At 54.3% G+C, this 57,024-nt stretch carries 51 protein-coding genes (2 of these 51 only partly in view); 32 read left to right on the top strand and 19 right to left on the bottom strand.

The window, feature by feature from the left end:
* Positions 1-77, top strand: partial view of a Fe2+-dependent dioxygenase gene (locus IEW12_RS07455; protein ID WP_188565287.1) — the 3' end only. It extends 604 nt beyond the left edge of the window; the window shows 77 of its 681 coding nt (coding positions 605-681); its start codon lies beyond the left edge, outside the window; it ends in the stop codon at positions 75-77.
* Between the two features lie 36 nt (positions 78-113).
* On the opposite strand, the gene cynS is transcribed toward IEW12_RS07455, so the two are convergent.
* Complete coding sequence (gene cynS, locus IEW12_RS07450) at positions 114-557, bottom strand: cyanase (protein ID WP_188565286.1); 444 nt, start codon at positions 555-557, stop codon at positions 114-116.
* 252 nt (positions 558-809) lie between these two features.
* Here cynS and IEW12_RS07445 point away from each other — a divergent pair, with 252 nt between their 5' ends.
* From IEW12_RS07445 to IEW12_RS07435, 3 genes are all read left to right on the top strand, one after another.
* Positions 810-2,423, top strand: coding sequence for a diguanylate cyclase (locus IEW12_RS07445; RefSeq protein ID WP_188565285.1), 1,614 nt, complete (start codon positions 810-812; stop codon positions 2,421-2,423).
* A 72-nt stretch (positions 2,424-2,495) separates the two neighbouring features.
* On the top strand, positions 2,496-4,211 hold the full coding sequence (locus IEW12_RS07440; protein ID WP_188565707.1) for a methyl-accepting chemotaxis protein: 1,716 nt from the start codon (positions 2,496-2,498) through the stop codon (positions 4,209-4,211).
* A gap of 498 nt (positions 4,212-4,709) precedes the next feature.
* A complete protein-coding gene (locus tag IEW12_RS07435) occupies positions 4,710-5,615 on the top strand; it encodes a DMT family transporter (RefSeq protein ID WP_188565284.1) in 906 nt (301 codons plus the stop codon).
* A 36-nt stretch (positions 5,616-5,651) separates the two neighbouring features.
* On the opposite strand, the gene IEW12_RS07430 is transcribed toward IEW12_RS07435, so the two are convergent.
* The gene (locus IEW12_RS07430; protein WP_229750974.1) at positions 5,652-6,779 is read right to left on the bottom strand and encodes a DegT/DnrJ/EryC1/StrS family aminotransferase; all 1,128 of its coding nucleotides are present in this window, start codon (positions 6,777-6,779) and stop codon (positions 5,652-5,654) included.
* A 335-nt stretch (positions 6,780-7,114) separates the two neighbouring features.
* On the opposite strand from IEW12_RS07430, the gene IEW12_RS07425 reads away from it, so the two are divergent.
* A complete protein-coding gene (locus IEW12_RS07425; RefSeq protein WP_229750973.1) occupies positions 7,115-7,513 on the top strand; it encodes a cupin domain-containing protein in 399 nt (132 codons plus the stop codon).
* A gap of 286 nt (positions 7,514-7,799) precedes the next feature.
* On the opposite strand, the gene IEW12_RS07420 is transcribed toward IEW12_RS07425, so the two are convergent.
* The gene (locus tag IEW12_RS07420) at positions 7,800-8,441 is read right to left on the bottom strand and encodes a TetR family transcriptional regulator (RefSeq protein ID WP_188565283.1); all 642 of its coding nucleotides are present in this window, start codon (positions 8,439-8,441) and stop codon (positions 7,800-7,802) included.
* A gap of 160 nt (positions 8,442-8,601) precedes the next feature.
* On the opposite strand from IEW12_RS07420, the gene IEW12_RS07415 reads away from it, so the two are divergent.
* From IEW12_RS07415 to IEW12_RS07405, 3 genes are read left to right on the top strand one after another with little or no spacing between them, the layout of a single operon-like run.
* Positions 8,602-9,978 carry an efflux RND transporter periplasmic adaptor subunit gene (locus IEW12_RS07415; protein WP_188565282.1) on the top strand — a complete coding sequence of 459 codons (1,377 nt, stop codon included), beginning with the start codon at positions 8,602-8,604 and terminating at the stop codon, positions 9,976-9,978.
* A gap of 22 nt (positions 9,979-10,000) precedes the next feature.
* Entirely contained in the window at positions 10,001-13,156 is a 3,156-nt protein-coding gene (locus IEW12_RS07410; protein ID WP_188565281.1) for an efflux RND transporter permease subunit, read from the top strand.
* Between the two features lie 4 nt (positions 13,157-13,160).
* Positions 13,161-14,615, top strand: coding sequence for an efflux transporter outer membrane subunit (locus IEW12_RS07405; protein WP_188565280.1), 1,455 nt, complete (start codon positions 13,161-13,163; stop codon positions 14,613-14,615).
* 93 nt (positions 14,616-14,708) lie between these two features.
* On the opposite strand, the gene IEW12_RS07400 is transcribed toward IEW12_RS07405, so the two are convergent.
* Entirely contained in the window at positions 14,709-15,278 is a 570-nt protein-coding gene (locus tag IEW12_RS07400; protein WP_188565279.1) for a surface-adhesin E family protein, read from the bottom strand.
* Positions 15,279-15,386: 108 nt separating this feature from the next.
* Entirely contained in the window at positions 15,387-16,460 is a 1,074-nt protein-coding gene (locus IEW12_RS07395; protein WP_188565278.1) for an AI-2E family transporter, read from the bottom strand.
* A gap of 247 nt (positions 16,461-16,707) precedes the next feature.
* Here IEW12_RS07395 and IEW12_RS07390 point away from each other — a divergent pair, with 247 nt between their 5' ends.
* Entirely contained in the window at positions 16,708-17,100 is a 393-nt protein-coding gene (locus IEW12_RS07390; protein WP_188565277.1) for a hypothetical protein, read from the top strand.
* An 18-nt stretch (positions 17,101-17,118) separates the two neighbouring features.
* Positions 17,119-17,553: a DUF2846 domain-containing protein gene (locus IEW12_RS07385; RefSeq protein ID WP_229750972.1), complete on the top strand. Its 435-nt coding sequence runs from the start codon at positions 17,119-17,121 to the stop codon at positions 17,551-17,553.
* 102 nt (positions 17,554-17,655) lie between these two features.
* On the opposite strand, the gene IEW12_RS07380 is transcribed toward IEW12_RS07385, so the two are convergent.
* The gene (locus IEW12_RS07380; protein ID WP_188565275.1) at positions 17,656-18,597 is read right to left on the bottom strand and encodes a LysR family transcriptional regulator; all 942 of its coding nucleotides are present in this window, start codon (positions 18,595-18,597) and stop codon (positions 17,656-17,658) included.
* A gap of 132 nt (positions 18,598-18,729) precedes the next feature.
* Here IEW12_RS07380 and IEW12_RS07375 point away from each other — a divergent pair, with 132 nt between their 5' ends.
* From IEW12_RS07375 to IEW12_RS07345, 7 genes are all read left to right on the top strand, one after another.
* Positions 18,730-20,028, top strand: a complete 1,299-nt coding sequence (locus IEW12_RS07375; RefSeq protein WP_188565274.1) for a CitMHS family transporter — start codon at positions 18,730-18,732, stop codon at positions 20,026-20,028.
* Between the two features lie 44 nt (positions 20,029-20,072).
* Positions 20,073-21,428, top strand: a complete 1,356-nt coding sequence (locus tag IEW12_RS07370; RefSeq protein WP_188565273.1) for an acyclic terpene utilization AtuA family protein — start codon at positions 20,073-20,075, stop codon at positions 21,426-21,428.
* A gap of 1 nt (position 21,429) precedes the next feature.
* Positions 21,430-21,750 (top strand): AtuA-related protein, encoded by a 321-nt coding sequence (locus tag IEW12_RS07365; RefSeq protein WP_188565272.1) that lies wholly within the window; start codon positions 21,430-21,432, stop codon positions 21,748-21,750.
* Positions 21,751-21,844: 94 nt separating this feature from the next.
* Complete coding sequence (locus IEW12_RS07360; protein ID WP_188565271.1) at positions 21,845-23,395, top strand: acyl-CoA synthetase; 1,551 nt, start codon at positions 21,845-21,847, stop codon at positions 23,393-23,395.
* On the top strand, positions 23,376-23,648 hold the full coding sequence (locus tag IEW12_RS07355) for a hypothetical protein (RefSeq protein ID WP_188565739.1): 273 nt from the start codon (positions 23,376-23,378) through the stop codon (positions 23,646-23,648). Before IEW12_RS07360 ends, IEW12_RS07355 begins: the two co-directional genes overlap by 20 nt.
* 57 nt (positions 23,649-23,705) lie before the next feature.
* Positions 23,706-24,119: a ribbon-helix-helix domain-containing protein gene (locus tag IEW12_RS07350; protein WP_188565270.1), complete on the top strand. Its 414-nt coding sequence runs from the start codon at positions 23,706-23,708 to the stop codon at positions 24,117-24,119.
* An 18-nt stretch (positions 24,120-24,137) separates the two neighbouring features.
* Positions 24,138-25,460 carry an extracellular catalytic domain type 1 short-chain-length polyhydroxyalkanoate depolymerase gene (locus IEW12_RS07345; RefSeq protein ID WP_188565269.1) on the top strand — a complete coding sequence of 441 codons (1,323 nt, stop codon included), beginning with the start codon at positions 24,138-24,140 and terminating at the stop codon, positions 25,458-25,460.
* 66 nt (positions 25,461-25,526) lie between these two features.
* Here IEW12_RS07345 and IEW12_RS07340 read toward each other — a convergent pair whose 3' ends face one another.
* Together IEW12_RS07340 and IEW12_RS07335 are read right to left on the bottom strand one after the other, a co-directional pair.
* Positions 25,527-25,862 (bottom strand): putative quinol monooxygenase, encoded by a 336-nt coding sequence (locus tag IEW12_RS07340; RefSeq protein WP_188565268.1) that lies wholly within the window; start codon positions 25,860-25,862, stop codon positions 25,527-25,529.
* 108 nt (positions 25,863-25,970) lie between these two features.
* On the bottom strand, positions 25,971-26,129 hold the full coding sequence (locus tag IEW12_RS07335; RefSeq protein WP_188565267.1) for a hypothetical protein: 159 nt from the start codon (positions 26,127-26,129) through the stop codon (positions 25,971-25,973).
* 367 nt (positions 26,130-26,496) lie between these two features.
* Between IEW12_RS07335 and IEW12_RS07330 the strand changes: the two genes are divergently transcribed.
* Positions 26,497-27,078, top strand: a complete 582-nt coding sequence (locus IEW12_RS07330; protein WP_188565266.1) for a cysteine dioxygenase family protein — start codon at positions 26,497-26,499, stop codon at positions 27,076-27,078.
* Positions 27,079-27,102: 24 nt separating this feature from the next.
* Positions 27,103-28,764: a rhodanese-like domain-containing protein gene (locus IEW12_RS07325; protein WP_188565265.1), complete on the top strand. Its 1,662-nt coding sequence runs from the start codon at positions 27,103-27,105 to the stop codon at positions 28,762-28,764.
* Positions 28,765-28,937: 173 nt separating this feature from the next.
* On the opposite strand, the gene IEW12_RS07320 is transcribed toward IEW12_RS07325, so the two are convergent.
* Together IEW12_RS07320 and IEW12_RS07315 are read right to left on the bottom strand one after the other, a co-directional pair.
* The gene (locus IEW12_RS07320; protein WP_188565264.1) at positions 28,938-29,267 is read right to left on the bottom strand and encodes a DHCW motif cupin fold protein; all 330 of its coding nucleotides are present in this window, start codon (positions 29,265-29,267) and stop codon (positions 28,938-28,940) included.
* Positions 29,264-29,740, bottom strand: coding sequence for a YbaK/prolyl-tRNA synthetase associated domain-containing protein (locus IEW12_RS07315; protein ID WP_188565263.1), 477 nt, complete (start codon positions 29,738-29,740; stop codon positions 29,264-29,266). Before IEW12_RS07315 ends, IEW12_RS07320 begins: the two co-directional genes overlap by 4 nt.
* 283 nt (positions 29,741-30,023) lie before the next feature.
* On the opposite strand from IEW12_RS07315, the gene IEW12_RS07310 reads away from it, so the two are divergent.
* Entirely contained in the window at positions 30,024-32,708 is a 2,685-nt protein-coding gene (locus IEW12_RS07310; RefSeq protein ID WP_188565262.1) for a sensor histidine kinase, read from the top strand.
* 52 nt (positions 32,709-32,760) lie between these two features.
* Here the strand turns inward: IEW12_RS07310 and IEW12_RS07305 are convergent, their stop codons facing one another.
* Positions 32,761-33,030 (bottom strand): hypothetical protein, encoded by a 270-nt coding sequence (locus IEW12_RS07305; RefSeq protein WP_188565261.1) that lies wholly within the window; start codon positions 33,028-33,030, stop codon positions 32,761-32,763.
* 189 nt (positions 33,031-33,219) lie between these two features.
* A complete protein-coding gene (locus IEW12_RS07300) occupies positions 33,220-34,848 on the bottom strand; it encodes a methyl-accepting chemotaxis protein (RefSeq protein WP_188565260.1) in 1,629 nt (542 codons plus the stop codon).
* 736 nt (positions 34,849-35,584) lie between these two features.
* Between IEW12_RS07300 and IEW12_RS07295 the strand changes: the two genes are divergently transcribed.
* Positions 35,585-37,519, top strand: coding sequence for a DUF3857 domain-containing transglutaminase family protein (locus tag IEW12_RS07295; RefSeq protein WP_188565259.1), 1,935 nt, complete (start codon positions 35,585-35,587; stop codon positions 37,517-37,519).
* Positions 37,520-37,604: 85 nt separating this feature from the next.
* The gene (locus IEW12_RS07290) at positions 37,605-38,027 is read left to right on the top strand and encodes a YfeK family protein (protein ID WP_229750971.1); all 423 of its coding nucleotides are present in this window, start codon (positions 37,605-37,607) and stop codon (positions 38,025-38,027) included.
* Between the two features lie 91 nt (positions 38,028-38,118).
* Here the strand turns inward: IEW12_RS07290 and IEW12_RS07285 are convergent, their stop codons facing one another.
* Positions 38,119-38,889 (bottom strand): helix-turn-helix transcriptional regulator, encoded by a 771-nt coding sequence (locus tag IEW12_RS07285; RefSeq protein WP_188565258.1) that lies wholly within the window; start codon positions 38,887-38,889, stop codon positions 38,119-38,121.
* 133 nt (positions 38,890-39,022) lie between these two features.
* On the opposite strand from IEW12_RS07285, the gene IEW12_RS07280 reads away from it, so the two are divergent.
* Together IEW12_RS07280 and IEW12_RS07275 are read left to right on the top strand one after the other, a co-directional pair.
* Positions 39,023-39,856 (top strand): class I SAM-dependent methyltransferase, encoded by an 834-nt coding sequence (locus IEW12_RS07280; RefSeq protein ID WP_188565257.1) that lies wholly within the window; start codon positions 39,023-39,025, stop codon positions 39,854-39,856.
* 136 nt (positions 39,857-39,992) lie between these two features.
* Positions 39,993-42,005, top strand: a complete 2,013-nt coding sequence (locus tag IEW12_RS07275) for an alpha/beta hydrolase family protein (RefSeq protein WP_229750970.1) — start codon at positions 39,993-39,995, stop codon at positions 42,003-42,005.
* Between the two features lie 64 nt (positions 42,006-42,069).
* Here the strand turns inward: IEW12_RS07275 and IEW12_RS07270 are convergent, their stop codons facing one another.
* Both IEW12_RS07270 and IEW12_RS07265 read right to left on the bottom strand, forming a co-directional pair.
* A complete protein-coding gene (locus IEW12_RS07270; protein ID WP_188565256.1) occupies positions 42,070-43,182 on the bottom strand; it encodes an NADH:flavin oxidoreductase/NADH oxidase in 1,113 nt (370 codons plus the stop codon).
* A gap of 117 nt (positions 43,183-43,299) precedes the next feature.
* Positions 43,300-44,289 (bottom strand): MBL fold metallo-hydrolase, encoded by a 990-nt coding sequence (locus IEW12_RS07265; protein ID WP_188565255.1) that lies wholly within the window; start codon positions 44,287-44,289, stop codon positions 43,300-43,302.
* A gap of 199 nt (positions 44,290-44,488) precedes the next feature.
* On the opposite strand from IEW12_RS07265, the gene IEW12_RS07260 reads away from it, so the two are divergent.
* Positions 44,489-45,148: a ribonuclease HI family protein gene (locus IEW12_RS07260; protein WP_188565254.1), complete on the top strand. Its 660-nt coding sequence runs from the start codon at positions 44,489-44,491 to the stop codon at positions 45,146-45,148.
* 129 nt (positions 45,149-45,277) lie between these two features.
* Here the strand turns inward: IEW12_RS07260 and IEW12_RS07255 are convergent, their stop codons facing one another.
* Entirely contained in the window at positions 45,278-46,771 is a 1,494-nt protein-coding gene (locus tag IEW12_RS07255; RefSeq protein WP_188565253.1) for a peptide MFS transporter, read from the bottom strand.
* Between the two features lie 449 nt (positions 46,772-47,220).
* Between IEW12_RS07255 and IEW12_RS07250 the strand changes: the two genes are divergently transcribed.
* Together IEW12_RS07250 and IEW12_RS07245 are read left to right on the top strand one after the other, a co-directional pair.
* A complete protein-coding gene (locus IEW12_RS07250) occupies positions 47,221-48,012 on the top strand; it encodes a hypothetical protein (protein WP_188565252.1) in 792 nt (263 codons plus the stop codon).
* 68 nt (positions 48,013-48,080) lie between these two features.
* Positions 48,081-48,863, top strand: coding sequence for a hypothetical protein (locus IEW12_RS07245; RefSeq protein WP_188565251.1), 783 nt, complete (start codon positions 48,081-48,083; stop codon positions 48,861-48,863).
* Positions 48,864-48,940: 77 nt separating this feature from the next.
* Here the strand turns inward: IEW12_RS07245 and ppk2 are convergent, their stop codons facing one another.
* Positions 48,941-49,849: a polyphosphate kinase 2 gene (gene ppk2, locus IEW12_RS07240; protein WP_188565250.1), complete on the bottom strand. Its 909-nt coding sequence runs from the start codon at positions 49,847-49,849 to the stop codon at positions 48,941-48,943.
* A gap of 615 nt (positions 49,850-50,464) precedes the next feature.
* Between ppk2 and IEW12_RS07235 the strand changes: the two genes are divergently transcribed.
* The 3 genes from IEW12_RS07235 to IEW12_RS07225 all read left to right on the top strand — a co-directional run bounded on the left by IEW12_RS07235 (position 50,465) and on the right by IEW12_RS07225 (position 53,198).
* A complete protein-coding gene (locus IEW12_RS07235; protein ID WP_188565249.1) occupies positions 50,465-51,139 on the top strand; it encodes a choice-of-anchor J family PEP-CTERM protein in 675 nt (224 codons plus the stop codon).
* A 261-nt stretch (positions 51,140-51,400) separates the two neighbouring features.
* Positions 51,401-51,763 (top strand): post-PEP-CTERM-1 domain-containing protein, encoded by a 363-nt coding sequence (locus IEW12_RS07230; protein ID WP_188565248.1) that lies wholly within the window; start codon positions 51,401-51,403, stop codon positions 51,761-51,763.
* Entirely contained in the window at positions 51,750-53,198 is a 1,449-nt protein-coding gene (locus tag IEW12_RS07225; protein ID WP_188565247.1) for a PA domain-containing protein, read from the top strand. The genes IEW12_RS07230 and IEW12_RS07225 overlap by 14 nt, the downstream gene beginning before the upstream one ends.
* 305 nt (positions 53,199-53,503) lie before the next feature.
* On the opposite strand, the gene IEW12_RS07220 is transcribed toward IEW12_RS07225, so the two are convergent.
* Together IEW12_RS07220 and IEW12_RS07215 are read right to left on the bottom strand one after the other, a co-directional pair.
* Positions 53,504-54,619 carry an ABC transporter substrate-binding protein gene (locus tag IEW12_RS07220; protein WP_308789117.1) on the bottom strand — a complete coding sequence of 372 codons (1,116 nt, stop codon included), beginning with the start codon at positions 54,617-54,619 and terminating at the stop codon, positions 53,504-53,506.
* Between the two features lie 283 nt (positions 54,620-54,902).
* Positions 54,903-55,319, bottom strand: a complete 417-nt coding sequence (locus tag IEW12_RS07215) for a winged helix-turn-helix transcriptional regulator (RefSeq protein WP_229750969.1) — start codon at positions 55,317-55,319, stop codon at positions 54,903-54,905.
* A gap of 132 nt (positions 55,320-55,451) precedes the next feature.
* On the opposite strand from IEW12_RS07215, the gene IEW12_RS07210 reads away from it, so the two are divergent.
* Together IEW12_RS07210 and IEW12_RS07205 are read left to right on the top strand one after the other, a co-directional pair.
* Entirely contained in the window at positions 55,452-56,069 is a 618-nt protein-coding gene (locus tag IEW12_RS07210) for an FMN-dependent NADH-azoreductase (RefSeq protein ID WP_188565244.1), read from the top strand.
* A gap of 192 nt (positions 56,070-56,261) precedes the next feature.
* Positions 56,262-57,024, top strand: the 5' portion of a protein-coding gene (locus IEW12_RS07205; protein ID WP_188565243.1) for a flavin-containing monooxygenase. 719 nt of this gene lie beyond the right edge of the window; the window shows 763 of its 1,482 coding nt (coding positions 1-763); it begins with the start codon at positions 56,262-56,264; its stop codon lies beyond the right edge, outside the window.

Raw genomic sequence — 57,024 nt, 5'->3', positions numbered from 1 at the left:
GGGTAGGGGATTGCGAAGAAGTGGTCGGCCTCACCGGCCACTACCATAACCTGCTGCGGCAGTGGGCCGACGTTTAATCCAGGCCTATTCAGTCCGATACAGCCTGATACAGCTCAGTACTGTTTGTAAGGCAGGAACTTGCCGCTCAATACTACGTTGACGCGGTCTCCCTTGGGATCGGCCTGGCGCTGGATGTCCATGGAAAAATCAATCGCGCTCATGATGCCGTCGCCGAATTCTTCATGGATCAGCTCCTTGATGGTGGTGCCATACACGCTGACGATTTCATACCAGCGGTAAATCAGCGGATCCGTCGGAACTGCCGTTGGTAGCGAACCCTTGTACGGGACGATCTGCAGCCAGGCGGTTTCTTCATCCGTCAGGCTGAACAGGGATTTGGCGACTGTTGCCTGTTCCAGATTCAAGGTCATCTGGCCCAGCATGGCCGCCGTTGTCCACTCCTTGCTCTGACCTATTTTCTTGGCGATGTCTGACCACGTCAATTTATTCCTGACCTTGGCTGAGATAATTTTTTGGGTAACTTCATTGCGATCCATGTGGGGCTCCTTGTGATTGAAATATCTCCAAAAGCGATATTTTCAGACGCAAGAGCTGTGCCAGCACAGCCAATCACCGAGCTGTCAATTGCCAAATGAGTAATTTTGCTTGCTTATGTCGATGGTCTTCATGCGACACAGCGAAGATATAGGTGAAAAAATGTTAATTAAGCCCAATTTTGCGCATATATTTATGAGGCGTAACTTTTTCAAACTATACTCAGGGTAGGTCAAGAACACTTTCAAATAACTATGACTAGACGAGAAAACAGCTCGCCCGGGACAGACACTATCAAACGGCGTAGCTCGGTCCTTAGCCTTGCAGTCGGCTTTGTAGTGTTGGTGTGCGTTTCCCTTATCGTTTTGGAAGTCTGGTCGTCCTGGCAGGGATACCGGACCACGCTGAGAGAAGCAGAGCTCGACGTGCAAAATCTGACACGCTCGGTTGCCCAGCATGCGGAAGATACGCTAAAGAAGGCCGATACGATCTTGTTCGGCCTGGTGGGCGAAGTCGAACAAATCAATGTGCACCCGGAGCTTGTGCTCAAGCTCTATCCTTCGCTGGCGGCGAGGGTTGCCGAGCTGCCCGAGCTACAGGGTATTTTCATTTATGATGAGAACGGCAAGTGGCTGGTCAATTCACTGGAAGATGTTCCTAGCGGACTGAATAACTCAGACCGCGAATACTTTCTCTATCACTCCAAGCACCCTGAGCGTGCCCCATACATCAGCCGTCCCATCATGAGCCGTTCCACGGGCGACTGGATTATTCCTATATCGCGCCGGGTGAATAAGGTGGATGGCTCTTTTGGTGGTGTCGTTCTGGCAACCGTCAGGGTTGCCTATTTTGACCAGTATTACGCCAATTTTTCTATAGGTGAAAAGGGCGCGATTCTGCTGGTGCTGGAAAATGCAACAGTGCTGATGCGGCGTCCGTTCAAGGAAGAATTCATAGGCCAGAATATTTCCGGTTCACCTTTCTTTCGCCAGTACCTGAAGCTGCAAAAGGATGGTACCGGCACCAACATATCCCGCTTCGATGGGGTGCAAAGAATAGTCGGCTTCCATCATCTGGATCATTTTCCCTTGATTGCAGTGTCCTCGCTGGCGACCAGTGAAGTGCTGTCCAGCTGGCGCGGGCAGACTATGCGCTATTCCCTGGGCACCTTGCTGCTGGTGCTGATTATTGCCTCTTTGGGCCGCTATCTGATCAAGCAGATCAAGATACGCTCCATCATTCGGGATGAATTGCTGGCTACGCAAGAAAAATTGCTGGCCTTGAATCACGAGCTGGAAAATATCGCCTTGCACGATGCGCTGACAGGTTTGGCGAACCGGCGCCAGTTCGATATCGCACTGAGCACGGAATTCAAGCGTGCGATGCGCAACGGTCAGTCACTGGCCTTGTTGATGATGGACGTAGACCACTTCAAGCGTTTTAACGATCTTTACGGACATCCGGCCGGCGACCAGTGTTTGCGGCAAATCAGCGAAGTCATCCATATGCACAGGCCGGGTGACCTTAGCGCGCGCTACGGCGGCGAGGAATTTGCGATCTTGCTGCCCAACACGGATCTGAGCGGGGCGATTACCGTTGCTGAAAAACTGCGCCTGGGTGTTAAGGATTTAAAAATTGAGCATAGCGGCAATCCGCCCGGAATAGTCACCATCAGCCTGGGCGTAGAAGCCTGGTTCCCCCAACCGCATGGCGCCGATGCAGCCGCCTTCTTGCAGGCCGCAGACAAAGCCTTGTACGCTGCCAAAACAACAGGACGGGACAAGGTGGGTACGGCGCAAACCAAACAGACCGCGGAAATCACAGAAATCAAAGAAACAGCAGGCAGCGCGCAGCAGGATTCAGTGTAAGCTGAACGGCTCGCATACCGGTGGCTGCAGAGAAAAATAGTGGCGGATACGAAATATTAATCAGGAGACATGATGAAAAATTGGAAGATAGGTACTCGCCTCGGCTTTGGCTTTGCGATCGTCCTGCTACTCACGGCAGTGATCAGCGGCATAGGGATCTGGCGCCTGCAAACTGTCGCAGAATCGACGCGGGCGATGATGGAAGAGCCGCTCGCCAAAGAACGCATCATCGATGACTGGTATCGCCTGGTATTTGCCGGCATTCGCAGGACTACTGCGATCGTCAAGAGCAGTGATCCGCAACTGGGTTCCTTTTTCGCGGAAGAGGCGGCCGAAGCTGTCAAGACGGCCGCCGCGCTGAAGCTGAAAATGGAGCCGCTGCTGATCTCTGAAGATGAACTGGCGCATTATAAAAAAACCAATGAAGCAGGAGTCGCCTACCTGGATGCCAGGGCGGCTGTGACCAAGGCCAAGCTGGCCGGAGATAACGAACAGGCAGAGAAATTATTCAATAGCGCGTTCTTGCCGAATTCCAAAAAATATGAAGCCTTGCTGCAGCAATTCCTGGAGCTGCAACGCAAATCCATTGATGAGACGGCCAAAAGAATAGAAGCCACTGCGGCTGCCAGCCGCGTCCTGCTGATAACGCTGACCGTTGCCGCCCTGGCGCTGGCCGTGTTTTGTGCGTGGTGGCTGACCATGGGCATTATCGGTCCGCTCAGGAAGGCTGTGGATTCGGCACAGCGCGTGGCGGACGGAGATCTGACCGGCGACATCCAGGTGATGTCCAGCGACGAAACCGGGCAACTGACACAGGCGCTGAAAGACATGAATAGCAGCCTGGTGCGGATAGTCGGTCAGGTGCGCAGCGGCACGGATACGATAGCTACGGCCTCCGGCGAAATCGCTTCCGGTAATCTGGATCTGTCGTCGCGTACAGAATCACAGGCCAGCTCGCTGGAAGAGACGGCTTCGTCGATGGAGGAACTGACTTCTACTGTAAAAAATAATGCGGATAATGCCCGCCAGGCCAACAAGCTGGCTGAGTCGGCATCCGAAGTGGCTAGCAAAGGCGGCGCCGTGGTTTCTCAGGTGGTGGATACCATGGGCGAAATCAATGAATCGGCCAAGAAAATTGTCGACATCATCAGCGTCATTGACGGCATTGCCTTCCAGACCAATATCCTGGCGCTGAATGCTGCTGTCGAGGCAGCGCGCGCGGGCGAGCAGGGGCGTGGTTTTGCGGTAGTTGCCAGCGAGGTGCGCAACCTGGCGCAACGCTCAGCTGCTGCGGCCAAGGAAATCAAAACCCTGATAGGCAACTCGGTAGAAAAAGTGGAAACAGGTAGCAGGCTGGTAGAGCAAGCCGGTGCGACGATGGATGAAGTGGTGGCCAGCGTCCGGCGTGTAACTGACATCATCAGCGAGATCACTTCGGCCAGCCAGGAGCAAAGTTCAGGCATAGAGCAGGTCAACCAGGCCATCACGCAGATGGATGAAGTGACACAGCAAAATGCCGCGCTGGTTGAACAGGCCGCTGCTGCCGCAGGCAGCTTGCAGGAACAGGCGGCCGAGCTTGCCAATGTGGTCAGTATTTTCAAGCTGGGCAAGAATGAGCAGCTCGCGCTGGCGGGCAACGCGGCAAAAGTGCAGGCTCCTGCCCGCCGTGCCGACGTCAAGGTATTACCCATCAAGGCGCGTGCCGCAACGGCTAAGCTAAAGCAGGCAACAGCGCCAAAGCAGCTTGTCACGGCAGGAAAAGACAAGGATGACTGGGAAGAGTTTTAATGCCTGGAAAAAAACGAGGATCTTCCCCGGCATGAAAAAATAAGACACTGACAAATTCCAGCTCCAAGCTTAGGGCCTGTTAACAATTAAATTAGGAGTGCGAATGGGTCTAAACAGGTGCAGGGCTAGGGTGAAACAGGGGTTTCAGGCGACAAGTCGCCTGCCTGCGTAACGGCACTGGCTTGCAAGCCAGTGTGCGCCCTGCAAGGGTAGTCCGCGCCGCAGTATGAATACTGCCAGCGGGCTGCAACAACGCCCTGCGCCTGTTTAGACCCATTCCCTCCGGGTTCCAAGCAAAACGCGGGCTGGACTGCGTTGCACTCCTTGTTAAGGCACCAGCCTTAACGGCGTTGCGCGCCTTGCCAGCCCGCGTTTTGCTTGGAACGCATCTCCTAATTGAATTGTTAACAGGCCCTAGGCGGTCAACGAAGTATTTTCCGTTGACCGCCTTTGTCCTGTCTGCCACCATCGAGGTCTTGATGATAAAAAGGCCGCCCGATGTCCCGCCGTCCGCCTCTAAGCGATTACCTGCTGTTGCTCCTGCTCGCCACATTGTGGGGTGCGTCTTACACCTTTATCAAACTGGGCCTGGCAACGATTCCGCCGGTAACGCTGATCGCTGCGAGGACGCTGATTGCAGGCAGCCTGCTGCTGGCTTGGATGCGTATCATGGGCGTGCGTATGCCTACCGATAGCCGAGTGCTGAAGCTGTTCGCTTTTCAGGCGCTCATGAACAGCGTCATTCCCTTCACGCTGATCGCATGGGCGGAGCTGCATGTAGATGCGGCACTGGCGACGATCCTGAACTCCACCTCACCGATATTTACCTTCCTGATTACGCTCTGCATCACTCGGCATGAGGCGGTCACGCGACGCAAGCTGATTGGCGTGCTGTCGGGGATCGCCGGCATCGTGCTGGTGATAGGCGTGGAAGCAATGAACAAGCTGGGGCAGAATTTGCTGCCGCAACTGGCTATTGTGCTGGCGACTGTCTGCTATGCGGTTGCGGCGATCTTTGGCAAGAATTTCCAGGGCCTGCATCCGGCTGTGCCCGCTGCCGGCTCCCTGTTGTCCGGCGGGGTTATCCTGCTGCCGCTTAGCCTGCTGGTAGACCACCCCTGGAGCCTGTCGCCATCGCTGTCTTCGGTGGCTGCCTTGCTGGGCCTGTCTGTCGTATCGACCGCGTTTGCCTTTGTATTGTACTTCCGGCTGCTGGCCTCGCTGGGGTCGGTCGGCACGACCAGCCAGGCTTATCTGCGGGTGCCTGTCGGCGTGCTGCTGGGTACGCTGTTTCTTGGCGAGCGCCTGGCGCCGATAGCCTATCTTGGTCTGGTTTTTGTGGTTATTGGAGTCGCTGCAATGGTGATGCCGGCGAAGCCGCGTACCAATGAAGCCTCTGCCTGATTTTCTACGGTTTATTCGGCGGACTGTTATAGGGGCTTACAGGCCCAGCACGGTTTTCACTGTCTCGCAAACACGGTCCACATCTTCCAGTGTCATGTTCACATGCAGGGGCAGCGTCAGTGTTTCATTGGCGATGCGTTCCGCATTCGGGAACTGGCCTTCGCTATACCCCAGGCTGCGGCCCAGTGTTGTCGTATGCAAGGCCTCATAGGAAACGCCGGTGGCGATGCCATGCTGGCGCAGCGCATCGCGCAATTCCTTGCGGCTTGTTTTCAGGTCGGCAAAAGGGAATAGCACGCAGAACATATTCCAGCTTTGACGCGGCATGTCATTCGGCGGCAATACCGCGCCCGGTATTTTGGGAAAATTCTGGAAGTAGCGCTGCACCAGCGATTGGCGTTTTTGCAGGAAACTATCCAGTTGCGGCAATTGGCGCAGGCCTATTGCGGCAGATACATCGGATAGATTGAACTTGCCGCCCGCCGTGACCACGTCGCGGGTATCGTCCGCTAGCCGCGTAATGCCGTGGAAACGCAGGATATCCACTTGCTTCGCTTCCTGCTCGGTATTGACGACGATGGCACCGCCTTCTATCGTCGTCATATTCTTGTTGGGATGGAAGCTGAAGGTGGCGATGTCGCCGAAGCTGCCAATAGCCTGGTCTTTCCAGTATGAGCCTTGCACCAGCGCCGCATCTTCAATCACGCGCAAGCCGTGTTTTTTTGCCAGTGCCAGCAAGGCGTCCATGTCCACCAATGCGCCTGGGAAGTGGGTGGGCATGATGGCCTTGGTTTGCGGCGTTATGGCGGTCTCTACCTGTTGCAGCAAGATATTGCGCGAAGCCAGCTCGCAATCGACAAACACAGGACGTGCGCCGACCTTGACGATCATGTTCATCGTTGAGAAAAAGCTTTGTGCGGAGGTAATGACTTCATCTCCCGGTCCTATGCCGCACACATCCAGCGCCACTTCCATCGCTGCTGTCGCTGAGGTCAGCATCCGTGTCGGGCGCCCGCCAAAACTGGTAGACAGTGCCTGCTCCAGCGCGACGGTCCTGGGGCCGCTGGTGATCCAGTTGGAGCGCAGCACGTCGGCGACGTCTTGTATCGTTGCGTCGTCCAGACAGGGTTGGGCGAAATTGATCATGGGAGGAGTGGTGTTCATGGAAGCTGTCGGTGAAAGATGATTGAGAGATTTTGAGTGGTATCCAGCCGCAGATTTTATCATTCCAGGCTAAAAGTTTTGCCGTCAGCGAAGTTGCCCCACAGGTGCTAATATCATTGCCGCACCCAATCTAGGACCTGTTAACAATTAAATTGGGTGAACCCGGAGGGAATGGCTCTAAACGGGCACATGGCGTTGTTACGCCTCGCTAGCAGTGCTCGCACTGCGTCGCGCGTCGCGCCTAGCCCTGTACCCGTTTAGACTCATTCGCACTCCCAATTTGATTGTTAACAGGCCCTAGGTCGTGCATCATAAAATTTACAGGAGACAGGGAAATGAATTTTAAAGGGACTTCTGCTGTGGTCGCTGCGGCTCTGGTGATGTTCGCCAATCCGCTGTGGGCTCAGGATAACAGCAATGTACGTACAGAATTAAAACGTACCGACCTCACTGGATCGCCGGGCATGGAAGTCATCAGTTCCATCGTCGAATACAAACCTGGCGATGTATCTCCGCGGCATCTGCATCATGGCGTGGAATCCGGTTATGTGCTGCAGGGAGCGATGATACAGATGCCCGGCAAGGACCCGGTCATGATGGCAACGGGAACGCCGATTTTCAACTTGCGCGATGTTGCGCACGGCGGTTACAAGGTGGTGGGCGATACGCCGCTGAGATTGTATACGGTGCATATCGTTGACAAGGGCAAGCCCTTGTATGACGATGCCAAGTAATATTTCTTAGTTTGGCGTTGGCCGGTTCTGTCATTGCCTTGTCATGCAGACCGGCCATAGTGCTTGAAATTTTTTTTTGCTAAAGAAGCGAATTTGCGGAACAAATCACGGCACCCGCAGTCTTACGGGTCTTGAATACGGCAGTGCTGGGATGAAAGATTTCTGTAGGGTTAGGGCCGGGCACAAGTAAAACAGCGCATGTCAATATATTTGACCGGGCTTTGTATAGAAAGCATGTGACGAACCGGTGTGCCGCATGTTATATATGCGCAGAACGTAAAACGATTTAATTTTCCGTGCTTCTCTTTAAAGGAGGTTTGGCTTTCAGGCCGGCAAGGAAAATGTCCACCATCGTTTCCGCATGCAATGCCAGATCATAGTCTTCGGGACTTTCCAGCCATTGGGAGATCAGCCCCATCAGATAGGCGTGATGCGCATGCATCGCCAGCCATATATCGGTATCGGGCGGTAATTGTCCCTGATTGACGGCTGCCTGGAAAATTAGAGTGACTCGATCCAGGCACTCGGCCCGTTTTTCCTGATCCTGGACAAAAAATTCGAGAGCGCTGTTTTTTTCGCAGTGATGGAATAAGATATCAAATACGGCGCGCTGCCGCGTATCGGTGGCGACCAGGTTCAACATGTGTAGTGCCATTTGCCGCAGGGATTGAAGAGGGTCGTTTCCAGGCCCCGCTGCAACTTCGTTCAGCAAAGCTTCCATCGGCATGAAGGCGCGATCGCACATGGCCTTAAACAAATCAATCTTATCCTTGAAGTGCCAGTAGATAGCCCCCCGCGTCATGCCTGCAGCAACGGCGACGTCGGTCAGAGTTGTATTGGTAACACCCTTTTCACGAAACACATTTTCAGCGGCATCCAGCAGGGCAGTGTATGTCTCTTGTGCTTCTTCTTTTGTTTTTCTGGCCAATTTATGTCTCCTCCCGTTTTCCTGGCAACCCGGCATCATTCCCAGATTTTTGGGAAAATTGTTCTTTTTTTAAGTGCAACAAGAAATAGTTCACCGCTTTGATTTACAAACATTCATGAATGTATATAATAGCATACCCTCCGTTTATAGAGAAGAATCCATGCGCGCCTATCAATATCCCTTTTCTGCATCTGCATCCCCTTTAATTACATCCGGCAACACCAAGTCCGGCCTGGCATTGCGTGCATTGGCAGTCAGTGTACCCTTGCTGTTGCTGGCCGCATGCGGCAAACATGATGGCGGCGGCGCTCCGGGTGGCCCTGGCGGCATGCCTCCACCTGAAGTCAGCGTAGTGACGGTACAGCCGCGCAACCTCGCGCTGGGCTTTGAATACGTTGGCCAGACGGCCGGTTTCAAGGAGACCGAAGTGCGTGCGCGCGTTTCCGGCATCCTGGAAAATCGGCTCTATGAAGAAGGCGCCAAGGTTAAAGCTGGTACCGTACTGTTCCAGATCGATCCGGGCACTTACCAGACTCAGCTTGCATCGGCCGAAGCCAATGCAGGTGTAAATGAAGCCAAGCTGAACCAGGCCAAGCGTGAACTGGCCCGTCTGACACCATTGGCAGCCGACAAGGCGATCAGCCAGAAAGAGTTCGACGATGCCAAATCGCTGGCGGAATCCGCCGAAGCTGCCTATAAGCAGTCGCGTGCACAGGTCAATGAAGCCAAGCTGAACCTGGGCTACACCAAGGTGATTGCACCGATAGACGGTATTACCAGCATCGCCAGCAAATCCAACGGCAGCTTGGTTACCGCAAGCGACAGCTTGCTGACCACCATCGTCCAGACAGATCCTATGTATGTCAACTTCAGCGTGACTGAAGCCGACTACCTGAAACTGATCAAGGAAGTGAATGCCGGCAAGGTATCCGTACCGGGCAAGCGTTCGACCAATGGCAGCCTGAACTTTGAAGTCAAGATCAAACTGGCAGATGGCAGCATCTATCCGGTGGCAGGCAAGATGAACTTCGCCAGCGAACGCATCAACCCGGCAAATGGCGGCTTTGATGCCCGCGCACAAATCCCTAACCCGGACGGCGTTCTGCGTCCAGGCCAGTTTGTGCGTGTCATGCTGGCAGGTGCCAACCTGAACAATTCCATCGCTGTGCCGCAACGCGCTGTGATCGATGCGCCTATCGGCAAGATCGTCTTCACCGTCAGCCCTGACAACAAGCTGGCGCCACGCCCTGTGGAGCTGGATGGCTGGACAAATGGCGAGTGGGTTGTTTCCAAAGGCCTGAAAGCCGGCGACCGTGTATTGGTGGAAGGCTTCATCAAGGCGCATGAGCCAGGCATGACAGTCAAACCAGTGCCTTTTGTTGCCACTGCGGCATCTGGCCCGGCAGCCGGCGCACCTGAGGGTGCTCCAGCCGGTGCACCACCGGCTGCCGCTCCGGCAGAAGGTGCTCCAGCAGCCTCTGCAGCATCGACACCAAAAACATCGCCTGACGCTAAAAGCGCCAAAGCAGCACAATAAGCCCCGGCGCTAAGGAACCTCTATGTTTTCTAAATTTTTTATTAACCGCCCGATTTTCGCGACAGTACTGTCGCTGATTATCGTGCTGGCCGGTCTGGCCGCCTTAAGGGTATTGCCGATATCGCGCTACCCGGAAATTTCTCCGCCTGTCGTCAACGTAACCGCCGTTTATCCGGGCGCTTCCGCTGAAGTGGTGGAGCGTACTGTCGCCGCACCGATCGAAGAACAGATCAACGGTGTGGAACACATGCTGTATATGGATTCGGTTTCTTCCGCTGACGGCCGCGTTTCCATCAACGTGACCTTTGAAGTAGGTACTGATCTGGACATCGCTGCGGTGAACGTGAACAACCGCGTTCGCCAGGCAGATGCCAAGCTGCCGCAGGAAGTAAGGCGCCAGGGTGTGACGGTCTCCAAGAGTTCGTCCAACTTCCTGGTCGTCGGTGCGCTGTTTTCACCTGACAACCGCTACGATGCGCTGTACTTGTCCAACTATGCAACGCAAAATATCCTGGATGCAGTAAAACGTATTCCGGGTACGACCAACGTGCAGATTTTCGGTGCAAAAGACTACGCAATGCGTATCTGGATGCGTCCTGACCGCATGGCGCAACTGGGTGTGACGGTAGGCGACATCACCAATGCAGTCAACGAGCAAAATGCGCAATATGCTGCAGGCAAGATCGGTGCTACGCCAAACAATAGCGAAGAACTGACGATGACGGTAACGGCCAAGGGCCGCTTGCTGGAACCGGCTGAATTTGCGAATATCATTGTCAAGACTTCCAAGGGCGGCGCCACTATCCGCATCAAGGACGTTGCCAGGGTAGAGCTGGGTTCCAAGGATTACAACCTGAACGGTCGCGTCAACGGACATCCGTCCGCCAATATCGGTATCTTCCTGCAAACCGGTGCGAATGCGCTGGATGTGCGCAAGGCAGTGGATGTCACCTTCAAGGAATTGCGTGCCAAGTTCCCGGAGGGCATGGACTACACTACGCCTTATGACACGACACCTTTCGTTACCGAATCGATTGCCGAGGTATTGAAAACCCTGGGCGAAGCGATGGTGCTGGTATTTATCGTTGTATACGTGTTCCTGCAAAGCTGGCGCGCGACTATCATTCCTACGCTCGCGGTTCCGGTATCGCTGATTGGTACCCTGGCTGGTTTGCACTTGCTGGGCTACAGTATTAATACTCTGACTTTGTTCGGCATGGTGCTGGCGATTGGTATCGTGGTTGACGATGCGATTGTGGTGCTGGAAAACGTTGAACGCTTGATGAATGAAGAGGGCATGAGCCCGCGCGATGCAGCGATTGAAGCGATGCATGAAGTGACCGGCCCGGTAATTGCGATTGTTCTGGTTCTGGTAGCGGCTTTCGGTCCTATCGCTTTCCTTGGCGGTTTGGCGGGTGAATTGTATCGCCAGTTCTCGGTAACGATTTCCATCGCGGTTGTCCTGTCCGGCATCGTGGCCTTGACCTTGACTCCGGCTTTGTGTGCCGTATTGCTGAAACCGGGCGCAGAGCAACATAACAAGTTCTTCACCTGGTTCAATGGCGCTTTCCTGCGTTTGACAACCCGCTACACCGATGGCGTGACCTTCTTCATGAAACGTGCGTTGCTGGGTGTACTGCTGTTCGTCGGCATGCTGGTGGCAACCGGTTTCCTGTGGAAAATCGTACCGGGCGGCCTGGTGCCGGATGAAGATCAGGGTTACTTCATTGGTGCTGCGATCATGCCGGAAGGTACATCGCTGGAACGTACCGATGACATGGTCAAGAAGGTAGAAGGCATCATGAAAACCAACAAGAACATAGATACGACCTTTGCACTGGTCGGTCTGGACTTCCTGGGTGGTGGCGGTCTGAAATCTTCTGCAGCGACGATGTTCTTCCCGTTGAAACCGTGGGAAGAGCGTAACCAGTCCGCAGCGCAACTGGTGGGTGAAAGCTACGGCAAAACCGGCCATATCAAGGAAGGCTTGCCTCTGTTCTTCTCGCCTCCTGCAATCCAGGGCCTGGGTCAGACCGGCGGCTTCGAGTTCTACCTGCAAAACAAGGGTGAGGGCGGCGTCAAGCGCTTGTCCCAGTTGTTGCCTGCTTTCCTGGCGGAAGCCAACAAGCAGCCTGAACTGGCCGGCGTAAAAACCTTGTTCCAGGCTAATTCGCCACAGTTGTATGTTGACGTGGATAACGAAAAAGCACGTGCCCAAGGCGTGGCCTTGTCCGACATCTATAACACCCTGGCAGCGACGCTGGGTAGCTACTATGTGAACGACTTTAATAAAGCCGGCCGTATTTACACGGTGCAGTTGCAGACGGAGGGCGAGTTCCGCTCCAAGCCTGACGACATCGGCAATATCTATGTCCGTTCAGATTCCGGCAAGATGATACCGGTACGTTCATTCACGACCGTGCGTTTCATCAGTGGTCCTGACTCGGTTGAGCGTTTCAATGCGCTGCCGTCGATCAAACTGTTGGGCGATGCCAAGCCGGGCTATAGCTCTGGCCAGGCCCTGGCAGCGATGGAACGCGTAGCGAACAAGACCTTGCCTTCCGATGTAGGCTACGACTGGGGTGGCGCGTCCTTCCAGGAAAAACGCAGCAGCAGTGCAGGCGGTGTTGCGCTGGCTGCCGGTGTGCTGATGATTTTCCTGATTCTGGCTGCTCAGTATGAAAGATGGTCGTTGCCGTTCTCCATCTTGCTGGCGATGCCTTTCGGTATCTTCGGTGCGCTGTTGGCAGTGACGCTGCGTCACTTTAATAATGACGTGTACTTCCAGATCGGTCTGGTCACCTTGTTGGGCCTGTCGGCGAAAAACGCGATTCTGATCGTTGAGTTTGCTGTGATGAAAACACATGAAGGCTATGCGCCGGTAGCAGCGGCACTGGAAGCGGCCCGCTTGCGCTTCCGCCCGATTCTGATGACTTCGCTGGCCTTTATCCTGGGTGTTGCTCCACTGGCCTTCTCGCATGGTGCGGGTGCCGGTGCGCGTCAATCGCTGGGTACCGGTGTATTCGGCGGCATGCTGGCAGCGACTTTCCTGGCGATCTTCTTCGTTCCGCTGTTCTTCAAGCTGATCTTTGATAAACGCCTGAAAACCACAGAGCTGGACTTTGTGCATCCGGTACACATACCTCAAAGCGTTCAATCCCTTGAGGGTAAGGAATAAGCATATGACATTCTCTACGCCATTTTTAAAATTGCCGTTGACCGTGCTGGCTGCCAGCATGTTGCTGGCGGGCTGTATGTCGGTCGGTCCCGACTACAAGCGGCCTGCACTGGATACTCCGGCAACACTGGGTACGGTTGCGACCTCCAGGCAAACTGCAGCGGTAGATCTGCTGCAGTGGTGGAAGTCCTTCCAGGATCCGGTGTTGAACGGCTTGCTGGACGAAGCCGCAGCCAATAGCCAGGATCTGGTGCTGGCTGCAGGCCGCATCGAGGAAGCACGCGCAGTAGCGGCGGGCACCAATTCCAACAAGTATCCATCGGTAGATGGTTACCTGAATGGTGCCAAGGCGCGGACCAGTGCCAATTCCGGCAAGTTGCCGGCTGGCGCGCCGCTGATCAACCAGGATTACCAACTGGGCCTGACCGCATCCTATGAAGTTGACTTCTGGGGCAAGCTGCGCCGGGCCGATGAAGCAGCGCGTTCACGCCTGTTGTCGCAGGAAGCCAATCGCGGCACGGTGTTGACCACGCTGTATTCCAATGTGGCCCAAAGCTACTTTGCACTGCGTGCCTACGATGCACAGGTAACGCTGGCGCAAACGACCTTGCAGACACGCCAGGAAAACCTGCGCCTGCAACAGAAGCGCTTCTCTGCCGGTTCTATCGGCGAGCTGGATCTGCATCAGGCCGAGTCTGAGGCAGCATCGACTGAAGTCGTGCTGGAGCAAGCTCTGCAAGGGCGGGCGCTGACGGAATCTTCACTGGCAGTGCTGCTGGGCCGTGCGCCTGGCGCGGTGATCAATCCTGTCATTGCACGCGGCACATCGCTGGATGATTTGTATCAGCAACTGGTAGTGCCGGCGGACCTGCCATCCGACCTGATCAACCGCCGTCCAGATATCCTGGCTGCGGAACAATCGCTGGCGGCAGCTAACGCCGATATCGGCCAGGCAAAATCACAGTACTTCCCTACCGTGAAATTGACATCGGGCTATGGCTATGAATCCTCAGCCTTCCATGATCTGGTTGATCCTGCTTCGCTGTTGTGGAACCTTGGTGCCAACCTGGTGCAACCTATCTTCCGTGCCGGCGCCATCGGTGCGGTAGTGCAGGGTGCGGAAGCGCGCAAGAACCAGGCGCTGGCGCAATATGTGCAAACAGTGCAAGGCGCTTTCCGCGACGTGCATGATGCGCTGACGAATATGTCCTCCGATGAAAAGATCATGGACTCGACCACGCGTCGCGTTGCTGCATTGAAGGATAGCCTGCGTCTGGCGCAACTGCGTTACGACAACGGTTACAGCAGCAGCCTGGAAGTGCTGAATGCGCAGCGTGATCTGCTGCAGGCACAATCCAGCCTGATCGACACCAAGCGCGCGCATCTGGCAGCAGTCGTCAGCCTGTACAAGGCTGTCGGCGGTGGTTGGGACAAGCCTGAAAGCCTGGCGGCGAAATAAGCTCCCAGCCTCTGGCTCTAGCCAATAAAAAAGCCGGTTCCTGTTTTGGGAACCGGCTTTTTCTTTATTGCTGCCATATTCAAATTAGTTTGCTTATCGCCTTTGAATCTTGAACTTGCACACTTCCTGGACCATCGCTTCTGCTACAGAATCCAGTACCGGCTTTTCATAGCTCATATTGGTCAAGGCGTCGGAATGGTCGCGCTTGTCGCCAGTGCCGTAATTTCCAGCGTAGATGATTTCCCGGCTGAGACGCATGGTTTTTTCTTCACAATTCACGATGTACATGTCCTGGTAGGACTTCAGTGCCGGGAAAGTCGGATCCCCCTTGTTTTCCCTGGCTTCCTTGAAGTTCCACATCGCCCATACTTCGCGCATGCTGCCTATCTGCCGGATTGAAGCCGCATCGACGCTCATTTCCGTATTATTGTCGGTGTTTAGCACACGCCAATCTGCCGGCCGGCCGCTGGGGCCCACGGCATTCGCCGTTGTTGCCGAGCTGCTTGCACTGGCACTACTTGCCGTGCTGGCAGCAGCGCTGGCGCTGCTCGCTGCCGGTTTAGCTGCGGGTTTGGTTTCCTTGCTTGCAGCGTTGGCAGTATAGGAAACTGCGGGAACTGCGATAGCAGCGATCAGTGCGATGGCGAGTATTGATTTCTTCATATGCAATTCTGTTTAAAAAAATTTAGACGAATATAGCAGGCCTGAGTTCCAGTTGCAGGATTAATTGGTGTAAGCAAGTGTAAAAAAGCCACTTCTGTAGCCCTGCCTTCATTCCTGAATGATTTCCCGCTGTTGCATCAGGAGCGCTTCGCGCCGCGCCGCGCTGGCCCGGACGAAGATGATTTTCAAGGCCGCAATCACGGGCACCGACAGGAAGATGCCGACTACGCCGCCCAACTGATCACCAGCCAGCAAGCCTATTATCACCAGCAAGGGGCTGACCTCGACGCCTTCGCTCATCAATATCGGGTTCAGCACATAGTCCTGGAACATGCGGTAAGCAAAGATAAAACCGAGCAGCCACAGCAGGTGTGGATAGCCGCTGAAGGCAGACACCGCCAGCGCGATGGCGACTGCTGCCAGCGGTCCGGCAAACGGGATGAATTCCAGTACCGCGGCGATGCCCGCCAGCAGCAGGGGATAAGGCACACCCAGGACTGAAAAAGCGATGCCATAGCTGATAAGCGTCGCAATCGACAACAGCAGCAATGCCCGTACATACTTGGACAACAGCACATCCATATCCTTGATGATGCCGGACCACATGCGCTGGTTCGCATGGTTCAGCCAGGACAGCAGTTCTTCACGGATGGAAGGCGCTTCCTTGATCAGTAAAAAGCTCAACACCGGCACCAGGATCAGGTAGATCAGATTGCTGGCCGCATGCATGACGCTGAGGCCGAAATTGCGCGCCAGCGGCATCGCCTGATCGGCATTGCTTTGCACCTGGCTGCTGATGAAGTCCAGTACGCGCTGGCGCAGAGGCTCCATGAAGTCCGGCAGGGGGATGCGGTCTGAGACGTTCTTTGCATCCAGCAGCGCGGGGATTTGCTGACTCAGCTTGATTGCCTGGTCCTGGATTTGCGCGCCGAAGATAGAGCCTGCAACGCTGACAATCACGATCACCAGCACAAACACCAGTGCAATGGAAGCCGTGCGCGAAACCCGTGCCGGCCGATAGCGTTCCACCAGTTGTATCAGCGGGTAGACCAGATAGCTGAAGAAAATGGAGAACACGACTACCAGCAAGGTAGACGAAATCATGTAAGTGACGAACAGCAGGAAGGCGACCAGGAATACCGTCCATGTGATCTTGGCAACGCGAATATCGAAACCGAGCATATTTCTTCCTGAGAGTGATTGTTATGATTTCATCCATGAACTGGATATGCCTGCATCTTACCGCATGCAGCGCACAAATCTTGTGTGCCAGCTAACGCAGTGCAAGCAGGAAATAGAGTCAATTATTAGAATTTACTATTGTTGCGATTTGGAAATTATTATATTGACAATTTTATTTTGAGCTGGCAAAATGTCAATTGTCATTCAGTCCACTGTGAACTGAAACATTTGGGTTTGAAAATAAAAAATGGCCATATTACCAACAGCAACAAGAGTTTTTGCTTTCAGTCTGCTTTTGCTGGCGGGTTGCGCCAGCAATGTGACCTACGCACCTTCAAATTTTGCTCCGCTTGCGTCCGATGCTTCCCCGCACGTGATTAAGCTCGATAAGCAGGTAGAAATACGGCTACCCACGGGTTATACGCGCACATTGAAGGCAGGAAGCCAATGGCGCTTTGCGGGCACAGTAGCGCAAGGCGACGTGTATCGCGCTTATCAGGATGTATTTACGCTCGAAGGAGCACATGTACATGAGGCCTATCTGGTGGTCGCCAGCGACTATCTGACGGGTTTTTATTTGCCGGTCGAGCACGGTTTTTCGCCGTTGGACCAAAAAATTTCATTCACCTTTCATCAATAGGAATAACCAATGCGTTTCATGAAACTCGCAACAGTATTGAGCATAGCAATCGCCTTGACAGGCTGTGCTTCAGGCGTCAAGCACAAAGATATGGAATCGAGTATTCCCGCATTGCAGGCTGATAAGGGCCGTATTTATTTCTTCCGTAGTTCCAGCATGTTCGGCGCGGCGATACAGCCTTCGATTACGCTGGATGGGCAAAAGGTAGGTGATTCCAAGCCGGGCGGATTTTTCTTCGTCGATAGCAATATCGGCAATCATGAAGTCGCCACCAGTACAGAAGTGGAAAAAAAGCTGACCTTTACCCTGGAAAAAGGCGAAGTCAAATATGTGAAAACCAGCCCTAGCTTCGGCATCATGGTTGGCCGTATCATCCCTGAATTGGCCAACGCCGAAGAGGCGAAAAAAGAATTGCCAGACCTGAGCTACACTGGCACGGCTACTACGAAATAAACGCTAATTTCGCTCTGGAATACAAATAACGGGAGGCTTTAGGCCTCCCGTTTTATTTTGTCGTGTGCGGTTGCGCTGCCGCTTGTACCTGCCTATGCCTGCTTATACCTGCCTATACCTGGTTTTTTTGCTGCCTTGATCTGTAGCGCGATTTTCGCCTAATTCTTTGATGATCATGTCCTGCATAGCCTGTGCCGCAATGGACAGGCTCTCGCTCTTGCGCTTGACGATCAGGATAGGGCGGACAAGCCCTTCGGTTTCTACCGGTATCGCGACCAGATTCAACTGGCGGAATTGGAACAAGGTAAGCTCCGGTACCAGCGACACTCCCAGTCCTTGCTCCACCAGGCCTGCCACCGTGGCCAGATGCTCCGCTTCCAGACCGGTATGGATGGTAGCTACATCTGCCAGCAGCTTGTCCACGTGCTGTCGGACGCTGGTGGAGCGCGCCAGGTGTATCAGCTCGCAACCCGCCAGGTCACTCAGTTGGATGCGGCGTTTCTTCGCCAGCTTGTGGTCTCGCCGGCAAACCAGGTAAAACGGGTCGCTGCACAAGGTGCTGGCTTCAAATTCCTGCACGTTTGGCCCGGGCGCGGTGAGCGCCAGATCGGCCTTGCCCTGCCTGAGCAAAGCCAGGCATTGGTCTGATAGTACGTCATGCAAGGTGACAGTGACGCCGGGGAAGAGTTTCTTGTAAGCGGCGATCACAGCCGGCAGACCATTTGCCGCCAGCGATGGCAGCGCCGCGATGGCAACCCTGCCGCGACGTTTTTCCACATACTCTGTCATATCGGCAAAGGCTGATTCTATCTCCGCGATCAGGGAGCGCGCCACGTCGGCAAACAGCTTGCCCTCCGGCGTCAGCGTGACGTTGCGCGTATCGCGTTCAAACAGGCGCGCACCTACTGCAGCCTCCAGTTTCTGGATCATCACGCTGAAAGCGGATTGCGACACATGGCAGCGCTCTGCAGCACGGGTGAAGTGCTTCAGTTCATCCAGTGCCAGGAAGGCGTATAGCAGGCGGGTGGAGATATTTGCGCTCATCTAGATTCATCTGAAAAACAGATTAATTTATCGTAAATTACCATTTTACTAAATTAATTGACTGGCCCAGAATAAATTACCGCTGCAAATATTCAACAAAGTGGCGGACAAAAAAACAACCAGGAGACAAGAATGCTGGCTTTACTCGGCTTTATCACGATCGTCGTGCTGCTGGCGGCGATACTTACCAAAAAAATGTCGCCGCTGGTGGCATTGATTGCCATCCCCATCCTTGCCGCGCTGATAGGCGGTTTCGGCATGGAAACCTCAAAATTCATTGTTGCCGGCATCACCAGCATTGCGCCAGTGGCAGGCATGTTTGTGTTTGCTATCCTGTTTTTCGGCATTGTCACCGATGCCGGCATGCTGGATCCGGTCATCAGTGGCATCTTGCGCATAGTCGGCAGCCGGCCCACGCGCATCGTACCCGGCACGGCTTTGCTGGCGCTGCTGATCCACCTGGATGGCTCCGGAGCAGTCACCTTCCTGGTGACGATACCGGCGATGCTGCCGCTGTACACACGTCTGGGCATAGACAAAAGGGTTCTGGCTTGCGTAGCCTCGCTGGCAGCCGGTGTCAATTTCCTGCCTTGGACCGGGCCGATGATAAGGGCTTCGGCCGCGCTGCATATTCCGGTCAGTGACATCTTTATGCCGCTGATACCGGTGCAGGTGGTTGGCCTGATCTTTGTCTTCACGGTGTCTTATCTGCTGGGCCGCAAGGAAGAGATCAGGCTGGGCCTGACCAAGGGCGCGCCGCAAGGTTTCTCGCATAGCCATGAGCTGACAGAGGAGCAGAAATCCATACGCCGGCCCAAAAATTTCTGGATCAATATCGTACTGACGGTGTTCGTACTGGGCACCATGATCAGCGGCAAGATCGATCCTGTCGTGATGTTCATGATAGGCGTGGTGCTGGCGTTGATGATCAACTATCCGAATGTAGACATGCAGCGCGCTCGTGTCGATGCGCATGCGAAGGCGGCCTTGCTGATGGCAGGCATCCTGTTTGCGGCCGGTGTATTTACCGGCATCATGAGCAAATCCGGCATGCTGACCGCGATGGCGAAGACTGCGGTGGCCTTCGTGCCGCCGGAAATGGCTTCGCACATTCCTTTTGCATTGGGTTTGCTGTCGATGCCGCTGTCGCTGCTGTTCGATCCGGATTCGTTTTACTTCGGTGTGCTGCCGGTCGTGGCTGAGGTCAGCAAGATACTCGGTGTGCAACCGATACAAGTGGCGCAGGCGGCATTGCTGGGGCAGATGACGACCGGCTTTCCGGTCAGTCCGCTGACGCCCGCAACTTTCCTGGTTGCCGGGCTGGCCGGCATAGAATTGGCCGACCATCAGAAGTACACATTTAAATACTTGTTTGGCGCATCGATCGTGATGACCATCACTTGCGTGCTGCTGGGAATTTTCCCTATCTAGCGGATGCGGTGCAGGTAAAGAAATAGACGCTGGAAGGAGTTGCAATGAAACATATCAAAATTGGCGCAGGTGCCGGTTATTCAGGCGACCGCATAGAACCGGCGATAGAGTTGGCAGAGAAAGGGGATATCGACTACCTGATCTTTGAATGTCTGGCCGAACGCACGATTGCAGTTGCGCAGCAAAGCAAAATGAAAAATCCCGAGCTTGGCTACGACCCCTTGCTGGAAGACCGCATGCACGCGGTGTTGCGCCTGTGCAGTGAAAAGGGGATACGCATCATCACTAATATGGGCGCGGCCCATCCTCTTGCTGCTGCGGCCAAGGTGCGTGAAATCGCCGCTGCGCTGGGTTTGACCGGGCTGAAGGTAGCAGCAGTCGGTGGCGATGATGTGTTGCAGCAGGTGATGCAGGGAGACTACCTTGACGACAACGGCAGTCCGGTCAGCGCGCTGGGCAGCAAGCTGTTGTCCGCCAACGCCTACTTGGGCGCGCAGCCCCTGGTCGACGCATTGGCGCAAGGTGCGGACGTTGTTATTACCGGCAGGGTAGCGGATCCGGCACTGGTGCTGGCGCCCTTGATCCATGAATTTGGCTGGGCCATGGATGATTGGCACAGGCTGGGGCAGGGCACGCTGGTAGGGCATTTGCTGGAATGCGCAGGACAGATTACCGGCGGTTATTTTGCCGATCCCGGTTTCAAGGATGTGGCTAATCTCGCCAGGCTGGGTTTTCCTCTGGCCGAAGTTGCAGAGGATGGCAGCGCGGTGATTACCAAGGTGGCAGGATCCGGCGGGCTGGTCAGCCTGGCCACCTGCAAGGAGCAATTGCTGTACGAAATCCACGACCCCAGCGCCTATATGACGCCGGATGTTGTTGCAGATTTCAGCCAGGTCAGCATGGAGCAGCTAGGCCCGGATCGGGTACGTGTCAGCGGCGCCAGCGGCCGCGCCAGGCCGGATGCACTGAAGGTATCGCTGGGCTACGTCGATAGCTATATCGGCGAAGGGCAGATATCGTATGCCGGCCCCGGTGCGCTGACGCGAGCACAGTTGGCCCTGGACATTGTCGAGCAGCGTTTGCAACTGGTTGGTCAAAGGCTGGGTGAGTCACTGGATGAGTTGCGCAGTGAGCTGATAGGCGTCAATGCTATCCATGGCCGGAATTTATCGGATGCCGCTGGCGCCGCGGAGCCGTATGAAGTGCGGCTGCGGGTAGCAGGGCGTTCTTCAACATTGCAGGCGGCGCGGCGCGTCGGTAATGAGGTTGAGGCTTTGTATACCTGCGGCCCGGCTGGCGGGGGCGGCGCTACAAAATCGGCGAAAGACGTGGTTGCTGTGCTGTCCACTTATCTGCCGCGCGGGCAGGTCAAGCCGACAATCCAGATACTGGAGGCATAAAATGAAATTACGAGAACTGGCCCACTCCCGTGCTGGTGACAAAGGGGATATCTCGAACATCTCCGTCATCGCTTACGACAGCAAGGACTTCGCATTGCTGGAAAGTTTTCTGACACCTGCGCGCGTCAAACTGCACTTCGCCGGTGTTGCGCAGGGTGAGGTCAGGCGCTACAGCCTGCCTGCGCTGGGTGCATTGAACTTTGTGATGGAGAAAGCGCTGGGCGGAGGAGTGACGCGCTCGCTGGCACTGGATGCGCATGGCAAATGCCTGAGCTCGGCGATACTGGATATAGAGCTGCCGGAACCGCCTGAATCGCCTTAAAGCGCAGTGGAAGAAAAATGGTGTAAAGTAAGTCATTGACCTAAGCAGCGCCCGGTAATTTCTGGAGGTGCTGATAATAAAACGAGACTATCCAATGAACGACATTACACCACCCCGTATTCTCGCCGGTGACCGGCAGCGCCTGATCAGCGATATCACGCAGCGTGCAGCCCAGGCTGCCACCGGGTTCGCGCAACTTGGTATAGGTGAAGACGATGTCGTGGCATTGCTGATGCGGAATGACTTTGCGTTTTTCGAGGCATCTCTGGCGGCCAGCATGATAGGAGCCTATGCGACGCCGATCAACTGGCATGCGACCGCCGCCGAAGCGGAATATGTACTGAGCGATTCATCCGCCAAGGTGCTGGTCGTGCATACGGATTTATGGCCCGCAGTCGCTGCCGGCGTACCTGCACATATCACGGTGCTGTTCGCGCCTACCCCGCCCGAGATTTTGCGCGCGTACAAAGCGAGCGCCAGCGCCACGGACCTGCCGCCTGCGGCCGTCCTATGGGATGACTGGATTGCGAATTACACTGCACGGACATCGCCGCCGCCCGATATGCGCGGCGTGATGATCTACACATCCGGCACTACCGGAAAACCCAAGGGCGTGCGCCGCAATCCGCTGAATGCGGAACGCTTTGCCATCATGAGCGCCGCGACCTCGGCAGCCTATGGCCTGACGACCGATCAGCCCATGTGGGTCCTGATGAACGGCCCCATGTATCACTCGGCGCCGAACAGTTACGGCATTACCTCGGCACGGCTGGGTTCCAATATCGTCTTGCAGGAGCGCTTCGATCCCGAGCAAATGCTGGCGCTGATAGAGCAGCATCGCATCACGCACATGCATATAGTACCGACGATGTTTTATCGCCTGCTGCAATTGCCTGAAGAGATAAAGCATAAGTACGACCTCAGCTCATTGAAGGACGTCGTGCATGGCGCCGCACCTTGTCCGCCAGCGCTGAAGCAGGCAATGATTGCCTGGTGGGGGCCTGTCATCAGTGAATATTACGGCTCCACGGAGACCGGCCTGATCGCGCGCAATACTTCCGCCGACGCGCTCAGCAAGCCCGGCACGGTAGGCAAGCCCATTCCCGGCGCCAGGATCAAAATCTTTGACGACGAAGGCCGGGACCTGCCGCCCGGCGCAGTCGGCGATGTATATGTGCATATTGCCCATATGCCGGATTTCACCTATCACAAACAGGCAGACAAACGGCAGGCGGCGGGCCGCAATGGTTTTGTGACTGTCGGCGATATGGGATGGCTGGACGAGGATGGCTATCTGTTTTTGAGCGACAGGAAGAACGATATGGTCATCTCAGGTGGCGTAAATATTTATCCGGCGGAGATAGAGGCGGTGTTGCTTGGCATTCCCGGTGTCAAGGACTGCGCCGTATTTGGCATCCCCGACCAGGAGTTTGGTGAGCAGCTATGCGCTTATGTGCAGCGAGAAGAAAATGCGGCTTCACTCAGCGCGGATGAGATACGTGCCCAATTGGCGCAACACCTGGCCAAGTTCAAAGTGCCCAAGCTGATCAAATTTGCCGATACCCTGCCCAGGGAGGATTCGGGAAAAATCTTCAAGCGCAAGTTACGCGCCCCTTACTGGGAAAGTGCCAACAGAAAAATTTGATGTCGACGCAATGGCCGGCCCAGGCAAATTGCAATGGGCTGGCGGCCCCATTACTCCTACCGATTCTGTCTCTACGCTTTGCGTTGGCGCCCATCCCGCCATCGCTGCAGAAGTCCCTCAGTGGCCTTCCATACTTGCCTATCCTTTAAAAGAATTTCCTTTGCTGCAAGAATGGGCGATAACCGCACGTTTAAAAATTAAACATGGGCAATTATTGCTTCTGGAACCTTGTAAAGGAGTGGTATTCCACTAATATACCATCCACATGGATGGTAGTTGGATTCTAAAATAATATCCGGAGACAAAATATATGACAGTTGTGGCAACACGGGCCAAGCCCATAGAAACGGAAAAAATAACGATCAATATGGGGCTCATAGATTTGGGCCAGATTGATTTGCTGGTACAGGAAGGCTTTTATTCCAACCGGACAGACCTGATACGCACGGCGATCAGGAACCAGTTGAGCACGCACGCAGAGGTCATCAAGCAGACCATCTTGCGCAAGAGCCTGGTTCTTGGTTTGCATTATTACTCGCGCGCTGATCTGGAGGCGGTGCAGGCTGCCAACCAGCGCTTGCAGATACATATTCTGGGCATGGCCAGTATAGGTTCGGATGTGACACCGGAACTGGCGCTGGCCACGATTGATACCGTCGTCGTTTTAGGAGTTTTGCACGCAAGCCCCGCTGTAAAGGAAGCTCTCGCTGAACGCATCTTATAGCTGCTGGAAAGGATTTTCATGAAAATCAATCAGGACATGTTTGCGCCGATGAAGTTCGCAAGCCGCATCTTGCGCAGCAAGAGTCCCAGTGCAGCTACTCTGGCCATACAAAAAGCATTGCAGGCCATGCTGCCTGCTGCTGAGCGCGCGTCCAACACGCGCAAAGATGGCAATGAAAATGCCGGCAACACAAATTTCAAGGAAAATCCCCCAAGCATGCGTAATATCGACTTACCGGCGAAGCTTGTTTCGCCACAAACCGTGCCGCCGCTGGCGGAGCGACAGAGACCGGCTATTCCCAATTTTTTCCCAAAACTGTTTGGCGGTCTTAGCATTCCGTCTCCGTTTGACGAAAGCTGGGGCCAGCTCGGCACCTTGTCTGATGCGCCCGCTGCACCCGCCGACCTTGAAGAACAAGATGCCGAAGGACAGCAAGACGGCGGCCGTTTTATCGAAGCCTCTTATACCAATGATGCAGGCACGCGCAGCTACAAGCTGTATATTCCCGGCGACTACCACGGGCAGCCCTTGCCGCTGGTCGTGATGCTGCATGGCTGCACGCAAAATCCGGATGATTTTGCTGCCGGCACACGCATGAACGGCATCGCAGGAGAGCAGCCTTGCTTCGTCGCCTATCCTGCGCAATCGCAAGCGGCCAACGGCTCCAAATGCTGGAACTGGTTCCATGCAATGGACCAGCAGCGTGATCAGGGCGAGCCATCTATCATTGCCGGCATTACGCGTGAGATTATCGATCAGTATGCGATTGATCCGCGTCAGGTTTTTATCGCAGGCATGTCCGCCGGCGGCGCCATGTCGGTGATCATGGGGTCTACCTATCCAGATCTATATGCGGCTGTGGGCATCCATTCCGGCCTGCCTTATGCCGCGGCACAAGATTTGCCGTCGGCGCTGTCTGCGATGAAGGGCAGGGGGCATCACCTGGGCAAGGCAGAACAGCGCTTGCAACAGATTCCCGTTATTGTCTTCCATGGCGACAATGACAGTACGGTGAGCCCGCGCAATAGCGATCACATCATTGAACAGCATGTGACCGGATTGGCAGAAAACCCTATCGCCAATGATACGGTGGAAGTTGAGAGCGGCAGGGTCGCACAGGGTCATGCCTATACGCGTACCATTCATAACGGGCCGGACGGCAAGCCTGTTGCGGAACAATGGCTGGTGCACGGCGCCGGCCACGCGTGGTCTGGCGGCAGCCAGCGCGGTAGCTATACGGACCCGAAAGGCCCAGACGCGACCAGGGAAATGATGCGTTTCTTTTCCACCCATCCCCACCCTGATTTGCGCGCGGATAGCCTGGACGCTCAAATTGCCTGAGCAATTTCCTTCCGCCACTAAGGCTTCATTTCACTTTCTCGATTACTTTTTCCACAGGCTTTCCGATCAGGCAGCCAAAGCGTGGTCATTGTCAATATAGCTGCTTGCAGGTTGCGATACCATCTTGAACGGATGCAGATTCATGCTGGCCTCTACCATGTGCCTGGCATCGCGCAGACATGCCCGCACTACCGCCTTCTTCATGTAGGCGTTGAATGCTTCTTCTGAATTCCAGTTCTGGTAAATGAACCACAGCGCCGGATCCTCTGTCGCGCGATGCAGGTCATAGCCCAAGCATGCGCTTTCCAAACGAGATGGCTGCACCAGGGTCAGCAGCAGGCTGCCCAGCGTTTCTTCGTAGCCGCTTTTAGCGCGAACAAACATAATCTTGGTGATAGGCATGGCAGGCTCCTGGAATACCATCCGGCATGGATGGATAGTGGAGGCCAGTGTAGGATAGCGATCACATTTGGTGAATACACAATCTTATTTCTTGCTTGCCTAATTCTATTATTCTGTGGGGATTCGGGCATTGTTCGCGAGCATGCCGGGATGGCGTGACAATATCTCCGCAATAGAATAAAACAGGGGTGACGGACCGCATTGGCTGCAAGCTTGCGCATATCCGTCCGCAACGCCAATGCCGGCAAAATGGGTGATACGATCCATGCTGTTCCTGCAAATTTTGGCAGCCCGGTATTGTGCAAAATGTTCAAAATGCTATTTCGCGCAATCCTTTGCCTTAAATTTAATCAGAAATGCAATTCCCTTATTTATCAACAAGATAGATAGCGTAAAACTGAGTTATCCACAATCTTGATCACAATTTGTGTGAGTAAGTAATTTTACCTAAACTGTATAAAGTATCAGCTTGACAGGAACGATAATTTTTTAGGCCCAACTGACTTTGTCCGACTGAAATCGGGGCGAATCTGCAAAAGCAAAATTCGTCTTTGCTTATGATATAAGCTGCTTTGAAGATCGCTTGTAGCTTGTTATTGTGGTGCCCTCTATCTGATTAACCAATGGATATGCCATGCCGAATACTGCAGAGCCAGCTTCCCAGATAAAAAATCGCCTGCACGATTTTGTTGATTCTTTTTCTTGCTTGCTGGAGCAGCAGGCTGCAGAGGCTTTGATTATAGAAAAGGGGAGTGTCTTGCTGCGCTGCTTGCTGGCCGAGGATGACTGGCTGCCCGAATCCCAGGCAAGGCCCGATCCTGCAAGGTATCAGCAGTTCCTGCTGCACGCCGATCCTGCCGGGCGTTTTTCCGTGGTCAGCTTTGTCTGGGGGCCGGGACAGAAGACACCGATACACAATCACACTGTCTGGGGTTTGATAGGGATGCTGCGCGGTGCTGAGCTGTCGCAGGGCTACCGGCGTGCAGACAACGGCGCCATGCAGCGCGATGGCGATGTGGTGCGCCTGGAACCGGGCCAGGTGGAAGCTGTCTCTCCTTCGATTGGCGATATCCATCAGGTCAGCAATGCCTATGCAGACCGGGTCTCCATTAGTATCCACGTATATGGCGCCAACATAGGCGAAGTACAGCGCGCTGTTTTCTACGAAGATGGAAGCAGCAAGCCTTTTATTTCCGGCTACACCCAACCGAATTGAATTGATCGAATTGAATTGATACGAATGAATGCCAATACCGATGTCCGCGCTGCTGTAAGTAAAACTGTGTCCGCTACAAAAATCCGTAAGGCTTTGCTGGAAAAACAGGAAATCGCCTTGCTGGATGTGCGCGAAGAAGCGCCTTTTGCGGAAGAGCATCCGCTATTCGCTGCCAACTTCCCTTTGTCCCGGCTGGAGCTGGATGCACATGCGCGTATCCCCCGCCCGACGACTGCCATTGTCGTGTATGACAATGGCGAGGGATATGCGCAGCGCGCCGCGGACATCTTGTCCGCCCTTGGCTATACTGATGTTGGCTCGCTGGACGGCGGTTTGTCAGGCTGGAAGGCTGCGGGCAATGAGATCTTTCGCGATGTGAACTCGGCTAGCAAGGCTTTTGGTGAACTGGTGGAATCGGTGCGGCATACGCCTTCGTTTTCTGCCCAGGAAGTACAGCAAATGCTGGATGCCAAGGCTGATGTTGTCGTGCTGGATGCGCGCCGCTTTGATGAGTACAGGACGATGAGCATTCCCACCAGCGTCAGCGTGCCCGGTGCAGAGCTGGTGCTCAGGGTGCGCGAACTGGCGCCTGACCCCAGCACGCAGGTGATTGTCAATTGTGCTGGCCGCACCCGCAGCATCATAGGTACGCAATCGCTGGTGAACGCAGGCATTCCCAATCCTGTGGCCGCGCTGCGCAACGGTACTATAGGCTGGACGCTGGCCGGGCAAAGCCTGCAGCATCGGCAGCAGAGGCGCTTTGGCGATGTGAGCGAAGAAAACCGCACGCAGGCAGCAGCATCGGCGCGCAGTATTGCCGACCGGGCAGGCGTGCAGCGCGTTGACTATGCCAGGCTACAGGAATATTTGCGGCAAGCGAATAGAACTACTTATTGCTTCGATGTCCGCACGCCGGAAGAATATCTGCATGCTCATCTGCCGGGGTTTCGTTCTGCCCCGGGTGGACAACTGGTGCAGGAAACCGATCATTCAGCGCCGGTGCGCGGCGCACGCATTGTGCTGGCGGATGATGACGGGACGCGCGCCAATATGACGGCTTCCTGGTTGGCGCAAATGGGCTGGGATGTGCATGTGCTGGACGGTGCCGGTGCGGAAGCCTGGCGCGACAGCGGCCAGACTGCGCCAAGTTTGCCGCCGGCTGTGCTGGCAGCGAGTTGTGCCCGGCTGGTTAGTGTCGAAGTGCTGGCCGGCTGGCTGGCACAGGAAAAGCCGGAGCAGGGCATTGAGGTCGTTATCGTGGACTTTGCTGCCAGCGCACAGTTTGTACAGCAGCGCATCCCCGGCGCCTGGTTTGCATTGCGCTCCGGCCTCGAAGCCGCCGTGCAAAACCTGCCTGCGTCCAAGCGTTTCGTGCTGACCTCGCCAGATGGCTTGCTGGCCCGGCTGGTGCTGCAGGAGTTCCAGAGCCTGATCTCGACACTGGGCGAGGCCGAGGTATTTGTGCTGGACGGAGGAACGAATGCGTGGCTACAGGCAGGCCAGGCCACTGAGCAGGCAAATTCTGCCGCAACACCGAATCTTGCATCGCCGCGCACAGACCGCTATCGCAGGCCCTATGAAGGAACAGACAATCCGGTCGCCGCGATGCAGGCTTACCTGGATTGGGAGTACGGATTGGTGGAGCAACTGGCGCGTGACGGCACGCACGGGTTTTTCGTGATCTGAGCCTTTCGCGAGGGCAGGCTGTAGCTATCCAGCGGGTGCTGCCTTAAAATTGATCAGGGAAATAATTTCCTTAAATATCAATCATATAGCAGGCAGTGAGTACAGTTATCCACAGTCTTGCGCACATTTAATGTGGGTAAAGTGCAAGGGCAGACGGCTGGGTAAAAGGATTTTCAGTCCACGATGAAGAGCGTCGCGCCTTGCTGGGTATAGGAGCGGTGTGCCTCTGCATGATCTGCAACCTGGTAGCTGATACCGGGAGTCAGCACGAATTTCCTGCCATCCTGTAACTCGGTTTCCATGCTGCCGGCCAGGCAGAAAAGAATATGGCCTTTGCTGCACCAGTGGTCGGCTTTATAGCCAGCGCTGTATTCCACCATGCGTACACGAATGTCGCCAAACTGGCAAGTGCGCCAGTAAGCCTCGCCGGTTTCCCCGGCATGCACGGTTCTCTCTATGCCGGACCAGTCGGTAATGCCGAAAGGAATGTCCGTGATTTTCATGTGCCGTTCTCCACGATAATTTCCACCAGTTCCGGTTTTGCAATGCGTAGATAGTCATCGGCATTCAGCACGATGGAGCGGTCCAGCCGGCCTGCATTGAAGGCAATCTCTTTATAACGGCGGAATAATTCCGGATCGACCACCAGCCGTAGTGAGGGATCGAAAGAGAACGGCGGGATTGCACCTATCACACAGCCAGTCTGGGCCGTGGCTTCTTCCGGCGACAGCAGGCTGGCCTTGGAATGGCCGTAATGCTGCGCCACTTTCTTGAAATCTACCCTGCGGTCACCCGGTACGATGGTCATGACATTGAAATCGGCATGCTTCAATTTGCAGAGCATCGCCTTGGCACCCTGGCCGACTTCGGTGCCGCGCACCGCAGCGACCCGTTCTGAATTTCCTTCGTGAGGGTGCTCCACAACGCGAAAACGGGCGCCGGCCTCCGTCAATAATTGCTGTAAACGTTCAAACACACTGACTTTCTGAAAAGGGCGGGTGATCCACTTCACCCCATCGCTTGCTTTAGTTTAACTGTGATAAATGTTACATAGATATCTATTGCATGAGGCAACAGTTTATACTTGTTTGCAAGCCGTTCGCTTGCGATACGAGTGAGTGCCAGATGCATCAGGGTAATTATTCTGGCAAGCATGAAATACAGTCTGCCTGATTTTTTCTCAGCAGGACAGATACAGATCAACAGGTGAAAACAATAAAGCTGATCACGCCGCCTGTAGCGGCGCTTATGGCATACGGATGAAATTATTTACTATCGGAATCCGGCGCTGGCTGGGTCTTGCCCTGTGTGGCCTGCCGGCCGTGGTATTCAGCGGCTGGCTGCTGGACAATGAAAGAATGCTGAGGCTGATGTCCGGCACGGCGGCGATGTCACTGACAGCTGCCGTATTGTTCGTGCTCGCCGGTGCCTGCTTGCTGGGCTCATATCACAGCAACTGGTCGCGCAATGTATTAAGGTTTTTTTCCACGGTGCTGGTCGTCGTACCGGCACTGATCCTGCTCCAGCATCTGTTCCGGATCGATTACGGATTCGATCTTTTTAATTCCATGTTGCTGGCCTCTGGCTTCCGGCCGCAGATTGTGCGCTTGCCGCCGGATATCTGTGTCGCGCTTTTGCTGGCGGGCGTGGTTTTTCTGCTGAATAGCAAGCATGTGCAGAGCGGGCGGATACGCCAGCTTATCCGCATCCTGATTATTACGGTATTGCTGATAGGCGGGCTGGGCTTGTTTGGTTATATGCTGAATATGGAGACGCTGTATCGCGTCGCGGGTTTTAAACGCAGTGCTGCGCCTTCAGCGCTAGGGGTGTGCCTGCTGGGCCTGGGCTTATGGTTTTTTGTCGGTGATGTGATCTCTTCTCCTCCAGCCAATCTGGAAAACGAAGATAAAAGAATTACCAGTATTGCTGCAGTGCTGCTGACAGTGCTGGCAGTAGTCGCCGGTTTGACCGGGTTTGCGGTCATGCAGCAGGGATATGAGCAATCCACGACTGATCATATCCGGCATACCGCCAGCCAGAATGCAGTAGTGATATCGAATATGCTGGACCATGCCACAGTGCTGGCCAAGTCTATCGCCACGCGCCCCGCATTGAGAAAAAATCTGTCGCTGCTAAGTGACGATGTGCAGAACACCGAGGCTTTGAGCTTTGTCGGAGAGGTCGGCCGGACTTTCCTGCCTTTGGGTTTCACAGGTATAGAATTTTATAACGCCAGGGGCAATCACCTGCTTACGACGGGCGTCATGGTCGCCCAGCGTGCCAGTATAGCGATTCACCTGGACGTGACGCGTTCTCCAAATACAGGCACAGGCCCGGTTGCGACTGAAACCCTGCTATGGCAAGACGGTTTTGTGCTGCGCTCGGAGAATGATGCGGTGCTGAACGGCAGTGTGGTTGGCAGGGTAGTGACCGAGCAAAGGCTATCAGCCTTGTCCAGCCTGATGAGGGATCTGCAGTCTGCCGGGGATTCGGATGATGCCTGCCTTTGTACACGCGAGGCGGATAATGCCGCTTGCTTCCCTACGCGCCACGCCCCGGCCAATTTACGTGTTCCCTTGTTGAATCCTGAAAATAACGGCAAGACGCCTATCGCATTTGCGCTATCGGGAGAGTCAGGCGTGGCGGCGATCACGGACACTCAGGGGGCAACGGTGCTCGCCGCGTATGCGCCGGTTATCCGGCATGGACTGGGGCTGGTGTTGAAGACCGATCTGCAAGAGCAGTATGCGCTGCTGCGCAAGCAGTTCAATTTACTGGGTGTCTTGCTGGCGCTGCTGGTTGTGTTCGGCACGCTGGTGCTGCGCAAGCAATTGCAGCCGCTGGTCAGGCATATCCTGCAAGAACAAAACAGAATGAAACTGATCCTGGAAAATTCCACCGATGCCTTTGTCATGGTGGGGCCGAGCGGCAAGATCATGGACTGGAATGCGCAAGCGGAACGCAGCTTTGGCTGGACGCGGGAAGAGGCGCTGGGCAAGCAGTTGCTGGAGCTGATCATCCCTGCTGAACAACTGGATGCCGTCGTTGCCCGCATCACCCATCTGGAAAATGAAGGCGCCGGACGCGGCACTGTCGTGCATAGGCGGGTGGAGATTGATGCCTTGCATAAAACAGGTAAACTGGTGCCGGTGGAAATTTCGATTGCCTCGCTCTACGACACGGACGGCTATGCCGGCCATGTATTCTTGCGCGATATCTCCGAGCGGCGCAAAGTGGATGCGCTGAAGGATGAATTCATTTCTACCGTCAGCCACGAACTGCGGACACCGCTTACCTCCATCCACGGATCCCTGGGGTTGGTATTGGGAGGTGCGGGTGGCGAAGTGGCCGACAAGACGCGGCAGTTACTGTCCATCGCACATCGCAATAGCGACAGGCTGATACACCTGATCAACGATATCCTGGATATGGAAAAGATCGAAGCGGGCAATATGTCCTTCGATTTCAAACCTCATCGCCTGCCGCCGCTGATGCAACAGGCGCTGGAACTGAGTACCTTCTATGGCCAGCAGTATGGCGTGCGGTTTCAATTGATTGAACCTGTGCCGAATGTAGAGATCAATGTTGATTCAGACAGGCTGATACAGGTGATGATCAATCTGCTGTCCAATGCCGCCAAATTCTCTTACTCAGGCAGCAGCGTGGAAATATCAGCCCAACTGATGCTTGCTGAACGTGGAAACCAGGTCAGGGTCACAGTCACTGATCATGGCTGCGGCATACCGGCTGAATCGCACGGCAAGATTTTTCAGAAATTTTCCCAGGTCGATGGTTCCGACCGGCGTAAAAAAGGGGGAACCGGGCTGGGCCTCAGCATCTCCAAGTCCATCATTGAAAAGATGTCGGGCTGTATGGGATTTGTATCGGTCGCCGATCAGGGCAGCAGTTTTTACTTTGAGCTGCCTATATCGAAGTGGAAGTGAGAGGGTACTGAAGTCAAGCCGAGGGACTTTTGGTTTGCCGGGCTTGCTGGGATTACTCCCAGGCGTCTCTCTCTCGGTAGTCGTGCTTGATGAAATCGCGGTATGCCTGATAAATGAACATGCTGAGACCGCCTATCGCCATTAGCACCGGTATCATCAGGAATAATAATGGCGCCTCTACTTCGCATACGCTCAATACATCGCACATGGCAATGTGATAGCTGCGCACCACGTTCAGGATTGCCAGACCCACCAGCGCAAACGCCAGATAGCCGACTGAGCGGAACTTGCTGGGGCGTGAGTAATAGTGGATATTTTGCATGATCATTTTCCTTCTGACAATTTCAGAAGTGTGATCGCAAGTTACCGTTCAGCAAACCGGACAAAAACGCATCGATTTGTAGGAATAGTCTGATAGAGGTGCGGGTAAAAAAATGCCATGCAATATATTTCTGCATGGCATTTTTATTGATGATTACTCTAGCTGCTCTGCCGCCAGAATAATTGACGATCAGGTGAGTTGGCGAACCTTGCTGGCAGTAAAGCGCGTGGCTGCTGCTGCACGTACCGGGTTTGCCTTGGGCGCTGAACTTTCATGCAGCTTGAAAATGCTGACTGCCTGCGCCAGTTTCGCAGCCTGTTCTTCCAGCGACTGGGCCGCTGCTGCGGACTCCTCTACCAGTGCGGCATTTTGCTGGGTGACTTCATCCATTTGAGAGATAGCCTGATTGACCTGTTCTATCCCTGTGCTTTGCTCATCGCTTGCGGCACTGATCTCGCTGACGATATCGGTTACCTGGCGTACGCTGTCTACGACTTGCTTCATGGTTGCACCGGCCTGATCCACCAGCCTGCTGCCCACACTGACATTGCCGACGGCATCGTCGATAAGCTGCTTGATCTCTTTGGCGGCAGCAGCACTGCGTTGCGCCAGCGTACGTACCTCGGTGGCGACCACCGCAAACCCGCGGCCTTGCTCGCCGGCGCGGGCCGCTTCTACCGCCGCATTCAGCGCCAGGATATTGGTCTGGAAAGCGATACCGTCGATAACGCTGATGATGTCCACGATCTTGCGGGACGATTCATTGATGGAACTCATCGTCTGTATGACCTGACCCACCACTTCGCCGCCCTGTACCGCAATCTGTGATGCTGAAACCGCCAACTGATTTGCCTGGCGGGCATTGTCGGCATTTTGCTTCACGGTTGATGTCAGTTCTTCCATCGCGGAAGCAGTTTCTTCCAGCGAACTGGCTTGTTCTTCGGTACGGCTGGACAAGTCCAGATTGCCCGCAGCGATCTGGCCGGATGCGGTGGCAATCGTGTCCGTACCGCTGCGTACTTCGCTGACTATTTTCAGTAAGCTATCATTCATCGCCTTCAATGCACTCATCAACTGGCCGGTTTCATCCTTGCCTGCCGAATGTATATCCGCAGTCAGATCGCCTTGCGCCACTTTCTCGGAAATGCCCACAGCATCTACTAAAGGACGAGAAATAATACGGGCGATGAGTACTGCCAGCACCAAGCCGATCACGACGCAAGTGATCAGTAATGCAATGATCCAGGTACGCGCAGAACCGTAGATGACATCGGCCCCTTTATCGGAGGCATTGCTGCCGTCATCATTGATCTTTACAAGCTGGTCCAGCTGATCATTTATTTGGCGGAAGGTCTGGTTCGATTCCGTCTTGAACAGAGAGCGTGCCTCATCCTTTTTGCCCGTGCGCGACAGGTCCAGCAATTTTTTATTGGTTGCTATATAGCTATCAAAGCTTTTTTGAAACTCTGGATATATTTTCTTCTCTTCCGGTTCTGAAATCAGCTTTTCGTAGACTTCCTGGCTCTTCCTGAAAATTCCCAAGCGTGTTTCCATTGCTTTTTCTGCCGCTGCCATATCCGCATCTTCAGTGGAAAGAATATGCTGCAACTCAGAAATGCGGAAACGTGCCAGCGAAGCTTGCATTTGCAGGCCGGTGCGTATGCTCGGTAGCCAGTTGGTTGCAATATCCGTCGATGCCTGGTTAACTTGATTAAGCTTGCTGATGGAGAAAATACCGAGCACGACAGTCAGGGCCATCATCAGGATAAAAGAAGTCATCAGCTTGCTGCTGATTTTCATATTGTTGAACCAGTTCATGGCAGGGTCCTTAGTAGGATAAAAGAATAAGAGGCGCGGAAGTGTAGCCCTAGAGTCTTGTTGCCGCAAGAAATCAAATTCCGTCTACATTTCATGATGCGTGGTGAGATACCGGCAAATTGTTTTAGCATGTAATCAAGATAAATTCAAAGCATTGCCTGGGGCAGGACACAATGTTTTTCACTTCCAGAATTCGATGCTGAATCGTCTCTATCTTGGGCGACGCATTTCTCAATTTATTTAAGCGAAATCTTCCTCGGTTGAGAATAAAGATCCGCTGCGGTTGCAATCTTGCAATGACGATACGTACACTGGGTACGCCTATGATGGTTTAGCTAATGGCATTCGATAATGGCGCACAGCACTGAAGTTTCAACCCATCTTTTTTTCGAACCAGTATATCGCCGACCTTGAATGCGGGAAACGCTCTAAAAGTAGGGTATTGTAACAAGGCGGTTTTTACGCTGTCATAACGATAAGAAGCCTGTCAAATATCCAGCATCATATGCCTAGTCTTGGCGATGCCCAAAATTATACAGTCGACCAACATTACTGCTGAGACTCTAATGCGCGTGCGTTTTGTTCAAACATAATTTGTCCATCTATACTGCTCCTATACTTGGTGACAGTCGAGGCCGAATGCGCAAAACGAGGCCATGGAATACTTTTAAGCTGATTGTGTTGACGATATAATATTGTTCTTTTGTAATCAACAAAAATGAACGAGGAAGCACGTATGACATGCAAATCTCTCTTCCGCATTATTACGCTGTGGACGGCATTGGCTCTTTGCCAGTCGGCGAGCGCTGCGGGCGAAGGGCACATCCACTCGGTGCAGGAAAAGTATGACGTCAATTTTTTTGCGGACGGCACGTACAGCAGTGTGATCGACTACACCTGGCGCGCAGTTGATTTGCAGGGCGCTGCGACGCTGGGACAGCAATACCTGGTGTATGACGTCAGCCGGCAAGAGATAGAAGTGCTGGATGCAGAAACGATTCCGGCAAGCGGAGATCCCATCAAGGTACCCAAGTCCGATATCAAGGTACAGGATGGCGTGCTTGGCGGCGTATCGTATCCGGAACAGAAGCTTTTGCAGATTACTTTTTCCAAACTGAACGCCGGCGATGCGATTCGACTGCGTTACCGGTTCGTGCAAAAGCTGCCGGACTTACCGGGCGGCACTTCACGCATCTATTATTTTTATCGCGACATCATACGTGATGAGGTTGCGGTTACTTTACGCTATCCGCCATCGCTGGCGCTGAATGTCGCTCACAATGATCTGACGGTTGTGGACGACAGCATCGTTGACGCGCAGCGGCAGCTACGCCTGAAGTTCAGCAGTACCGACACGGTCTTGCCGGAGCCTGTCAGCATCAATAGCTGGCAGCAGACACCGTATATCATGATGTCAACCTATACCGACTGGAAGGCGATTGCCGACGCCTATCAGCAGGGGGCGGCAAAGAAGGCGATTGTGACGCCGGAAGTGCAGGCGCTGGCGAATGAGATCACCAAGGGAGTCAGTTCGCAGCGCGAGCAAGCCAGATTGTTGTATGACTGGGTACGCAAGAACATCCGCTATGTGGCCAGCTATGTCGGCAATGGTGGCTGGGTGCCTAACGACACCGCCACGATCCTGAGGACACATTACGGCGACTGCAAGGATCACTCCACCTTGCTGGAGGCGCTGCTGGAAGCGCGCGGCATTCCCGCGTCCCAGGTGCTGATCTACTCCGATACTGAAAACTACCTGCTGCCTCCGGTCGCCTCGCTCTGGTTTAACCATGCGATCAATTACCTGCCTACGCTGGGGCTGTTCCTGGATTCTACCGACAGCCAGATGCCTTTCGGCATCCTGCCTGAAAGCGATAGTGATAAACCGGTGCTGGTCACAAAAAACTTTGCAGTAGTGACGCGCACCCCGATTGCGACCGTGGACAACTTCAAGATGAACCGCCGCGTCCACATCAAGTTTGCGATGGACGGTTCGGCAGTCCGCACCTCGGAGATTGACGGCTATGGACGTGCTGCTGCGGAAGTGCGCAGCTTTATTGAAGATATAGGTCCAGGGCAGGAACAGGACTGGGTCAAGAAGACCATGGCCGATTCCGGACTGGATGGCGAGGGCAGTTTAACGGTGGTGAAATCCGCTCGCGAGGATGTGCTCGGCTTTCAATACGTGGAAAAGATCCGCAATTATGTGAACCAGCCTGAGGCCGGCGTGCTGGCTTTCGCCCCCGGCGTGACCGGGCCTATTTCCCTGGGCAAGATACTGCGGCGCTACACGCAACCGGTGAGAACCGCGGATGCCAAATGCGACGCTTTTGCCGTCAATGACATAGTCGATATAGAAATGCCGGAGGCGATGCAGGTGCTGTATCTGCCGAAAGAAATCAGTATGCGCGAAGGGCCGATTTTTTTTGAGGCGCGCTATGAGCGCATAGGCAATGTCTACAGGCTGACCCGCCATTGGGGGTCGTCCTCATCCAAGTCCTGGTGTTCGGCGCAGGAATATCTGGCCTTGCGTCCCGTGATGAACAAGATAGATAAGGCGCTTGGTGCCCGCCTGGTGTTCGTGATGAAAGAAGAGGGCGCTGCAGCTTCCACAAATGCAGCTCCGCCTTCAGTTTCTACTGGCGGCGCCACTGCTGCTGCGCACAATTAAGGAGCGCCCCTGCGCGCATTGTTTCGTGTATGCTGGCATCCGATGATCGATTTGCCAACGAGCCCGGAGAGAACGGGAAGCTAACATGAAGCGCTTTAAAAAAATAATACAGGGGACATTGCTGTGCCTGCCTTTGCTGATGGCAGGCACAGCAGTAACGGCGGCGAATGCAAATACAGCCGCTACCGCAGCTGCAGCCGTTGACAAGGCCGTGGTGAAACGGGAGATAGATCATCTGCTGCAAACCCTGGTTACTTCAAAGTGCCAGTTCAACCGCAACGGCTCCTGGTATGACGGTGCCGATGCCAAGTCCCACCTGACCAAAAAGTATGACTACTTCCTGGTTCGCGGGGAAATCACCAATGCAGAATCCTTCATCGAACTGGCTGCCAGTAAAAGCAGCTTCAGCGGCAAAGCCTATCTTGTGAAATGTGGCGACGCGAAACCGGTGGAGAGCGCTGAATGGCTGAAGCAGGAATTGGCCCGCTACCGTAGCACCGGCAAATAGGCAAAGGCCAATAAGATTAAATGAAATTCAGGCAAGCGCAAGAATCCGATCTTCCGGCGAGCTAGGAGGCAGCCGCTGGCAGCATTTATCGTCAGTGCGGCAGCAGCATGACCAGTTTTAAATCCCCGCGTACGGCAGCATACAGCGTGGTCTGTTCATAAGAAAGCAGGCCGTGCTGAGGGTGCCGGAATTGCCTGACCCCGCCTTCGCGCATGGTCACATCATAGTCGCGCCAATATGCGGCGAACTCTTTGCTGCGGCGGCACAGGTCCGCGATCAGCGGCTGCACCGCGCTGTCGTCTACATGCCTGCCGCAATCGGCGCGGAATTCCGCCACCAGGCGCTTGGCCCTGTGCTCCCAGTCAAAAATCAGTTTGCGCGCCTTCGGTGACAGAAAGGTGTAGCTGAGCAGATTCGGTGCCGTAGCAGATGCTTGGTCCAGCCAGCCGACGAACAAATCCTGCGCCGCCTCATTCCATGCCAGCGCATCCCATTGCCTGTCCAGCACGTAGGCCGGGGTTTGGATATGCGCGAGGCTGGCGAGCACGGCATCGACGCCGCTGATATGTTCCGGCTCCGCTGCCGGATCCAGTTTTCCCGCCAAGCTGAACAGATAGTGGCGTTCTGCGCCAGTCAGCCTCAATGCATCCGCCATCGCGGCCAGCGTTTCTATGGAGGCCGTAACTGGCCGGCCCTGTTCCAGCCAGGTGATCCAGGTAGGACTGACATCGCACAATTGCGCCAGTTCTTCGCGCCGCAATCCCGGCGTACGGCGCCTGCCTGTCGACCTCAATCCCGCTTCTTCCGGACGCACGCGCTCCCTGTGGGTGCGGATAAATTTGCCAAGCTCGTGGTTCTTCATGTACTGCTCACAGAAAGAATTAAGGAATTTCAATTAGGGTGGTAGTAATTTATACCAGGATAAGATGGGATCTTGTTCCAGTATTGATGCAATTTTATACTAGGTCTCCGAACTAAAACCAGAGGACGACGGTATGAACCAGCAATCGAAACAAGCAAGCAAGGTAAGCCATGGAAACATAAGCCGGGAGCCGCAGGCGATAACAACGGATCAGCAGAGCCTGGTAGTACAGCAGTTTGGCAGTACTGCAGAAAATTACCTGAGCAGTACCGTGCATGCGCAGGGGCAGGATCTGCAACGGCTGGCAGCGCTGGCGGCACGCTTACAGCCGGCCCATAGCCTGGATCTGGGCTGTGGCGCCGGGCATGCCAGCTTTGCGCTGGCGTCGGCAACAAGCGGCGCGGTGACAGCCTATGATTTGTCGGGACAGATGCTGCAGGTGGTTGCAGCGGAAGCGCAGCGGCGTGACCTTCGTAACCTCCACACGCGCCAGGGTCTGGTGGAAAATTTGCCATTTGGCGACGCGAGTTTCGATCTGGTTGCAACGCGTTTTTCTGCCCATCACTGGCTGGACATGGAACGTGCCGCCGCTGAAATGGTCAGGGTGCTCAAGCCCGGTGGCACGCTGGTCGTGATTGATGTGGTCGCCCCGGAGGTGCCCTTGTTCGACACGGTCCTGCAAACGCTGGAATTATTGCGCGACTCCAGCCATGTTCGCAATTATCGGGTATCCGAATGGAAGTCCATGCTGGTCAACGCCGGCCTGTCGTTTGTCGGTAGCGATAGCTGGAAGCTGCCGCTGGATTTCGATAGCTGGGTAAAGCGGATACGCACGTCGGCTGCCAGAATCGCCGCCTTGCAGGTCAGCATGCAAGAACTGCCGCAGGAAGTGAAGGAGTATTTTGCCGTGCAGCCTGACTTGTCATTTAGCAGCGATACAGCCTGGATAGAGGCGCGGCATCACTGATGCGCACTATTTTCCAGAGCATCTACCCAGCTAAAAATAGTCCCGCTTCAGTCTTTTGTTGCTATTTTCGTCACGTATAATGTGTTTCTCTTTAACAATGTGGAAAGACCTTATGTGGGCGCAAGGCAGAAGCAGCGTGAGTAAATTGGCGACATTCGCGATAGTGTCTATCGCCGGCATGGGGGGCTTGGGAATGCATTCCTCCCATGCGCAAACAAGTGCAGTTGCGCAGGCGGCGGATGCCGCGCAGATCCCGGTTGCCAATTTTTTCAGGCCGGCCCGTATCACATCGGCTCAGCTATCCCCGAATGGAAAATCGCTGGCCATGCTGAATGCGGATGCTGACGGAAAACTGGTGTTGACGGTAACTGAAGTCGATAAACTGCAGCCGCGTGTCATCGCCAAAATGCCCGACATGGATGTGGTCCAATTTCACTGGGTGAACAATAACCGTCTGGTCTACGGTCTCGGCGACCGCGATGGCGGTGTCTCCTATTTCGGTACCGGCTTGTATGCGGTCGGCAAGGATGGCGGCAAGCCCCTGATGCTCGTATCGCGGGAAACGCATGCTCCCACTCAGTTGAACAAGGCCGTAACCGCTTTGCCTTGGGATACTTTTTATCTGGATTCCATTCACGCGCAAGAGTCGGATGACATTTATGTTATCCAGGGGACGGACAAATTCAATAATCAGTTCACCCAATACGATTTGCTGCGCCTGAATACCGTCACCGGCAATACCACGCTGGTGCCGCGCCCCGGCAAGGTAGTCCGCTGGCTGATCGATAAAACCGGTGAGCCGCGTGTTGCTGAAACCAGAGAGGGCGACCTTATCACGATACAGTATAAAGACCCGAAGAATAATCAATGGCGCAAGCTGATGGATTATCGCTGGACGGCGGAAGATGGCATGACCCCGGTTTTTCTGTCGCCTGAAGGCGATTTATATGTGGTGGCCTACAACGGCGGCAACACCAAGGCGCTGTATCAGTACGACCTCGGTAAAAACGAACTGCTGAAGGAATCTGTCATTACGCTGAAGGGCTATGACTTCAATGGCAGCCTGATCTACAACACGCAACAGCAAAAGGTATTAGGTATCAGCTATGAGATGAGCCGTCCGGCAACGCTGTGGTTTGATGAAGACCTGCAGAAGCTGCAAAAGAAAATAGATACGGCACTGCCTGACACGATCAACCAGTTGCACGTGCCGGAGCAGGCGATCGGCAATGTTGTCGTAGTCAATTCTTTTTCTGATGTCCAGCCTGCTTTCTGGCAGTTGTATAACCGCGAAACCGGTAAATTTGTCAGGCTGGGCAGCAGCAGGCCAGACATTGATTCGCGACTGATGTCCTTCAAGGATGCAGTCCGCTACAAGGCCAGGGATGGACTGGATATTCCCGGTTACCTGACCTTGCCGGCAGGCAGTTCAGGCAAGAATCTGCCGCTGGTCATGCTGGTGCACGGCGGGCCTAATGTGCGCGGTACGCATTGGGGCTGGAACCCGGAAGTCCAGTTCCTGGCTTCGCGTGGCTACGCAGTGCTGGAGCCGGAGTTCCGTGGCAGTACGGGCTATGGCCGCAAGCATTTTGAGGCTGGCTGGAGACAGTGGGGCCTGGCGATGCAGGACGATATTGCAGACGGTGCGAAATGGGCAGTGGCGCAAGGCTATGCCGATCCTAAACGCATCTGTATCGCCGGTGCCAGCTATGGTGGCTATGCCACCCTGATGGGCTTGCTGAATGACCCAGGACTATACCGTTGCGGCATAGACTGGGTAGGCGTTACCGATATCAATCTGCTGTACGACATCCATTGGAGCGATATCAGTGATGATGCTAAAAAGTATTCTGCGCCTATCCTGATCGGCGATCAGGTCAAGGATGCGGCGCAGTTGAAGGCAACATCTCCGATAGAAAATGCCGCGCGCATCAAGCAGCCCTTATTGATGGCGTATGGGAATATGGACAGGCGGGTACCTATCAAGCATGGAACCAGGTTTTATTCAGCCGTGAAAGAAACCAATCCGCATGTCGAATGGGTAGAGTATTCCGGCGAAGGCCATGGCTGGCGCATGCTGAAAACCAATGTCGATTTCTGGACGCGGGTAGAGAAATTTTTGCAGCAGAACGATAATCCTGTTCAATAACTGGAGCCTTGCTCCAAGCGGTTTAAAAAAGCCGGTCTTGAGCAGACCGGCTTTTTATTTGGAGTTAGCGCTGGCCTATGCTGGTAGGGCCGAACAATGCCTTCTGGTCGCGCGGTTGCGAACGCCAGTATTGTTGCGGAGCATCCACAGTGCCGCCCAGTTTGGCGGCGGCATGCCATGGCCAGTGCGGGTCATACAGCATCGCGCGCGCCAGCGCCACCATGTCGGCCTGGCCTGAGGCGACGATTTCTTCCGCCTGTTCCGGTTCGGTGATCATGCCGACGGCGATGGTCGGCAACCCAGTCTGCGCGCGGATATGCGCGGCAAAGCCTACCTGATAGCCCGGTCCCAAAGTAATCTGCTGCAACGGCGATACGCCGCCGCTGGAGACGTCGATGAAGCTGCATCCGTGCTGTTTCAGCGCCTTTGCAAATACCGTGCACTGTTCCAGATCCCAGCCGCCCGCGACCCAGTCGGTGGCGGATACGCGCACGCCTACAGTCTTGTCTGCCGGCAGGGCCGCGCGTACTGCATCATAGATTTCCAGCGGAAAACGCATGCGATTTTCCAGCGAGCCACCGTACTCGTCATCGCGCTGATTGGACAGCGGGGACAGGAATTGATGCAGCAGATAGCCGTGCGCCGCATGCAGTTCTATCACTTCTATGCCCAGCCTATGCGCCCGCTTGGCTGCTTCCACGAACGCTGTGCGCAGCCGTGCCAAGCCCGCCTTATCCAGTGCCACAGGCGGATGCTCTCCTGCTGCATGCGGTATGGCGGAAGGCGCTTCGGTTTGCCAGCCGCCTCGTCCAATGGGGATCAATTGCCCACCGTCCCAGGGTGCATGGCTGGAGGCCTTGCGCCCCGCGTGCGCCAGCTGGATAGCGACTGGAATATTCGTATATTTGCGGAAAGCCTGTATCACCCGCCCCAAGGCGGCTTCTGTCGCATCGGACCAGATGCCCAGGTCGCCCGGCGTGATACGGCCGTCTGGCTCTACGGCGCTGGCCTCGATAAACAGCAGGCCGGCGCCGGATAGTGCCAGGCCGCCGAGATGGATCATGTGCCAGTCGCCTGCCAGCCCGTCTTCGGCAGAGTACTGACACATCGGGGATACTACGATGCGGTTTTTCAGGCTCACCGAGCCTAGCGGGAAAGGGGTAAACAACTGGCTCATGAAATCATTGCTTTCTACATTGTTTCTATTGACACTGAAGTTGACTCGCTTGCCCCGCCATTTTCGTGAAAACGCCTGGGGAGCAGACATTTCCACGAGTTTAACCGGGATCCGTTTTCAGCGTACCGGCACGTAGTTGACCGGCACCCATGCGTAGCCCTTGCCCTCTGCCCGTATGCGGCCTATGCCTGGGAAGGACAAGTGCGCACCTGCTACCAGGTAGCCGCCCTTGGCTGCATCTGCATACGCCTTTTTGCGTTCTACGGCTGCTGTCTTGCTATCGCTGTCAAAGGCGATGGTGACTTCTGGGTGTTCAAACTGTACGGCGGCCACGTGCATCAGGTCGCCCCACAGCACCAGCTTCTCGCCCTTGCTTTCGATCACGTAAGTGCTATGGCCAGCAGTATGGCCATGGCCAGCAATGGCCTTGATGCCTGGCACCAGCTCGGTATCGCCTTCAAAGGGCTTGAACTTGCCGGCGCTGGCGTAAGGATTAACTGCTGCCATCGCATTCTTGAAACTGCCTTTATTGTCTGCCGGCGCCTTGTCCATATTGGCCTGGCTCAGCCAGTAATCCGCTTCGTTCTTTTGTGCGCGCACGATGGCGTTGGGGAAGGCGATCTTGTCGCCTGCCAGCAGGCCGCCGACGTGATCGGAATGCATGTGCGTGATATAGATTTCATCTACCTGCTCAGGCTGGTAGCCTGCCGCTTTCAGATTGGCGGCAAGATTGCCCAGCGTAGGACCGAAGAAAGCGCCGGCGCCGGTATCAACCAGTATCAGCTTGCTGCCGGTGTTGATAAGGAAACCATTAAATGAGGTCTCTACCGGGCTCTTCAGGTAAGATTTGGCAAGCTGCTTGTTGGTGGCCGCAGCCGTGGTGTTGGTCAGCAATTTGTCCACTGGCAGTGCAGTAGTACCATCCGACAGGGCAGTGATTTCAAAATCACCCAGCGTCATGCGATAGTAGGCCGGTGCTGAGCTTTTGACCATGGGCGCGGCGGCATAGGCATTGCTGCTGCCTATTATTCCTGAGCCCGCAGTGGCGAGCAGGACGGCTGACAGGGCAAACAATGTGGTGCTGCGGGATAACGATTGGTTGAACATCGTGCGATCTCCTAGGGTGGGCACAAAAAACACAAAATAGTGGTGTTGCATTATGCCTAATAATGCCAGAAGCTGCCGAAACCCGGCATCTCCCTAAAGGAGGGGATGCCATCAGCGTAGGCCGAAGAAAACTGATGCCGGAAAAATGCGCGTGTAGAATTGCTCCATATTGAATAGTCCGTTTCATCCAAGCCTGAAGATGCCTGAATTTGAAGAGCTGCTTATAGCCGCGTATAAATCCGAGATGGTGCTGAGCCGGCGCTTGCAAAAGAAGCTGGGGCTGTCGCCATGTGATGCCCTGGTGCAGGTTCTGCAGCATGCAGCGGGTACTCATACTCTGGATGAGTTGTTGCGGCAGCGACGGCAACTCAAGCAAGATGCCGTAACCAGGCGCGATACGCACAGACGAGAAAAAGCACAGGCATACGCGGCAAAGAAACTGCTCGCCCAGCCGGATGCTGCAGCATGGCAGGCCTGGTTCGATGGCTCTACGCATCCCAATCCGGGCAGGATGGGCGTGGGGGGCATCCTTAAAAGTCCGGACGGTGCGGTAGTACGCATCAGCCGCGCAGCAGGCCAGGGCAATAGCAGTAAAGGCGAATACCTGGCGCTGATTGCGGTATTGCAGGAGGCAGTGCGCCTGCAGCCGAAAAAACTGCAGATATATGGTGATAGCCAGGTCGTGATCAACGATGTGATGCAACAAGGCGGCAAGACCGCAAGCGGGCTGGAATCTCATCGCGCGCAGGCGCGGCAATTGATGGCGCAACTGAATTTACTGAGTCTGACCTGGGTGCCGCGGCATAAAAATGCGGAAGCAGATGCGCTGTCGCAGCAGGCGATCAAGTTGCCTGCTTAGTTGACTTTCCCATGGACTGGATTGACGCATAAGTAGGCACATAAGCAGACACATAGGCAGGCACATAAAAAAAGCCGCTGTTCCTGAGAACAGCGGCTTTTGATTTGATGCGAAATAAATGCTCCCGGCTTATCTGCCGTGCATTAATTTTTTCAGCAAAGGTGTGATCAGCAGCAGCACGACGCCTGCGCCGATGGAGCTGCCCACCAGGAACCAGTACAGCGGGAAGGATGAGCCTTTCAGGATTTCTTCCAGCATGCCGGCCAGGTAATTCGCCAGCGCATTGGCCAGGTACCAGACGCCCATCATCATCGCCGCAACGCGGGCCGGAGCCAGTTTGCTGACCATGGACAAGCCAACCGGCGACAGGCACAGCTCGCCGATAGTATGCAGCAGGTAGACGAAGAACAGCCATTGCGGGCCAACCTTGCCGACGGTATTTGCTTCAGTCTGTGCAATCGCCAGTACGATAAAGCCCAGGCCCAGGATGATCATGCCGATAGCCAGCTTGGCTGGAGTAGGCAGCCTGAAACGGGATTGGTCGATGCGGGTCCAGATCATCGCCAGCACAGGTCCCAGCAGAACGATGCCCAGCGGGTTGATAGCCTGGAAGTAGGTGGCGGGGATTTCCCAGCCGCCCAGGTGGCGGTCGGTTTGCTTGTCAGCGAACAAATTCATTGTGCCGCCGGCTTGCTCAAAGCCCATCCAGAAGAAGACCACGAAGAAGCCCATGATCAGGATGGCGATGATGCGGTGCCATTCTTCGCGCGTCAGCGGTGTTTCCACTTTACCTTGTTTATTGCCGACAGCGCCGCTGCCAAACCACAGGGCCGCAATGATGCCGATGACAACGATCAGTTTAACGATCAGGGCAAAGCTGTTCCACACAGGGCCGACAAAGCTCCAGATGCCCATGATTGCATAGACGGTCGGGATCATGCCGAAGGAAATCAGCAGGATGTGCATCCAGTCCTGGCCGTCAATACGGGATTTGCCCGGTGGCAGGCCAGCGTTGCCCAGCTTGTGCTGGCCCCACAGGAATTGCGCAATGCCGAAACACATGCCGACGCCAGCAGAAGCGAAGCCATAGTGCCAGCCCACTTTTTCACCGAGCGTGCCGGCGATCAATGGGGACAGAAAAGAGCCGAGGTTGACGCCCATGTAGAAAATGGTGAAGCCGCCATCGCGGCGCGGATCGTTTTCACGATACAGCGAACCCAGCAGGGTAGAGATGTTTGGTTTGAAGAAGCCGTTACCGATGATCAGCAAGCCCAGCGACAGATGCAGCAGAGGCTCGAATGCCATGCAGAAGTGACCCAGTGCCATGGTAATGCCGCCGATCAGGATGGCCTTGCGGCGCCCCAGGTAGCGGTCGGCCAGGTAGCCGCCGAGCAGTGGCGACAAATAGACCAGGCCGGTATAGGTTGCATACAGTGCCAGCGCGTCAGAGCGGGTATAGCCTATCGCATTGACGAGGTATAGCACCAGCAGGGCGCGCATACCGTAGTAACTGAAGCGTTCCCACATCTCTGTAAAAAAGAGCATGGGAAGGGCAGCAGGATGCTTTTCTTTCACCGCCGTGGTTGCCGGGGCCGCATCTGTTGCGGTATTAACAAGTGTCATGGGTTTCTCCAAATTCCGTGCATCGTCGTCTCCTTGTGGGTTTCATGTACGCGGATTTTTCTAAATTCGGGCGCCATGCTTGATGGCATTGCGCCCCGCCTACTGGTTTTATTAAGATTTATTTGCATGCCGATATATTTCGACGCGCCATTCTACAAGAGGTCGCAAACGATTTACATCGAATAGACGCTCGAAATCGCAGTTCTTTTCACCGATTCACAAAAATATTGCCTTTAAAACCAGATTTTTGCGTTGTTTTGCATTAGTGACCAATAGCAAGTTGTGTACCCGGAGTGCAACTTGTTGTGAAATAAACTTTCTATAATTTAAAATACGGCTTATATTAGAAGAAATATTGTTTTTTTAATATTTTCCCGCTTTAATGTCATTAAAGTTCCGATTCATTGGGCGAGACGTTCTTCCACTCATTTACTGCATAAGGCCCGCGCATGAAAGTTAATCTGCTCACAAAATTGCTGAATACGGCTATCGCCGGCCTGCTTTTATCGGCAGCGAACGCCTATGCTGCCGATGGCTCCGGCCGCCATTACGCGGTGTTGTCGCTGGTGGGCGACAATGTCACGGTCGTGTTTGACCGGGGAGCAACCGGTACCAATCTCAATGCCAACGCCATTGAAAAAATTGGCATTCCCGACGCGGAACTGGATAGCGCGGCATTGCTGGCGGTGGACAATCTCGTTGCCCAGTTACAGCCATCCGCAAAAAAAGAACTGCTTATCAGCAACGACGCCGGTCTCTATCGTCTGCAGGGAAATTTGTTTCGCAGTTCGTCGGACGCGGATGTGGTGCTGGAGGGCTTGAAATTTGCATTGAAGAGCAAACCAGCGGCCACTCATCTGATTTTGATTACCAAGCATCGCGGCGATGCCAGGCTGAAACTGGAGGATATCAGCTTGGGTCACGGCAAGCTGGAAGGGCTGGGATTTTATGTGGATAGCCGCGCGTCGGTGGTCCGGACTGATACTGGCGAAAGTGGCCTAGGTTTGATTTCTCCCTACGCTTATATGACAGTCCGGCTGATTGATTTATCTACCTGGACAGTGATAAAAGAAAGGACATCGGACAATTCGACATCGTTTGCCAATATAGGCGAAGCGGGCCAGACTTTGAACGCATGGAGTGCACTGACCCCGGAGCAAAAAACATCTGCGCTCAAACGCCTGATACAAAGCACGGTGTGGGATGCTGCCAAGGATGTGCTGACAAATAAGCCCGGTTGACATGATTTGAGCAATTGCTGCTTGTATCTGGCTTCTTCGGTAACACACAACTTACTTATGAAAAAAATATGCTGAAAAAATTACTGGCTACCGGCGTCGTTTGCGTGAGCGCATTGGCTGCGTCTTTCTCCTACGCTGCTGATGGTGCAGATCGCCACTACGCGGTGTTGTCGCTGATTGGGGACAACGTCACCGTGGTTTTCGACGTCCTTTCTACTGGCAGCAAGCTTGATCGCAATGAGACTCAGAAAATTGCGATCGCCAACACCAGCCTGGACAGTGCCGCGTTGATGGCCGCTGACAACGTGTTAGGCAAGCTGCAACCCAAGGCAAAGGCAGATCTGATGCTTAGCAATGATGCCGGCCTCTACAGGCTGCAAGGAGCCTTATTCGGCAACACGGCAGATGCCGGCACGGTGCTGGATGGTCTCAAGCTGGCGCTGAAGGGCAATCCAGCCGTCACGCATCTGATACTTATCACCAAGCATCGCGGTGATGCCCGATTGAAAATGGTCGACACCAGTATCGGTCATGGCAAGCTGGAGGGTCTGGGATTTTATGTGGACAATCGCATCGGGGTGGAGCGCACGGACACACTGGAATCCGGTCGCGGCGTAATTGCACCATACGCCTACATGACGGTCAGGTTGATTGACGTTCGCAACTGGAGCGTCATTCGCGAAAAAAACCTGGATAATTCCTATACTTTTGCCAATGCCGGTGACAGGGATAAGAGCAATGACGCCTGGAAAGCCCTTGGCGCTGAAGAAAAAGCTAAGATCCTCAAGCAATTGATACAAAAAACGGTAGAACAGACAGCAGCGGAAATTTTGGCGGACAAGCCGGCCTGATGTGGCACGCAAAAAAGAGGCCTATGCGGCCTCTTTTTTGCGATTAAAGAGCCGGCTCGCAAGCCGGCTACTTCAAGTCAATATACTTGCGGCACCATGATCTCTTGCGAGATTTCATTGCGCACATAGTCTTCGTGATATTCGCGATGAGGCAAGGTGATAGGCGGATGCGTTATTTCAGCATAAGGCATCTGTCCCAGCAGGTGGTGGATGCAATTGAGCCGCGCGCGTTTCTTGTCCACGGCCTGCACAACCCACCACGGCGCCTCTGCAATATGCGTGCGGGACAGCATCACTTCCTTGGCCTTGGTATATTCTTCCCAGCGGCGGCGTGACTCCAGATCCATGGGGCTCAGTTTCCATTGCTTCAGCGGATCATGGATGCGACTCAGGAAGCGCATGTGCTGCTCTTCATCGGTAATCGAGAACCAGTATTTGATGACTTGTATGCCAGAGCGCACCAGCATTCTTTCGAATTCCGGCGTGGTGCGGAAGAACTCTTCATACTCATCGTCGCTGCAAAATCCCATCACGCGTTCGACGCCGGCCCGGTTGTACCAGCTACGGTCGAACAGGACGATTTCTCCTGCTGCGGGCAGATGTGTCGCATAGCGCTGGAAATACCATTGCGTACGTTCCCTGTCATTCGGGGCCGGCAAGGCGACTACGCGGCATACGCGAGGATTCAGGCGCTGGGTAATGCGTTTGATCACACCTCCCTTGCCGGCAGCATCGCGCCCCTCAAACAGGATGACTACTTTGTGCCGGGAGGCTACTACCCAATCCTGCAGCTTGACCAGTTCTGCCTGGAGGCGGAACAGTTCCTGGAAATACTGGCGGCGATATTCCTTTTCTTCTTCAGTACGCTTGGATGGCTCGCCGGTCAGTTCATCAATGTTGCGGTCTTCAATTTCCAGCTCCATTTCTTCATCGTAACTATCGGCCAGCTCGCGGTGGATGCGGCGCACCAGATCTTCTTCGTTCATATTCTCTCCACAGGTAAGGTTTTTTTCGACCTTACACGGAGATTATGACCAAGGAATGACGCAGCGCTAACAAGAATATTTCCATATGAAAATATTGCGCCAGGCAATGATTGAGATGAGGCTGCTGAAAAGACTCTCACTCTAAATGTGCAATACATTGTGAAATTTTGAAAATTTGCCTTGCAATTTTTTTCGGCGATCTTCGCGACGAAATAAGCAGGCTTGGTGGAATGTTGAGATCGCAAGCTGATAGCGCAATAACGGAAAAACTATTGGAAGGAGTGCAAAAATAGTTTTTTTCTCGTCTTAAGCGAGCTCGCAATACACCCTGAGAGTCGGCAGCCGAGCTGAAAAAAACGGCGGCAAAAATGGCATAAGCATATGCATTTATTTCTTTACGTAAATAAACAATTTATACAATATGTCGGATTTTTTTACATGACGTTACTTTGTGAAAACCATTTTTCTTTTAAGTGATTGAATTTGCAGAAATATTTTTCTCTGGCATTTTTTGTGCTTAGCGGTGGGCCTGGGGAAATATTTTTGAAGTTTGTACCCCTGTTTCAATAGTGCCTGCAAATCCGTTCGTATTAATATCAATTACAAGGAAGCACAATGAAATTCAAACCCCTCCTGGCAGGTCTTGCTGCCTTTAGTCTTGTTGCTAGCGCGCAAGCAACCGATATCCTCAGCGAAAATTTTGATAGTTTTTCGTCCTTGGCTGGCAAGGGATGGGTGGTCTCCAATAAGGGACAGTTCCCCAATCCGGATTTGTCTGCTTCGTGGTCGCAAGGCAGTCCTGGGTCTGCATTCAATTCTCAATCTGGCGCAGCGGATTCGTATGCGGGTGTCAGCTATGCCAGTGCATTCGGCAATGTTATCGACAACTGGCTGTTCTCGCCTGTATTCAATTTGGCCGCAGGCGAGACAGTCACTTTCTATACACGCTCCCATGGAGATTTGCCGGATCGCCTGCAAGTGAGCCTGAGCGGAAATGGCGCCAGCACCAATACCAGCGACTTTACTTCCTTGCTGTTTGATCTCAATCCCACTTATACCGCAGACGGCTTTCCTACCGACTGGTTTAAAGTGCAGTTCACTATTCCTACATTTTCTGGTTCAGGAACAGGCCGCCTCGGCTTCCGTTTTTACATCGCAGACGCATCCGCCAATGGCGACTATATTGGTCTTGATACCTTCAGTGTCGTGCCTGAACCTGCGACAGTCATGACTCTGGGCATAGGCATGCTGGGCTTGCTGGCCATGCGCCGCCGCAACAAATCGCTGTAAAACTTGTAGTACGTCACAACAACAGAAAACCGCCGTCTCGAATTGAACGGCTCATTCTCGCAGCACAAGGGTATTCCGGCTTGCGCGGGTAGCGCATGCGGTATGCCTAGCCCTTACTTATTGAAGGATAGTGACATGTCGACTGAAAAATCTTTAATGAAAGTTTTACAGACATCGCAGTGGCATAAGCGATTGTTCCTGGCAACGGCAGTTGTTTCTGCGATCGCCGTCGCTCCTGTTGTGCATGCACAGGAGAGTGGCATGCGAGTAGCAAAGGATCCGGTGACAGGCAAGCTGCGCGCGCCTACCGCCGAAGAAGATGAAGCCCTGAATAATCAGATCAAAGCAGACGAGGCCAGCAAGGCTGGACGGCAGTCCACCCAGGCCAGGGCCAAGCGTGCCGTTGCTGTTGTACGTGCCGACGGCTCAAGGACGATGGTGCTGGACGAGAGCTTCATGACTTATTCCGTTGCCACGCGCAAGGCGGACGGCAGTATCGAGATGGAATGCGTAACCGGTAGTGAAGCGGCTGACAAGCTGGTCAATGCCACACCTGCTGCAACGGCATCCACTGCATCCACCAAGGTCAATCATTCCCAGGAGCACAACCATGAAGAAAAATAAAACTTTGTCCCTGAAAACAGCTGCGACCCTGGGTGCATTTGTCGTCGGCATGAGCAGCGCTGCTGCGTCTTTTGCTGCTGCGACTATTGTCATCGTTAACGGTAATGCTGCCGGCGTGGGCTTTAACGACACAACAGTAGCTGCGCCTGTTGGCGGCAACTCCGGCACAACGCTGGGCCAGCAACGCCTGATTGCATTTCAGGCCGCCGCTGCAAAATGGGGTGCAACCTTGACCAGTTCGGTACCTATTACCGTGCTGGCCACTATGGAACCGCTTGCTTGTACCGCGACTACAGCCACTTTAGGCAGCGCTGGCGCGACCCAGATTTTTAGTGATTTCCCCGGTGCACCACTGGCAAATTCCTGGTACTCGTATGCGTTGACGAACAAGCTGTATGGTGCTGAGGCTCTCGGTGACCAGGCCGTACCGCAAATACGTGCGCGTTTCAATTCCAACCTGGGTCTGAACGCGAATTGCCTGCCTGGCTCGCCTTTCTATCTGGGGCTGGATGGCAATGCAGGAAATCTGGTGGATCTGGTTACCGTGCTGGAGCATGAGTTTGCCCACGGATTGGGATTCCAGACCTTTACCAATGGTGCGACCGGCGCTCAACTGGGTGGGACTCCATCGGTGTGGGATAACTTCATGTGGGATAACACAGCCGGCAAACGCTGGGTGGATATGACGGATGCTGAGCGCGCAACTTCATCGCTCAATTTCCGCAAGCTCGCATGGACAGGCCCGAATGTCAGCAGCAAGGTGCCTACTGTTTTGGCGGCCGGCACCCAGCGCCTGAATATCTCCGGACCAAATGCCGCCGATGCAGCAGGGGACTTTCCTATAGGTACAGCGTCATTTGGCGTCGCCTTGTCCAGCCCTGGCGTGACAGGTCAACTGATGCCGGTAGTGGATCAGACAAATGGTACCGGGTTGGCCTGTAATCCGCTGAGCGGCGTGAATGCCTTAGCAGTGAATGGCCGTATTGCATTGATTGACCGCGGTGTTTGCGGCTTTGCGGTAAAGGCGAAAAATGCGCAGGACGCGGGTGCTATCGGTGTAGTGATTGCCAATAATGCAGCGGGTACTGCGCCAGGGCTGGGCGGCGCCGACCCTACCGTCGTCATTCCAACCTTGTCCGTCAGCCAGGCCGATGGCATTCTGCTGAAATCCAAATTGGGCAAGCGTACCCGTACTTCATCCGGTGTGATTGCCAATCTGGGCGTGGATCCTAACCAGTATGCCGGTGCGGATAAACTGGGTCGTGCTTTGTTGTTCACGCCGAATCCATATCAATCCGGATCTTCCGTCTCTCACTGGGATACGCTGGCTTTCCCGAATCAGTTGATGGAACCCGCAATCAATGCCGATCTGACACATGAAGTAACTGTGCCTTATGACCTGACATTTGAATTGCTGAAAGATATAGGCTGGTAAGCACAGCCACCTGACCTGGTCAGCAGCAAGGCAACGAAAGTGTTCTTTCGTTGCCTTTTTCTTTGGACAGTACAGAGGGAAGAGGGTGCACGGCAGTATGCAAATTCTGACTGTGGATATCAGGAAATATTCGTTGGGAATGAAGCTGTTGCGCGCTATAGTGGCGCCGTCTCTTCATTGACCTCCCCCGAGGTTTTTGTTCAACCCGCGAGCTCAGGCTCGCGGGTTTTTTTTATGAAGTACGAAAATAAAAATGGCATGCACCCGGAGGTACATGCCATTCAAGACCGCATGGTAGCGCAGACTTAGCGCATGAACTTGCCGTCTTTTCCTATCACTGTCAGATCGACGAAGTGGGAGGCATTGTGATTGCTGCCGCTGAACTTGACCTGGAAGCCGCCGACGTCATAAGAACTCATGCCGTCCATCGCCTTGATAAAACTTTCCCTGCTCAGGCTGCCGCCAGCGCGCTTCAAGCCTTCAACAAATACCTTGGCTGCGATGAATCCCTCCAGGCTGACATAGCCGGGAACCCGTCCCGGTGTTTTCAGATACAGATTCTTATATTCTTTGACGATAGGATTGATGTCATCCCATGGCGCCGGCATGACTTGCGAAACCATCACACCGCGGCCTTCGTTGCCTAGCTCCTTGGCCAGCGCCTGGCTTCCTACGAAAGAGATATTCCAGAAAATGGGGTTGGCGTCGCCATCCTTCAGCATGCTCTTGATGAAGGCGGAGCAGGAGGTATAGGCGGAGATCAATACGATCGCCTGCGGTTTGGCTTGCTTCATCTGTGCAACTGCTTTGGCGACGTCAACACTGTTTCTTTCTACCGTTGCAGTCGCGACGATTTCGATGCCGCGTTTCTTCATGGCGCGGGTAACACCTTCCAGGCCTGCTTTGCCGTAAGCATCATTCTGGTAGAACACGGCGATGCGGTTCAGCGACAGGGTCGTGATGTGCTGGATGATTTTTTCGGTTTCTTCAAAGTAGCTGGCGCGGATATTGAAGATATTCCGGTTGAATGGTTCGCGTAAAGACTGGGCGCCTGTAAATGGCGCAAAGAAAGGCAGGTTTTCCTTGATGGCCAAAGGCATGGCTGCGTTGGAGGTTGGCGTGCCCACGTAACCGAAAAGTGCAAACACATCGTCTTTGTCTATCAGTTGCCGGGTATTGGCGACTGCTTTTTCTGCCTCATAGCCGTCATCCAGGGTTTTCAGGATGATTTGCCTGCCACCTATACCGCCAGTTGCATTCACGTGATCGAAATAGGCTTGCGCGCCGTCTCGCATTTCAGTGCCCAGCTGGGCTGCAGGACCGCTCAATGCCGCGGATTGTCCCAGAGTGATACTTTTGCTGGTAATGCCGTTCTCCGCATAAGCAGAGGAAAGAGCCAGTCCCAGGCTGAGGGCTGACATGAGTTTCTGTATTTTCATAGGATGGGATTGCGAGGGACCGTTTTGGAGACAGGCTGGCAATTACGCGTTTCACCACCGTGAGGGAGGGAAGGGGCGAATTATTGCCTTGTGGAAATCACGGGCGATTATACGCGATGCGCCTAAAACACCAAAGTGAAACGACCACAAAAGCATGTCAAAACGTGAAATGTGGACTTGTCACGACAGTGTCACCAGTCGGCGATAAAGTGATATACGCTGGTGATTGCTCTTGCTTTTAAGTAAATTTTCAGCCGAAAATCTTCTAGCCGAACCTGATTCTGGTTACTCCTGCGACTTCCTGCTCGTCTGCTTTTCCGGCCCCGGCGTCAAAATCTGCCCTGGCCCTTTGTATTTGTGTGGAATTGACTTGCGCCCATTGCGCCAGTGCGCTGACCGGCTCCAGCAACGTGCTGCCCAGATCAGTCAGCGCGTATTCCACGCTTTGCGGCACTGTCGGAAAGACCGTGCGCGTGACCAATCCATCCCGCTCCAGACTGCGCAAGGTCAGAGTCAGCATACGTTGCGAGATGCCCTCGATGCTGCGCTTGAGCTGGTTAAAACGTACCGGCCCCTCACTCAGCATCATGACGATGTAAATGCTCCACTTGTCGCCGACGCGGTCCAGGATCTGGCGCGCGGCAATGCAGCCTCCGCTGGTGTGGTCGAGAGTAGGTGACATGAATGTGCCTTCTTGCAGTGAAAATATAGTCACCATAATATACCTGGGAACAAAAAGTAACCACATAAACCAGCCTGACTGGCTGTTTTTAGGTACATCTCCCCTGTAATTGATTGTTAAACAAGGATTATCATGAGCAATATTCTCCTGCTGTTATCCAGCCCTAGCGGCGCGGCATCGCTGTCCACCAAGTTGGCCACCTCCTTGATCGAAACGCTGAAACAGAAGCATCCAGGTTCCAGCGTGACAGTGCGTGATCTGGCGCGCGATCAACTGCCGCATATCGGTGAAGATTTTGTTAACGCACGCGGCTTGAGTGCCGATCAGTATTCCAGCGGCCAGCAAGAAGTGATCGCGCGTTCGGACGCACTGATCAAGGAATTGTTCTCCGCCGATATCCTGGTGATCGCATCAGGCATGATCAATTTTGGCGTTCCTTCCACATTGAAAGCCTGGCTGGATCATGTACTGCGTGCCGGTGCTACCTTCAGCTATACCGAATCCGGTGTAAAGGGTCTGGTCTCCGGCAAGAAGGCCTATCTGGTCAATGCACGTGGCGGCGTTTATTCGGAAGGCGCCTACAAGCCTTTCGATTTCCAGGAACCTTACCTGAAAGGCGTACTGGGCTTTATCGGTGTTACGGATGTAGAGGTAGTCACGGCAGAAGGCGTGGCTTACGGCCCTGATGCGGCTGAAAAAGCAATCGGCGCAGCACAGGCAAAAATCGCGGCAGTATTGCAGGCCGCCTAATTTTTCACTGCCCCTACAGAGTGAAAAAGCCCGCGTCTGCGGGCTTTTTCTTTTTGTTTCTTTATGAAATGAGTTCTAAGCTTGTGCTTGCAATCCATTTACCCTCATGGCAGCATCGTCTCTAAATAAAAACATAAACTGGAGACAAGATGTACTTAGCCATACAATGCGCTACCTGTTTCGGCCGCTACCATGTTGCAACAAGAGGCTGAGCCGCAGGCGCAAAAGCGCCATGAAGTCATCATCATAGGCAGTGGTTTTGCCGGCCTTTGCATGGCGGCACGCCTGAAGCGCGCCGGCATTGATGATTTTCTCATCCTGGAAAAAGACAAGGAGTTCGGCGGCACCTGGCGCGTTAACCATTATCCGGGCTGTGCCTGCGATGTACCCAGCCATTTGTACTCATTCTCTTTTTTGCAAAACCCGGAATGGACACGCAAGTACGCGCCGCAAAACGAACTGCTGGACTACACCTGCCGGGCCGCGAAGGAACTTGGCCTGATGCCCCACTTGCAACTGGATACGGCTCTGCTCTCCGCCGACTATGATGAAGAGGCAGGCCTGTGGCGTTTGCATACCAGTCGCGGGGAATTGAGCGCTAAGAATCTGGTCGCCGGCATGGGGGCACTGGGGCGACCTTCCATACCCAATCTACCCGGGCTGGAAAACTTCCAGGGAAAAATTTTCCATTCGCAGCAATGGGATCACAGCTATGCGCTCAAAGACAAGCGTGTCGCCGTAATAGGTACCGGCGCCAGCGCCATACAGTTCGTGCCCGAGATTGCTCCAGAGGTAGCGCAGCTTGATCTTTATCAGCGCACGCCGCCTTGGGTATTGCCGCGGCCGGACCGTGCTATCAGCAATGCTGAACGCTGGCTGTTGCGGCATGTCAAAGCCAGCCAGTGGGCCTATCGCGCCTTGAACTATGCGCGCAATGAATGGCGCTACGTTGCAT

This window comes from Parundibacterium terreum (assembly GCF_014636315.1).
Lineage (GTDB): Bacteria > Pseudomonadota > Gammaproteobacteria > Burkholderiales > Burkholderiaceae_D > Undibacterium > Undibacterium terreum.
This window is presented reverse-complemented; position numbering and strand designations above follow the sequence as displayed.

What these genes read in the sequence shown, in the direction of transcription:
- IEW12_RS07250 (WP_188565252.1), top strand. Translation starts at nt 47,221, where the DNA reads ATGAAAGTTAATCTGCTCACAAAATTGCTGAATACGGCTATCGCCGGC.
- IEW12_RS07390 (WP_188565277.1), top strand. Translation starts at nt 16,708, where the DNA reads ATGGCCATATTACCAACAGCAACAAGAGTTTTTGCTTTCAGTCTGCTT.
- IEW12_RS07445 (WP_188565285.1), top strand. Translation starts at nt 810, where the DNA reads ATGACTAGACGAGAAAACAGCTCGCCCGGGACAGACACTATCAAACGG.
- IEW12_RS07220 (WP_308789117.1), bottom strand. Translation starts at nt 54,619, where the DNA reads ATGTCAGCCCTCAGCCTGGGACTGGCTCTTTCCTCTGCTTATGCGGAG.
- IEW12_RS07335 (WP_188565267.1), bottom strand. Translation starts at nt 26,129, where the DNA reads ATGGATCGTATCACCCATTTTGCCGGCATTGGCGTTGCGGACGGATAT.
- IEW12_RS07325 (WP_188565265.1), top strand. Translation starts at nt 27,103, where the DNA reads ATGAATGCCAATACCGATGTCCGCGCTGCTGTAAGTAAAACTGTGTCC.
- IEW12_RS07365 (WP_188565272.1), top strand. Translation starts at nt 21,430, where the DNA reads ATGAAATTACGAGAACTGGCCCACTCCCGTGCTGGTGACAAAGGGGAT.
- IEW12_RS07305 (WP_188565261.1), bottom strand. Translation starts at nt 33,030, where the DNA reads ATGCAAAATATCCACTATTACTCACGCCCCAGCAAGTTCCGCTCAGTC.
- IEW12_RS07430 (WP_229750974.1), bottom strand. Translation starts at nt 6,779, where the DNA reads ATGAACACCACTCCTCCCATGATCAATTTCGCCCAACCCTGTCTGGAC.
- IEW12_RS07440 (WP_188565707.1), top strand. Translation starts at nt 2,496, where the DNA reads ATGAAAAATTGGAAGATAGGTACTCGCCTCGGCTTTGGCTTTGCGATC.
- IEW12_RS07270 (WP_188565256.1), bottom strand. Translation starts at nt 43,182, where the DNA reads ATGAGCCAGTTGTTTACCCCTTTCCCGCTAGGCTCGGTGAGCCTGAAA.
- IEW12_RS07370 (WP_188565273.1), top strand. Translation starts at nt 20,073, where the DNA reads ATGAAACATATCAAAATTGGCGCAGGTGCCGGTTATTCAGGCGACCGC.
- IEW12_RS07265 (WP_188565255.1), bottom strand. Translation starts at nt 44,289, where the DNA reads ATGTTCAACCAATCGTTATCCCGCAGCACCACATTGTTTGCCCTGTCA.
- IEW12_RS07225 (WP_188565247.1), top strand. Translation starts at nt 51,750, where the DNA reads ATGAAGAAAAATAAAACTTTGTCCCTGAAAACAGCTGCGACCCTGGGT.
- IEW12_RS07290 (WP_229750971.1), top strand. Translation starts at nt 37,605, where the DNA reads ATGAAGCGCTTTAAAAAAATAATACAGGGGACATTGCTGTGCCTGCCT.
- cynS (WP_188565286.1), bottom strand. Translation starts at nt 557, where the DNA reads ATGGATCGCAATGAAGTTACCCAAAAAATTATCTCAGCCAAGGTCAGG.
- IEW12_RS07405 (WP_188565280.1), top strand. Translation starts at nt 13,161, where the DNA reads ATGACATTCTCTACGCCATTTTTAAAATTGCCGTTGACCGTGCTGGCT.
- IEW12_RS07395 (WP_188565278.1), bottom strand. Translation starts at nt 16,460, where the DNA reads ATGCTCGGTTTCGATATTCGCGTTGCCAAGATCACATGGACGGTATTC.
- IEW12_RS07400 (WP_188565279.1), bottom strand. Translation starts at nt 15,278, where the DNA reads ATGAAGAAATCAATACTCGCCATCGCACTGATCGCTGCTATCGCAGTT.
- IEW12_RS07410 (WP_188565281.1), top strand. Translation starts at nt 10,001, where the DNA reads ATGTTTTCTAAATTTTTTATTAACCGCCCGATTTTCGCGACAGTACTG.
- IEW12_RS07300 (WP_188565260.1), bottom strand. Translation starts at nt 34,848, where the DNA reads ATGAACTGGTTCAACAATATGAAAATCAGCAGCAAGCTGATGACTTCT.
- IEW12_RS07320 (WP_188565264.1), bottom strand. Translation starts at nt 29,267, where the DNA reads ATGAAAATCACGGACATTCCTTTCGGCATTACCGACTGGTCCGGCATA.
- IEW12_RS07415 (WP_188565282.1), top strand. Translation starts at nt 8,602, where the DNA reads ATGCGCGCCTATCAATATCCCTTTTCTGCATCTGCATCCCCTTTAATT.
- IEW12_RS07385 (WP_229750972.1), top strand. Translation starts at nt 17,119, where the DNA reads ATGAAACTCGCAACAGTATTGAGCATAGCAATCGCCTTGACAGGCTGT.
- IEW12_RS07285 (WP_188565258.1), bottom strand. Translation starts at nt 38,889, where the DNA reads ATGAAGAACCACGAGCTTGGCAAATTTATCCGCACCCACAGGGAGCGC.
- IEW12_RS07230 (WP_188565248.1), top strand. Translation starts at nt 51,401, where the DNA reads ATGCGAGTAGCAAAGGATCCGGTGACAGGCAAGCTGCGCGCGCCTACC.
- IEW12_RS07245 (WP_188565251.1), top strand. Translation starts at nt 48,081, where the DNA reads ATGCTGAAAAAATTACTGGCTACCGGCGTCGTTTGCGTGAGCGCATTG.
- IEW12_RS07380 (WP_188565275.1), bottom strand. Translation starts at nt 18,597, where the DNA reads ATGAGCGCAAATATCTCCACCCGCCTGCTATACGCCTTCCTGGCACTG.
- IEW12_RS07360 (WP_188565271.1), top strand. Translation starts at nt 21,845, where the DNA reads ATGAACGACATTACACCACCCCGTATTCTCGCCGGTGACCGGCAGCGC.
- IEW12_RS07260 (WP_188565254.1), top strand. Translation starts at nt 44,489, where the DNA reads ATGCCTGAATTTGAAGAGCTGCTTATAGCCGCGTATAAATCCGAGATG.
- IEW12_RS07425 (WP_229750973.1), top strand. Translation starts at nt 7,115, where the DNA reads ATGAATTTTAAAGGGACTTCTGCTGTGGTCGCTGCGGCTCTGGTGATG.
- IEW12_RS07295 (WP_188565259.1), top strand. Translation starts at nt 35,585, where the DNA reads ATGACATGCAAATCTCTCTTCCGCATTATTACGCTGTGGACGGCATTG.
- ppk2 (WP_188565250.1), bottom strand. Translation starts at nt 49,849, where the DNA reads ATGAACGAAGAAGATCTGGTGCGCCGCATCCACCGCGAGCTGGCCGAT.
- IEW12_RS07235 (WP_188565249.1), top strand. Translation starts at nt 50,465, where the DNA reads ATGAAATTCAAACCCCTCCTGGCAGGTCTTGCTGCCTTTAGTCTTGTT.
- IEW12_RS07435 (WP_188565284.1), top strand. Translation starts at nt 4,710, where the DNA reads ATGTCCCGCCGTCCGCCTCTAAGCGATTACCTGCTGTTGCTCCTGCTC.
- IEW12_RS07210 (WP_188565244.1), top strand. Translation starts at nt 55,452, where the DNA reads ATGAGCAATATTCTCCTGCTGTTATCCAGCCCTAGCGGCGCGGCATCG.
- IEW12_RS07330 (WP_188565266.1), top strand. Translation starts at nt 26,497, where the DNA reads ATGCCGAATACTGCAGAGCCAGCTTCCCAGATAAAAAATCGCCTGCAC.
- IEW12_RS07310 (WP_188565262.1), top strand. Translation starts at nt 30,024, where the DNA reads ATGAAATTATTTACTATCGGAATCCGGCGCTGGCTGGGTCTTGCCCTG.
- IEW12_RS07255 (WP_188565253.1), bottom strand. Translation starts at nt 46,771, where the DNA reads ATGACACTTGTTAATACCGCAACAGATGCGGCCCCGGCAACCACGGCG.
- IEW12_RS07215 (WP_229750969.1), bottom strand. Translation starts at nt 55,319, where the DNA reads ATGTCACCTACTCTCGACCACACCAGCGGAGGCTGCATTGCCGCGCGC.
- IEW12_RS07280 (WP_188565257.1), top strand. Translation starts at nt 39,023, where the DNA reads ATGAACCAGCAATCGAAACAAGCAAGCAAGGTAAGCCATGGAAACATA.
- IEW12_RS07340 (WP_188565268.1), bottom strand. Translation starts at nt 25,862, where the DNA reads ATGCCTATCACCAAGATTATGTTTGTTCGCGCTAAAAGCGGCTACGAA.
- IEW12_RS07345 (WP_188565269.1), top strand. Translation starts at nt 24,138, where the DNA reads ATGAAAATCAATCAGGACATGTTTGCGCCGATGAAGTTCGCAAGCCGC.
- IEW12_RS07350 (WP_188565270.1), top strand. Translation starts at nt 23,706, where the DNA reads ATGACAGTTGTGGCAACACGGGCCAAGCCCATAGAAACGGAAAAAATA.
- IEW12_RS07375 (WP_188565274.1), top strand. Translation starts at nt 18,730, where the DNA reads ATGCTGGCTTTACTCGGCTTTATCACGATCGTCGTGCTGCTGGCGGCG.